Raw genomic sequence first — 51,076 nt, 5'->3', positions numbered from 1 at the left:
GTCGGGGTGGTCGTCACCGAGTACGCGGCGATAGCGGGTCAGGGTGTCCTCGTCGAGTTCGCGTGCGGCTTGGTGCTCACCCAACTCCGACAGGTCGACGGCGAGGTTGTTGGCGGAGATGAGGGTGTCGGGATGGTCGTCACCGAGTACGCGGCGATAGCGGGTCAGGGTGTCCTCGTCGAGTTCGCGTGCGGCTTGGTGCTCACCCAACTCCGACAGGCGGTTGGCAAGGTTGTTGGCGGAGATGAGGGTGTCGGGATGGTCGTCGCCCAGCACGCGGCGATAGCGGGTCAGGGTGTCCTCGTCGAGTTCGCGTGCCGCTCGGTAGTCGCCCAGAGCGTTGAGGCGGAGGGCGAGGCGAGTCGTTGCGGCGAGGGTGGTGGTGTGGTCGGGTCCGTGGTGGTCATGGGCGAGTCGATGTGCGTGCTGGGCGTGGGGAAGCGCTTGACGGGGTTGCCCACTGGTCTGCAGGTAGCTGGAGATGCCGTTGAGCAGGCTGACGAGGGTGCCTTGGTGGGCCGTGAAGAGATCGTGACGGTCGGGTGCGGTGGCGGTGAGCAGGTGGGGCAGCAGTCGCTGCCACCGTGGCCACACCGCCGGGTTGTTCCACGGCTCCTCGGGACGGCCGCGATGCAACAGCACCGCGGCCATGACTGGCCAACCGTTCCTGGGCGCGGCGTGTGGGAGCGGGGGGCCTGTGGGGATGGTGCGGAGTAAGGCGGCAGGAATGCGGTGTAGCAGCAGGCTGTCGGCGTCGATGCGTGCCAGGGCGCGTTCGCGGAGCAGTCGCATGGTGTCGGCCATGGCCAGCGGGTCGGCGGCGACGGTGGCGAGTGGTTCGGGGAGGAGGTCGGGGTGGTTGGTGATGAGAGTGAGGGGGACGGGTTCGGGGGCGAGCCAGGCCAGCAGGGTGAGCAGTTGCAGCGCGGCGGGATCCCGGTCGGCCAGCGCGTCGAAGGCCACCGTCCACGATGCCGCCACCGGCATCGGCGCGTCGCCCTGGGCGGCGGCGGTGACGCCGCGGTGCAGCAGGTCCCGCGCCCGCGAGGTGAGCAGGTCCAGGTAGGCCGCCGGGGTGAAGGTGCCGTCGGAGAGCAGCGCGGCGGCCTGGTCCAGTGCCGAGGGCAGGTGGCCCAGCGTCTCGGCGACCTGGGTGATCTCGCTCGCGCTCAGGTGTGGTGCTTTGGCGGCCAGGAACCGGGCGGATTCCTCGGGGGTGAACACGTCGATCGACACCGGCACGGCGACCCCGGCCCAGAACGGGTACCGGGAGGTGATCACCACCTGCACCCGTCCACCGGGCAGATGCGGGGTGAGGGTGTGGGGGTGTTCGGCGTTGTCGAACACCAGCAGCACTCGCTCCTGCCCGCGCAGCGCCCCCCACACGCGCGGCACGGCCGTGGCGACCGGTTCACCCGGCTCGGTCAGGCGCAACGCCTGACCGAGTTCGGCCACCTGTTGGGCGATCAGGTCGGGGTTCTCCGCGGCGATCCACCACACCACGTCGTAGTCGGCGGCGTGGCGGTGGGCGTACTCGATCGCGGTGCTGCTCTTGCCCACACCCCCCATTCCTTCGATGGCCCGCACCACCACCGGGCCGTCACCGAAGGACTCCGTCAACTGCTTCAGCAGCCCTTCGCGGCCGGTGAATCCCTGTAATCGGGCGGGGACCTTCCACACCCGCACACCCGGCTCCACACCGACCACGGCGTCCGGGACCGCGGCCGTGCCCGCCGGAGGCGCGGCCCGGAGTTCCGTCAGCGCCTGGACCACGGCGGCATCCAACCCCGCCGGGGTTGTGACCATCTTGACGGTCAGCCCGCTGTCGAGCAGCAACCGCCGCCGAAAGGCCTCCTGACGATCCCCGAACTCCGGATCCCGGAACAACGCCCCCGGCCCCACCGCCGCCTCGTCCAGCACGAACACCAACCGCGGCTTGCCCAACTCCGTCGCCGCCTCGAACTCCAACTCCGTGTACGACAACGACGGCCGATCCACCACCGGCGACCCATACCGAAACCCCACCACCAGCACGTACACATCGCACTCGGCCACCCGCTCCCGGCACAACGCCGCCGGGTTCAGAACATCGGCGGTGAAGTGCGCCATGTCCACCGGCGCGTCCCGCACCCGCAGCACGGCCTTCTCCACCGCATCCACGAACGACCCACCCGCAGGATGTTCCCGCAGCTCGGAGGTATGACTCAGGAAAACCCGCCGAGCCGAACCAGCCACCAGCACACACCCCCACAGACCACAACACCGTCACACTCACATCGTCGCGGTGCCCCACCGCGTTGCACCAACCAACACGCGGTCATCGGCAGAAGCGAATTTCGCCACACCTGAGGAGTGACCGCGTCCTCGGGTAGGCGTTGTCCTGGGCGACCTGCTCATCTACAACCCGGTCAACCCGAGCGGCGCCGACTTCCACCTCGCGCTCGCCTGCGCCCCGTACACGCTGGTGGACCTGCTGCTGAACCGGGCGTGCGTGACCCTGTCGTGACGCGCGGGCGGCGGACCAACGGTCGGTGGCCCGCCGCCGTTCGGGAGTGATCGGATCCATCCTTCGCACAGCACGAGATCCATCCCGCACGTGGGTGTTCAACAAACTCGGTCACATCATGTGCACCAGCAGGCGTTTGGCCTTCAAGAGGACCCAGTCGTCGATGAACTGCTCGGCGCCGAACCCCACCGCGATCCGCAGGACCACCACGGTGAGCATGTGCCGCAAGATCTCCGACCGGAGATCCGACGGGGTCGCGGCCCACCGCGCGTACTCGCGCTTTGCGCAGCTCCCGCCGAATACCGTCCACATCGGCCGGTCGTGGGTTAGGGTCGGGCGTCCGTCTCAGGGGTGGAGCAGGGAGTGCTCGTGGCACAGGCCGTGGTCGGCCGCAGCGCGCTGCTGGACGCGGGCTGGGCGGCGCTGGCCGGGGGCGGCCGGGTCCTGCTGGAGGGTGCGGCCGGGATCGGCAAGACCGCGGTGTGGCGGGCCCTCGTCGACCGGGCCGAGGCCGCGGGGTCCACCGTCCTGTCCTGCGCGCCGACCGAGTCCGAGGCCGACCTGCCGCTGGCCGCGCTCGCCGACGTCCTGAGGCCCCTCGCCCCGCACGTCGACGCCCTGCCCCCGCCGCAGCGGCGGGCCGTGGCCGCCGTGCTGCTCTCCGGCGAGACCGACGGCGAGGTCGACGAGCGGGCGCTCGCCGCGGGTGTGCGCACCGCTCTGGAGGCCGCGGGGGAGCGGGTCCTCGTCGCGGTGGACGACGTCCAGTGGCTCGACCTGCCCAGCGAGCGGGCCCTGCGGTTCGCGCTGCGCCGCACCGCCGCCGCCGTCCTGCTCGCCCGCAGGCCGGCCGCCGACGACCCACTGGGTCTGCCCGACCCGGTCCGGCTCGAGGTGCCGCCCATGGGCGTGGGCGAGCTGCACCACCTGCTGCGCGAGCGGCTCGGCACCGCCCTGCCCCGCCCGCTGCTGGCCCGCGTCGCCCGCGACAGCGGCGGCAACCCGCTGCTCGCGCTGGAGATCACCCGTGCGCTGCACCGGCTGCCGAGGCTGCCCAGGACGGGGGAGGACCTCCCGGTCGCGGCGTCGGTGCAGGAGCTGCTGTCCCAGCGGGTCGCGGCCCTGCCCGGCCCCGTCCGCGACGCGGTGCGCCTGGCCGCCCTGCTCGCCGTCCCGACCGCCCGCGACCTGCTCGCCGCCGGGGTCGACCAGGACGCGCTCGACCAGGCCGAGGAGTCCGGCCTGCTCGTCGCGCACCCGGACACCGTCGCCTTCGCCCACCCGCTCTACGCCGCCACTGTGCGCTCCGGCGTGCCGCCGGGCGTGCGCCGCGGCCTGCACCGCAGACTCGCCGACGTCGTCGCCGACCCCGACGAACGCGCCCGCCAACTCGCGGGCGCCACCACCGGCCCCGACCCCGACGTGGCCGACGAACTGGCCAGGGCCGCCCGCCGCCACCGCGACCGCGGCGCCCCGGAGACCGCCGCGGGCCTGTGGGACCGGGCCGCCGCCCTGCACCCTTCTTCGCAGGCAGCCGTCACCCACCGCCTGGCCGCCGAACGCGCCCGCTTCGACAGCGGCGACTACGCGGGCGCCGAAGCGGGCGCGGCCGACCTGGCCGCCTCCTGTGACGGCCCCGACCGCGCCGAGGCCCTGCTCCTCCTCGGCGAGATCCGCCACGCCGCCGACGACCTGGACGGCGCCGTGGCCGCCGCTCTGGAGGGCCTGGAGTCCTGCCCGCCCGACTCGGTCCTGGCAGGCCGCATCCACGCCCACTTGGCCGTCTTCGACGTCCGCCCGGAAGCCGCGGGAGAACACGCCCGCCGCGGCTCGGCTCTGCTCTCCGCCGACCCCGCCCACCGCCCGCTGGCCTCCGCCACCCTGCTGATGGAGTTCTACAACGACCTGCGCGCGGGCAACGCCCCCCGTGCAGAACTGCTCACCCGCGCCTTGTCCTTGGAAGACCCCGAACCATCCCGCCTGGCAGCCACCGTCCCCGCCATCTACTGGAAGGCCGTCGACGACCACGACCTGGCCCGCGCCCGCCTCACCACCCTCCTGGACCAGGCCGTCGCCCGCGGCGACGAACCCGCCCAACACGACCTCCACACCCACCTGGGCGAGGCCGAGATCTCCGCGGGCCGCTACACCGCCGCCGCCGACCACCTCCGCCTAGCCCACGACCTGGGCACCCAACTGGGCACCGGCCTGGTGGGCGAGAACTGGCTCTTGGGCGTGCTGGCCGCCCACCAGGGCAACCTGACCGAAGCCGACCGCGTAGCCCGGGCCGGCCTGACCGAAGCCGCCGCCACCGGCGACATCTGGTCCGCCCGCATCCACCACCTCCTGGCGGCTTTCACGGCCTTCTCCGCCACCCGCCCCGCCGAAGCCGCCACCCACTACACCGCCCTGGCCGAGGCCGTGGACGCCCTGGGCCTCAAGGAACCCCTGTCCCTCCGCTTCGAGGCCGACTGGGCCGAAGCCTGCATAGCCGCCGGAGACCTGGACGGCGCCACCACCGCCTTGGCCCGCCTCACCGCCCGCCACACCCGCCTCCCCCGCCCCTGGACGACCTTGGGCCTGGCAAGGGTCCGCGCCCTCCTGGCCGCCGCACAAGGCCAAGACCCCACCCCAGCCCTGGACGCCCTCACCGCCGCCCGAGACTCCATCCCCCCAGCCGTAGTCCCCTTGGACCGCGCCCGCTGCCTCCTGACGACAGGCATAGTCCTCCGCCGCACCCGCAAACGCACCGCGGCCCGCACCGCACTCACAGCGGCGGAAGCCGAGTTCACCACCCTGGGCGCCACCGCCTTCACCGCCCGCGCCCAATCCGAAGCAGCCCGCCTCGGCATCAAACCCGCTGGCGGCACCAACACCACCCTCTCCCCCACTGAAACCCGCGTGGCCCACCTGGCCGCCGCCGGCCGCACCAACCGCGCCATAGCCGAAGAACTGTTCCTGAGCCCCAAAACCGTAGAAGCCAACCTGGCCCGCATCTACCGCAAACTGGGCATAACCACCCGCGCCCAACTGGGCGCCGCCATGACCTCCTACCCGGACTCCTGAAGAGTCCACTGTGGCCGATCACCCCCTACGGGCAAAGACGGCCAATCACCACCAGAACGCAGAGAAGGCCGACCATCGCCTTGGCCGCCGCAGAAGGCCGACTACCCACCCACGCACCAAGTCGCCGACGACCACCCGCAAACGTGAGCCGAGTCGGGCTGACCCCACCCGCCTAACCACATAGGGAAACACCCGATTCGCCACCCCCACCCCCCGCCCTACCGTCCACTCATGCCCGACGAACTCTTCGCCTTGGAGCGCTACGAGCACTCCGGCACCCCCACCGCCCCGTGCCCCCTCACCTCCGGCGCCCGCCTGGTAGCCGCAGTGCACCTCCCCGAAGACGACGTCGTCCTAGCCCTGGTAGAAGGCCCCGACGAGGCCCACGTCACCGCGGCCGCCCAGGCAGCAGGCTGGCGCGTCGACCGCCTCCTCCCAGCCCGGTGGCTCGCAGCCCCGAGAGGAACCGCAGAGTGAACCGCTTCCCAACCGTCCTACTGGCCCTCCTGACCGCCCTGACGATGACAGCGTGCAGCACCGGCACCTCGATGCCGGGAATCCCCGGCGCAGGCGCAGGCCCACTGGCCGCAACCCCCACACCCGCGGACGCCCCCGGCATCGACGCCTGCACCCTCTTCACCGAGGCCGAGCTCACCGACGTGCTGGGCGAGCACCAGCGCAAGGGCAGCGCGGGCCACAGCACCTGCCAGTGGGAGAACTCCGACTACCACTCCGTCAGCATCGACGTCGGCAGCACCGGAACCGCCCCCGGTGGTGTCGTGCCGGAGGAACCCATGATGGGCGAGTTCGAGAAGGGTGGCGGCGGCCTCACCTACTACACCGGCGGCTACACCACTTTCGCCGTAGGTGACCGCGTCTGCCGCCTGCAGATCGTCACCGACGTCTCCAACCCGGCGACCGACCGCCCCGCCATCGACCGTTTCGCCGCTTTGATCAAGGAACGCCTGTGAGCCGCCCAACCTCCGAAGGAATCACTGTGCCCCGTCTGAGAACCGCCGTACTGGCACTCCTCCTGACCGCCCTCACCGCCTGCTCGGCTATCCCCAGCACCAGCCAATCCCAACGCCCACTCCCCACCGCGTCCACCGAAGCCCCAGCGCCCACCGACGCGACCGGAGCCAACACCACGGGGAAGGACAGCGGCCTACCCAATGCCTGCGACCTCCTGACCACGGCCGAAGCCGAGGCGGTGGCGGACACCGAACTCCAAAACCCCGAAGACGCCGCAGGCGTGCAATGCCTCTTCGCGGGTCCGGTCGACGGTCCGACGGCCCAGGTCGAGGTGTTCGTCGGCCCCGGCGCCAAGAAGTTCTACGACATCGACGTCGAGCTGGGACACGAGTTCACCCCGCTGCCGGGCATCGGCGACGAGGCCCACGCCGAGGAGGACACCGTCTTCGGGCGCGTGGGCGACACCTGGTTCGCGGTCCGCCTGGTCAGGCTCAACGACCCGGCCGAGAACGCCCCCCGACTGGTCACCGCCGCCAAGGCCGTGGCCGCCCGCATGGCGTGACCCGACCGCGCCGCCTTCCGGCGTCCCGGAGGCGGCGCCCGCGGTCACAGGTCGAAGGACCCCGTACTTCGTCTTGCCCGCGGGCCGGTGCACGCCGGCGACGACCCGGCGTCCGTGGTCCGGCAGGGGACGGCGCCGTTGGCGAAGAGGAGCTTGCCGGTGCCCAGGACGACAGGGAACACGGGCTGAGGCCACCATGACCGCCGTCGCCGTTCGGGGGCCGGCCTCGCGACTTCCGCAAGGCATCGTGCTGGAACGTCTGGGCTGGCCGAACGATGTCGTCGTGACCGATCCGGGCACGAGCTACGACGTGCGACTGTCGGCGCAGGCGATGGCCGAGATCCGCGCGGAGGTTCGGCGCGGTGCTCGCGTGCGTGGCCCTCGGATCGAGATCGGGGGCATGCTCATCGGAAGTGTGGACGACGCGACTGGTGTTGTCAGCGTCGACATCGCCACCGGGCCGTCGCCGGACAGCAAGCTGTCGAGCGGCTACTTCTTCCACGGCATGGCGGGCACGGACGAGCTCGTGGAGCGCTACTCGCATCAATCCGGCCGTGTGATCGGATTCCTCGGCATCTGGCACAGCTACCCCGGAGGACCCGCGCGTTCCAGCAAGATGGACATGACGGGTATGTCCGTGCTGACCACCGCGTCCGCCGACATCCCCAGAGCGTTGATGGTGATCGTCGGCGGTGCACCCGAGACGTGGCTGGGTTGGGTCGAAGGGAGCGGGCTGCCGGACATCCACGTCGAGATGGTCGCGCGTGATCCGGCAACGCTCGACGAGACGCCTGCTGGACCGGCACTTCAAGAGGTTCCGTTTGGCGAGTACCTGTCAGGCGGGTACTCCGTGCCGCCGACGCACTCACGCCGTCGGCGGCGGTGGGTCTGCTGGAGGAGAAGGTGATCACGATCCCCGCCGTTGGGCTTGCGTTGTCAGGTGGAGGGCCTCGGGCCATCGCCTTCGGTCTCGGGTGCATGCGCGCACTGCACGACTGCGACGTCCTTCGCCATGTCCGGGTGGTGTCGGGCATCAGCGGCGGAAGCGTGCTCGCCGCGATGTGGGCCTACGGGCCCACGACCTTCGCCTAGTTCGACGCGACGGTCACGGACGTGCTGCGCCGCGGGGTTTCAGCTTGATCTGGCCCGCCGGGCTCTTTCGCCGCTCTCAATGGTGAAGGGCGCGGTCGGCATCGTCCGCGCGGCGCCGTTGATGCCGGGCCGTCGTCCTCGTGCATTCACTCGCACCGAACTGCTCGCTCAGGTACTGCGGCACCGTGTCTTCGGTTCTCTCGACTTGAGCCAGGTCGAGCAGCCTGACCTCACCGCCGTCATTTCAGCCACCGACCTCACGAGCACGAACGCGGTGCGCTTCGGCAGCGGTGTCAGTTCGTGCGCGCCTTTCGGCCGGATCACTGATCCCGTACCGGTTGCCGACGCCGTTGCCGCTTCGGCGGCGTTCCCCGTTCTGCTGCCCGCGCTCGTCCGGCGCTACGAGTTCCAGAACAGCCGTGGTCACCGGACAGACCACGTGCTGACCATGACCGACGGTGGTGTGTACGACAATCTGGCGCTCTTGCCGTTGATGCCGGGACGTTCGGCGGCGCACACCAGTCACGTGTACGAGCTCGATCACCTGATCGCTGTCGATTCCGGCCGCGGCCGGAGCCTGAAGGGCGGCGCGACGTACTTTCCCACTCGCATGGCGAGAAGCCTCGACATCACCTTCGCGAAGGCGCAGGACTCGACGCGTGCACAGCTCCACAAAGCCGCTGAGTACGGCCAGCTGCGCGGGTTCGTGCACAGCTACCTCGCCATGCACGACGACAACCTGCCCGTGCCGGTCGCGGATCTCGTGGCCCGGTCCGACGTCATCGGATACCCGACGAACTTCCGCGCGATGTCCGCTGTTGATCTCGCTCTCCTGACCGCCCGCGGTGAGCAGCTCACCCGAGTACTGCTGGCGCACTACTGCCCGCACCTGATCGGCTAGTCCACTGTGGATATTCCGGTTGGTCACTGTCACGCGGGTCCACCTCGCCGGCGAAGTGGACCCGCGTGGTGGAGAAGGCGCTGGTGATCTGCTGATGCGGCTCGCCAAGTGAGCTGTTTAGGGCCACGTCAGCGGTGCGCCTTCTCGAACGCCTCGATGACGCTGGTGAGAATGCGGCCACGGTCAGAGAGGTCGTGGCCGTTGGTGCGAGCCCACTTGCGGATGACCGCGGACATCACCCAAGCCCGCCAGTCCGGAATGGTCGCCCTCCTCAAGAACACCACTGGTTTGCGGATCCTGGCCGATGCCGGCTACCAAGGGCTCGGAGCCCGAACAGTCGGGCAGGTGATCACCCCGCCCTACCGGAAGTTCCGCAAGAATCCGTCATCCTGGTACGAAGAGATCCATACGCGCCAACGCAAGGCCCATTCCTCACGACGTATCCGCGTCGAGCATGGCATCGCCCATCTGAAGAACTGGCGATCACTGACCCGTCATCTCGGTCGTCGTGAGAGCTTCGCCGACACGGTCCGGGCAGTGGCAGGGCTGCTGTCAGACCACCAGCACCACGACCGCATCGAGGCCGCCCGGACGACGATGCAGTAGCCACCGCGACAACTCGTGCACCGACGACGCTCAACGGCCAACCATGCACGAGGTCGTTAGGCGACCTACTAGGGCTCCGCATCTCGTCGATCCCCTGAGTGGCTGAGTGCGCCAGCTTGGTGAGGGGTTGGAGCGTTGACACGTTTGAGCACTGGTGACTTGCACTCGGCCTGTGGGCGCTAGCCGCGTACGACAGGCAGGTTCCGCACGAAGAGTGGTCGACGCATTGGATCGTGACGTGGTTTTTCTGGGCTGGATCGGAAGGCTGATGGGTTCGCGATGTCGCGGCCAGAGAATCGATATTCTGATTTGGCGGAGAACTCGTTGCCAGCGGTTCGTGGCTTGATTCGAGGATCGTGCTTGGCTGTTCGCGGCTCATCTGTAATGGGTTGTCCGTGCTGATTTAGTCCGATCGGGTACGGGATCCATCCCGTGTCTGAAATGGTCTGAAATGGTCTGGGCTTATGACGCACAGTGTTGGAAACAACACGGGATCTATCCCGCACTTGCGTGTCCGAAATGCCCTCTCGGTCATGAGCATTATTCACACGGCTCACGGGTTTGATGATCACATCAGCCTCGTGGGCCGTGTGCGTATACAGAACTTGCAGGTCAACGGACTGATAGAGCGCCGCGAGCGTCTCCGTTTTCGCTTCCTTCAGCACAGTGCCAACGTCACCCAATGAGTCGATGGCCGCGTAAATTTCGGCGTCGCTGACCGTGTTCGGTGCCGGAGTGCCTTCCAGTTCCGCCCGAGCAGCCGCCCGTGCCGCTTGCGCCTCGTTCATCGCCTCCACCAGCGCGGCCGGATCGATCCCAGCCTTGATCGCTTCCTGGAACCTGTTCATGTGAGCTTCCGCCGCAGCAAGCCGCTGTTTCGCCGTCTCGCGCCCGTTCCGCGCGACAGCCGCTCCCGGTTGAGAGGCAACAACTTTGGCCACCGTGCGATCCACATTGGCTGGCGCGAACACCTCGCCGAGCCAGTCGTTCACCGCGTCCTGGATCACGTCTTCGCGGAGGTAGATCGCCGGTGGGTGTGATGCCAAAGCGGGGGAGCCGGGAGCCAACGTCCGTGCCGGGCAGCGGTAGTACATGCCGTGCTTGCGCGGGCTCGCCTCCATTTTCCGGTCGCACGCCGAGCACCGGATGCGGCCGCGGAACAAGTAGGTCTGCTTCGTGGGCCGTTCGGCGCGCGCTGTTTCCGTGCGGTCTTCAAACCGCCCACAGACTTCGACCTCCGTAGCAATTGAGCTTCGGTGAACACCTCGACCGACACAATCGCGGGCTGGCGTGACCGGATGACCTTTTCCGGGCTGGTCTTCCGGAACCGTGTGACATATCCGGCAGCCACGTCGTCCGGGTCGAGCAGCAACTCATGCCGAGTCCACCGCCCGAAGAACGCGTAACCGGTGTACCGAGGGTTGTCCAGAATCGCCCGGACGGTGCTGCCCTGCCACCCATCACTGGGTCGATGCCGGTTCTGGTCGGGACGTCGCGCAGAGGGGCAGGGAATCGCGGTTACCACTGATCGAGGTGATCCATTGCGGCAAGGGTTTGTTGGCCGTCCGGGCAGAAGTCGTCTCAGCGGGTGTGAAGCCGCGGGCACACTTCGCGGGTCAACAGGCACGGACAGGTGTGAGCACGTGGTCCTGTGGGAGCGCCGTCATGACGCCACGAGTGAAGCCCACGTTCGTGCAGCCGTGTGAGCGTGGCTTGACGTCCACGAAGTCAGTAGGCTCGGAGGTGTCTGACCCAGATGTGCGATCCGGTCAGGTAAAGGTCGAATGCGATCCGATGTGCACGTTCACGCAGCTATCACGTATGCCTCCGGCACGCGGAGAACGCTCTCGGGACAAAGACGGCTGATGAGGGATTGGCCTGTCTGCCGCCGGAGTAGGCCGGGTGGATCACCGCGTCGTGCGGGCCAGCAGTGCGTTGAAGAGTCGTTGGCCCGCGGCGATGCCGAAGCCGGTGGTCAGTGCTGCGAGCAGTTGCCTGGTTAGAGGTGTCGTGGTCCGACGTGGCTCGGTGCGGTCGGCGCAAGGGGTGGTGCGACCGGGGGAGTCGGGGCGAGGTCGGACTGTTCCCGGTCTGCGGTGTCCTCTGTGGACGTCGCGCTGGGGCGGACCAGGCGGTGGACGCGATGGGCTACGTCGATGAGTTTGGTGGCCACCGGTTGCCCGTCCCAGGCCAGCAGTTCGATCCGGCCAAGGGTAGCCAGTTCGGCGAAGCGCCTGTCGGCGCTGCCGACCAGGAAGATCCGGCCGCCTTCGGCGTGGATGCGGCGGGCATGGGAGAGCAACGCCAGTTCGGCGGCGTCGGGGCCGGGTGGTATACGCAGGGGTGCGATACGCGGCTCAGCCAGGAGCGAGGCGAGTGGATCACCTTCGGTCGTATCGGGGCGTGCGTAAGCGGCGACCGCGTGGTGGAACCCGCCGGCAGCCGCGAGCAAGGTCTCCAGCCGTGCGCGCAATGGTCGGGGACGGAACTGGGCGGTGCCGAGGTTCTCCAGGTCCAGCAGCAGGACTGGTTCGTCAGCGTTCATGGGCACCCAGCCCCGAGGACGACAAGCGTGGCGATGTTGATCACGGCACCATCCTTGCCGCGGTGGCGGGGAATGCGATGCGACGCGTCGTGGTGGTCACACCAACGGGGGAGTGATGTCTCTGTCAGGCTCATGTCGCGACGGACCACTCGGTCGAGAGCTGTTCGGCTGCTCAGCAGCGCTGCAAGCGGCAGACGTCGGTGGCACCCACGCCAAGGTGCGCGAGGGGATCTTGCGTCGGGTGGGTTCACCGAGGTAAGGGTCGTCTGGCGTCTGGGGATGACCACGCGGTGGTCACCGTGCTGTCAGGGGGTGCCCACGTCGCGTACCTCACCATGGCGACCTTGAGTGAACCGTTTCCTGCACGATGTCGAGAGGCCATCGTGATCCGGTGGCGGTGATCCGCGGGTTGTCGACCATGGAGACCGGATGAGCAGGGTGACGGTGTGCCACGGCTGTTGTTGTGGCACGGTTCGCAAGCATCCCGAGGTGGACCACGTGGGGCACCTCGAACGGTTGCGGGACTCGCTCGGTGACGATCGGGTCCGGGTCGCCGACTGCTTGGACGCGTGCGCTCACTCCAACGTCGTCGTGGTGCGACCGTCCAGCGGCGCACGACGAGCCGGTGCGCGGCCGGTGTGGCTGGGTGGAGTCCTGACTGACGCGTCGTTGGGCGAGGTCATCGCCTGGGTCGAAGCCGGTGGCCCTGGCCACACAGTGATGCCGGACGAGCTGGCCGACCACCTGATCACACGGCCTATGGGCGACTAGGGATTTCGCTCGTGGTACTGCGCTCGACAGTTGCTCGGGGGTGTTCGTGCCGGTGGCGATCAGTCTCACGGTGTGGTCGGCCCAGTTGGTCAGCAGGATGTCATCGTGGGAGATGGCCATTGCTCCGGCTCCGGTCCGCTCCTGGTGGTCGCGGATGAGGGTCATGCGCGGATCGACCGACAGCCGTGGCTGCTGGAAGAGCACGCCGATCCGCGTGCGCTGGTCGCGGGGTACGCGGTAGCGGAAGCCGCTGACCGAGCGGTCGTCGAGGCACACGGTGCGCTGAACGGTTTGTGCGGCGAAGAGAGCACGCGGGCCAGGGGTACTCGCCGCTGTCGCCCAGGCCCACCAGGCCAATGGACTGTCCGGGGTGGACAGTCGACGAGATGCTGTCGGGCATGGGGCTCGACGTCGCGTAGGGGATGCCGTGGGCTCGACTTTGCTCGTGATCTCCACCGCAGTGCCGCGCCGAATACTCGACCACCTGGACGTCCTTCCCGACGGCGCGCACCCCTGCGGGCGCACTGGGAGGTTCTGGAGGTGTCGGAGCGGTGATGGGCTTTCGCCCTGGTCACGGTCGGTGTGCGTTACCAGGGTATTCGAGTGAAATCGTCTTCCCGCTATGGCCTATTCTCGTTGTTTCAACGGCGTGTTACGTTCAAATGCGGTGGTAATGCCGCCGATAGGCCCGTCGTGGCCGATGTTTCGCTCCTGAATATGGATCGGCCACCTGTCAGAAGAGGTGCACAGTGCCCCAAGACGGTTTGCTTCGTCTTTTCACGCTGCTCGACAACAATGGCAATGGTGTCATCGACCGTTCCGATCTCGAAGGATTCGCGACCAGGATCGGCGCCGCGGACAAGGCAGTCGCCCTCTGGGGTGCGCTGTCCTCCCTGGACGCCGATTCGGACGGGGTCGTCGCCAAGCACGAGTTCCTCGCGGGCGCCGACTACGACGCGGTCTTCGAAGCCACGGTCGCGTTGCACGCGGCCCTGTTCGACTCCGCGGACGTCGACGGCGACGGCCGGGTCAGCCGGGCCGAGTGGGGGGCCATCAACTCCAGCCTCGGCATCTCGGACGCCGACGCCGAGTCGGGCTTCGGCACCATCGACGCGGACCGGGACGGTCAGGTCACCCGCGGCGAGTTCCTGGATCAGGTGTCGATCCTGATCAAGGGTGATTCGGACCTCTCCACGATCAGCCTGACCCGGTCCTGATCCTGCTCGTTCCCGACAAGACCGCCTCGCTGTCCGGGCGGTCCGTCGGGGTGGCCCAGGCCCGTCCGGGGTCGGTCGGAGCCCGCGCGGAGGTCCTGGTCGCCGACCGGGGAGCGACGCGTCAGGCGGCGTCCCGTCCGGTGCGCAGGCCCAGTTCGAGCCAGATGTCACCGAGTGCGCGGGCGAGGTCGTCCACCTCCTGCTCGGTGTGCACGGCGTTCGGCGCGATCCGGAGGATCTCCTCGCCCGGCCGGACGCTCGGCGCGTTGATGGCCTGCACGTACAGGCCGTGCCGTCGCAGGAGCAGATCCGACGCGCGCTTGCACAGCTCGTCGTCGTCGACCCGCACCGAGACGATGTGCGACTCGTTGGACAGGTACGGGATCCCGCGCTCGTCGAGCAGCGCGTGCAGCCTGGCCGCGTTGCGCGCCAGCCGGTCGCGTTCGACCTCGGACACGCGGAGGTGGCGAACGGCCGCCAGCGCCGCCGCCGCGACGGCGGGCGGCATCGCGGTGGTGAAGATGAAGGAGCGCGCGAACATCCGGACCGCGCGGACCACCGCGGCCGGGCCCGCGAGGTAGCCGCCGGTCGCGCCGAAGCCCTTGGCGAGCGTGCCCATGACGACGGTGAACCGGTCCGCGACGCCCATCCGTGCGGCGATCCCGGCCCCCTGCGGCCCGTACACGCCGACCGCGTGCACCTCGTCGAGGTAGGTCATCGCGCTGTGCTCGTCCGCGAGGTCCGCGATGTCCGCCAACGGGGCCACGTCGCCGTTCATCGAGTACACCGACTCGGCCACGATCAGCTTCGGCCGCCGCGGGTCGGCCGCGGCCAGGAGTTCGGCCAAGTGGGCGACGTCGTTGTGCCGGAAGATGACCTTCTCGGCCCTGCTGTGCCGCAGCCCGTCGATGATCGACGCGTGGTTGAGCGCGTCGGAGAACACGAGGCAGTCCGGGATCCGGCCCGCGATGACCGAGAGCGAACCGTCGTTCGCCGAGTAGCCGGTGGAGAACAGCAGCGCGTCCTCCTTGTCGTGCAGCTCCGCGAGTTCGGCCTCCAGCAGCACGTGGTAGTGGTTCGTCCCGCCGATGTTGCGGGAGCCGCCCGACCCCGATCCGTGCTCGGCGATGGCCCTCGTCGCCGCCGCGAGCACAGCCGGGTGCTGCCCCATGCCCAGGTAGTCGTTGCTGCACCAGACGCTGATCGGCGTCAGCTCGGAGCCGTCGTCGACCCGCGCCGTCGCGGACGGGAAGCGGCCCGCGACCCGGCCGATTTCCAGGAAATCCCGTGCGCTCCCGACCCCGTCGGTGAGGTGCGAGAAGAAGTCCAGATAACGGTCCATCGCGTCGACTCGCTCCGCTCCGCGGTTGGGCACGGGTGGTAATGCCGTTCTCCTCGGAAACGTAGCCGACACGCTGTCGCGCGCACCCGTCCGCGTCCACTGCCCGGTAATTCGGGTTCCTCGGCGAAAGCCGCCGGCGAAACGCTATCGCGACGCTGCGCACCCCCTGCCACGCTGCGCACGCGGAATTCGACCCGATTCCCCGACCGCGGACTGGAGCTGACGATGCCTGCGCCGACCGGCCACTACGTCGCCACCATCCTGGAGGTGCTCGGCCGTGACCCGGACCGGGTGGCCGTGCGGTCTTCGGGGGGCTCGCTGACCGCGGCGGAGGTCACCCGTTCGGTCTTGGCGGCGGCGGACGGGATCGCCGCGACGGTCACGCCCGGCGCGCGCCCGGTCGTCGCGATCCTGACCGTCGTCAACACACCGGCCACGCTGGTGCTGCGGTACGCGGCGAACCTGGCGGGCGCGATGGTGGTGCACCTGCACTCCACCAACGCCGTCGACCCGGCGGACCAGCTCGCCGAACGGCACCGGCGTGACATCCTCCGCGCCACGGGCGCCACCGTTCTCGCGGTGGACGCCACCACCCTGCCTATGGCCCGGCACCTGCTCGACGGGCTGGACCGGCCGCCACTGCTGGTCGCGGCGGAGCCGCTCGCCGACGACGTGCTCGACCTGTCGGCCGGTGATCCAGGCGCCATCGACCCCGGCACGGTCCCGGAGACGCCGGACGAGCCCGCCGTGGTCCTCTACACCAGCGGCAGCACCGGCGCACCGAAGGGGATCGCGGTCCCGTTCCGCCTGCGGCGGCTCTACCTGGAGGCCGCGCTCGGGTCGGGTGAGGCCATCGTCTACCTCGCCACGCTGCCGGTCAGCCACTCCACCGGGGGCATGGCGGACAACGCGCTGGTCTCGGGCGGGACCATCGTGTTCCACGACGGGTTCGACGCGGGCCGCTTCCTGGAGGCCGTGGAGCGGGACGGGATCTCGCTGGCGGTCCTGTCGCCGTCGCAGCTGTACGAGGTGGTGGACCACGCCCGCGCGCACACCGCCGACCTGTCCGCGCTCAAGGGGGTCCTGTACGTGGGCAGCCCGGCGTCGCCCGACCGGCTGGCGGAAGCCGTCAAGGTCTTCGGCGAACGGCTCGTGCAGTTCTACGGCACCACCGAGACCGGCGGCATCACGATGCTCGGCCCGGCCGAGCACTTCGACCCGGAGCTGCGCGGGACCGTCGGCCGCCCGATGTCGGCCGAGGTCCGCGTGCACGAGCCGGACACCGACCGGGTGCTGCCCACCGGCGAGGTCGGCGAGGTCTGCGTGCGGTCCCCGCTGACCATGCCGGGGTACTGGGGCGAGCCCGACCTCACCGCCCGCACCATCCGCGACGGCTGGCTGCACACCGGCGACCTCGGGTCGCTCGACGAGCGGGGATACCTCCGCCTGCACGGCAGGCTGGCCGACGTGATCAAGGCGCACGGCATCAAGATCCGGCCGAGCACGGTCGAACAGGCGCTGCTGGCACACCCCCGCGTGGCCCAGGCGGCCGTGTACTGCGTGCGGGACGCCGACCGACGGGAGTTCGTCCACGCCGCTGTCGTGGCGCGCGAAGCCGTTTCGGCCGCCGAGTTGGCCGCGCACGTCGCGGCGGAGCTGTCGGACCGGCACGCGCCCGACGTGGTCCGGTTCCGCGACCGGCTCCCGCTCGACGGCGCGGGCAAGCCGGACAAGCGGGCGCTGGCGGCCGAGGACGCGGTCCGGTGACGCTGTCCGCCGCCGCGATCCTCGCCGACACCGCGATGCGGAGACCGGAGCACCCGGCCGTCGTCTTCGAGGACGAGGCGGTCACCTACCAGGAGCTGTGGGACGGCGCCCGCCGCTGCGCCACGGTGCTCCTCGACCTCGGTTTCCGGGCTGGGGACCGGATCGCGCTGCTGCTGCCGAACACCCCGCACTTCCCGCGGGTGTACTTCGCGGTGCTGGCCATCGGGGCCGTCGCCGTGCCGGTGCACGGCCTGCTGCTATCGGGCGAGATCGGGTACGTGTTGCGCGACTCGGAGGCCGCCGTGCTGGTCTGCGGCGCGGCGATGCTGGGCGAGGGAGCCGTCGCGGCCGAAGCGGAGGGCGTGCCGGTGCTCACGGTCATGGCCGACGAGGAGGAGGACGGGCGCCCGCGGCTCGACGTGCTGGCGGCGACGGCCGAGCCCGCCGACGTCCCGGTCCCGCGCGCGCCGGACGACCTCGCCGTCGTGCTCTACACCTCCGGCACCACCGGCCTGCCCAAGGGGGCGATGATCACCCACCTGAACCTGGTGCTGAACGTCGTCACGACCGCCGTCGCGCCGTTCGGGTTCCGGCCGGAGGACGTCCTGCTCGGGTGCCTGCCGCTGTTCCACACCTTCGGCCAGGTCTGCGGGATGGCGACCTGCTTCCTGGCGGGCGGCACCCTCGTGCTGATGCCCCGGTTCGACGCCCGCGCCGCGCTGGAGCTGATGGTGGCCGAGGGCTGCACGGTGTTCATGGGCGTCCCCACGATGTACCTCGACCTGCTCGACGCCGCCGCGGCCGACCCGCGCCGCCCGCCGCTGGACCGCGCCTTCTCCGGCGGGTCGGCCCTGCCCGTCGCCGTGCTCGAACGGTTCGAGGCGGAGTTCGGCTGCCCGGTGTACGAGGGGTACGGCCTCACCGAGACGTCCCCCGTCGTGGCCTACAACCAGGTCTGCTGGCCGCGCAGGCCCGGCACGGTGGGCAAGCCGATCCGGGGCGTGGAGGTGGCGATCGCCCGCGCCGACGTGGAGGGCCGGATCGACGTCCTGCCACCCGGCGAGGTCGGCGAGGTCGTCATCCGCGGGCACAACGTCATGGCGGGCTACCTCGGTCGTCCCGCGGCCACCGCCGAGGCGATCGTGGACGGCTGGTTCCGCTCGGGCGACCTCGGCGCGCTCGACGCCGACGGGTACCTGTCCATCGTGGACCGCAAGAAGGACATGGTCATCCGGGGTGGGCACAACGTGTACCCCCGCGAGGTGGAGGACCTGCTGGCGCGCCACCCGGACATCGCGCAGGTGTCCGTCATCGGGGTGCCCGACGACCGGTACGGCGAGGAGGTCTGCGCCGTCGTGCGCGTCCGGCCGGGCGTCCCGGCGGACCGGGCGCGGGCGGCGGCCATCGTCGAGTGGGCCAAGGCCAGGATCGCCCCGCACAAGTACCCGAGGCTGGTCCGGTTCACCCGTGACTTCCCGTTGGGGCCCAGCGGGAAGGTCCTCAAGCGCGACCTGGTCGCCCGGTACGCCGCGGGACCATGACCGCCGCACCGGGGCAGCCGACCGTCCGGTTCCGCGTGCTGGGGCCGCTGGAGGTGACGGTCGACGGGCGGGACCTGCCGGTGCGGGGCGTCGTCCAGCGGTCCGCGCTGGGCTTCCTGCTGCTCAACGCGGACCGGGTGGTGACGACGGACGACATGGTGCGCGCGCTGTGGACGGGCGGCCCTCCGCGGACCGCCCGCAAGATGGTGCAGAACGCGGTCTCCGCGCTGCGTGGGACGCTGGCGCGCAACGGGGTCGGGGACGAGGTCGCGGCACTGCTCAGCCACGCCTCCGGGTACCGGTTGCTGGTCACCCCCTCGGCGGTGGACCTGGCTCGGTTCCGGCACCTCACGGCGCGGGGCCGGGCCGACCTCGCCGAGGGGACGTGGGAGCGGGCGGCGTCGACGCTGCGCGAGGGACTGGACCTGTGGCGGGGCCGCGCGCTGGCCGACCTCGCCGCGACCGGGGTCGCGTGGCCCGAACTGGAGGAGCTGAAGAGGGAGCGCGGCGCGGTCGTGGAGGACCGCTTCGAGGCCGACCTCGCGTGCGGCAGGCACCACGAGGTCACCGCCGAACTGGAAGCCGCCGTCGACCGGCGACCGGACCGGGAACGGTTGTCCGGCCAGCTGATGCTCGCCCTGTACCGCTGCGGGCGGCAGGTCGAGGCACTCGCGGTGTACCAGAGGCTGCGGACCCGGCTGGGGGAGCGGTTCGGGCTCGAACCGGGACGCGCGCCGCGACTGCTCGAACAGGCGATCCTCACCCACGACCCGCTGCTGGACCAGCCCGCCGCGCTGGCGCGCATCGCCGACGGGGGACTGCTGGTGACCGCCCGGCCGGACCGCCGCGTGATCGCGGTGCGCCCGCGGCAGGTCCGGCCCCCGGTCGCGCACGGGCCCGGTCCCGAACTCGACGTGCTGAGGGGCTTGGCGGCGCTCACCCGGTCCCGGCGGTGTTCGCACGTCGTCACCGTGGTCGGCACGCCGGACGACGGGACGACCCGCTTGGTCGACGAACTGGTGGCGAGCGCCCACGGGGACCGCGCCTTCCGGTGCCTGCCCGTGCGGCTCGCGGACGGCGATCCGCTGGCCGCGCTGGTCCGGTCGTGCTGCGGGATAGCCGATCCCGGCACGGCCGCCGCCGCACGGGTGCGCCTCGGGCTCGTGGTCCGCAGGCTCGCCGGGCCCGGTCGGGCGGCGACCTTGCTGCCGTGCCTGGAGGACGTGCTGCGCGGCGCCACCGCGACGGCGCCACCGGACCGACGCCGGGCTCGGCTGGTCGCGGTCGCCAGGCTCCTGGAGTTCGCGGCGGCTCGCTGTCCGCTGGTCGTCGTCGTGGAGGACGTCGACCGGGCGGCCGGGACCCCGCGCGAACTGGTCGAGCTGATCGCCTCCGGCGGACCCGCCGTGCCGCTGCTCGTCGTGGCCACGGCCAGGCCAGGACCGGACCGCGACACGGGGGGGAACCGGTACCGGGGCGTCACCGTGCTCACCCTCGGTGAGCCCGCCGACGGGACCCCGGAGGACCGGTGCTGACGCGCTCCGCCGACCGTCCGGCGCGCTAGCCCGCCGCTATGCGCCGTGCGCAGACTCAGCGCACATGACACTGGGATACCTGTTGGGCGGCGGAGTCGGCGCGGTGCCGCACGGTCCTGAACTCCACGACGCGTTCCCCAGCGTGCGACGCGTCTACGGCGAGGTCGCCGAGCTGACCGGGATCCCGGTGGATCGGATGCTCATCGGCGACCTGCCGGTGGAGTTGCGCGAGCGCCGGACCGTGGGGATGGTGCGGGAAGCCGCGATGGCGTTGGCCGTGCACGACCGATTGGTCGAGGCCGGGGTCCGGCCGGGCGCGATCGGCGGGCTGAGCCTGGGCGCCATGACCGCGTCGTGCCTGGCAGGCGCGGTGGGTCGAGAGGCGTTCCTGGACGTCCTGATGCGGTCCGGGGCGCACGAGGAGCCCTCCGACGGCCCCGAGGAGGGGTTGGCCATCGGGACGTTGCCGTCCCCGGAGTCCGCCGCCGAACTGGTCGTCGACGGCGAGGTGTTCCTGGCGGGCTACTTCGGCCGCACGGCGGACGACGCGCACGGCGTGCACCTGCTGGCCGGGCACCTGGCCGCGCTGCGCCGCCTGGCAGACGACCGGCCCGCCGGGCAGGTGACCGTGCTGCCGGGCCGCGCGGTGGCCGTGCACACCCCGCTGCGCAGGCACCTGCGCGACGCGTTGGCCCCGCACATCGAGGGCATGGCGTTCGCCGCGCCCACCGTGCCGCTGTACTCGTGCTTCGCCGAGCAGCGGCTCACCACCGCCGAGGACGTGCGGGACGTGTTCCTGCGCAACGCGGTGGACCCCATCGACCTCACCATGGTGACGCGGGCGATGTCCGCGGACGGCGTGGAGCTGGGCGTGGTGATCGGCGGGTCGATCCCGGAGGGGCTGCTGTCGTTCCCGTTCCCGGTGGTGCACGTGCGGCGGCCGGACGACGTGGAGAAGCTGCTGCTGACCGCGTACGAGCTGGGAGTCGAGCCTGGCGCCGCACCGTGACCGCGCCGGACCCGGCCGGGCCCGCGCTGACGGCGGCCGAGTGCGACGCCATGGTGGACCGCTGGCTGGCCACCGACCTCGACACGTGGACCCGCGATGTGGTTCGCAGGCACTTCGACCCGGCCACCGGCAGCCCGTACTGGGTGCGCGCCGCGCAGGCGCTGCCGTTCGACCCGCGCGACATCACCCGCTACGACCAGCTGGCCGAGCTGGGTCCGACGGACCTCGACCTGTTGCGGCACAACGATCCCGCCGACTTCGTGCCACTGGCCGTGCCGCGGCCGCTGGCGGGCCGGGTGTGGGACTCCGGCGGCACCACCGGATCGCCGTGCCGGGTGTTCTACACCCCGGACATGATCGCGCACCGCGGCGTCTGGCGGCGCTGGTCGTTCGTCACCGAGGGTTTCGAGCCCCACCGCCGGTGGTTGCAGGCGACACCCACCGGTCCGCACCTGATCGGCAACGGCGCCTGGGAGGTGTCCGGGCTGCACGGTGGTGTGGCGTACACGATCGACATGGACCCGCGGTGGGTGAAACTCCTGATCGGCACGGGCAGGTTGGCCGAGGCCGCGGACTACACCGACCACCTGCTCAACCAGATCCTCGACGTGCTCGGGGGCGGCCGCATCGACTACCTCAACACCACACCCGCGCTCCTGAAAGCGATGCTGCGCAGGGATCCCGAGGCGGTCGCCCGGCTGCGCGGCGTGCGGTTGAGCGGCACCCAGCTCAGCCCCGCGCTGTACCGCCGGTTCGTCGCCGCGCTGGACGGCGGTGTCTGCGGGCTGAGCTACGGCAACACCTTCGGCAACGCCGCCGGGCTGCCGGTCGAGCGGGGCGGCGACCTCATGCCCTACACACCCAACTACCCGCAGGTGACCATGGCCGTCGTGGACCGCGCCGACGGCCGGACCGTCGTGCCCCTCGGCGCGATCGGCCGGGTCCGCCTCACCGTCCTGCACCGCGACCTGTTCCTGCCCAACGTCCTGGAGCGCGACGAGGCCATCCGCCACCGCCCGGCCACCGGCTTCCCGGCCGACGGCGTCGCCAACGTCCGCCCGCTGGCCGCGGTCGGCACCGGCGTGGAAGGCCTCTACTAGGCACACGGGAAGTCCTGCTATCGGGGCGCTATGTGGTGATCGGTGCAATGGCGCACGGGCGGACGGGCCGGTCGTGCGCCGAACGCGGGGAGACGAGCGGGTGGACGTGACGCCGGGCGGGGAACAGGCGATGGTGCCCTGGTTGTTGTCGGCGGACGGCGAGCCCGCGGTTCGGGCGATGGCCGGGCGGTTGGCGGCGTGGTCGAGGGCTCGGCCCGAGGTGGACGTGGACGCCGTGGGGCGGTGGCTGTCGGCGCGGGCGGCGACGGCCGGCCCGTGCCGGGCCGTGGCGGGTGGGCGGGACCGGGCCGAACTGGAGGCCGCGCTGGCGGACCTCGCGGGTGGGCGGGCGGTCGTGACGGCGGTGTCCGACGCGACGGAGCCGGTGTTCGTGTTCTCCGGCATCGGGTCGCAGTGGCCGGGGATGGCGTCGGGGCTGATGGCCGGGTCGGCGGTGTTCCGGGCGCGGATGGACGAGTGCGCGCAGGCCTTGGAGCCGTTCGTGGACTGGCCGGTGGCGGAGGTCGTGGCCGACCCGTCGACCCGGTCGATGCTGGACCGGGTCGACGTGGTGCAGGCGCTGCTGTTCGCGGTGCAGGTGTCGTTGGTCGCGGTGTGGGAGTCGCTGGGCGTGCGGCCCTCGGCGGTCGTGGGGCAGAGCCTCGGCGAGGTGGCGGCCGCCGTGGTGGCCGGAGGGCTGACTCTGGACGACGGCGCGCGCGTGGCGGCGTTGCGAGGCCTCGCGCAGGTGCCGTTGGCCGGGCGCGGTGACGTGGTGTCGGTGGGCGCGCCGCTGGAGGTGGTACGGGAGTGGGTCGGCCGCTGGGACGGCGACCTGGTGGTGGCCGGGTCGAACGGGCCCGCGTCGGTGCTGGTGTCCGGCGGCGTCGAGGCGGCGGCGGAACTGGTGGCGGCGATGACCGCGGCCGGGATGTCCGCTCGCCGGTCCGCCGTGGACCTGGCCACCCACTCGCCGCAGTTCGACGCGATCATGCCCCGCATGAGGGCGGACCTCGAGCCGGTGCGACCCCGGCCCCCGCGCCTGCCGTACTACTCGTCGTTCACCGGAGGCCCGCTGGGCGACCTGCCGATGGACGCCGACTACTGGTGCCGCACCCTGCGCGACCCGGTGCGGTTCGCGGACGCGGTGCGGTCTCTGCTGGCAGGCGGTCGGCGGCACGTGCTGCTGGAGGTCGGCCCGCACCCGCTGCTCACCGGGGCGATGCTCGACCTGGTGGAGGAGGCGGGGAGCACGAGCGCGGTGTGCGCCACGCTGCGTCGGGGGCACGGCGGGCCGCGGGCCGTGTTCGCGGCGCTGGGCGAGCTGTACGTGGCGGGCGCCGTCGCCGACTGGGCCGTCAACGCCGACGGCGCGGCCCCGCCCGCGGGCTTCCCGGAGCCGCCGGACCAGGCCCCGGTGGCCGCGCCGGACCGGCCCGCGGTGGTGGACGTGGTGTGCTCGGTGACGGCGGCCGTGCTCGGCGGCGGCCCGTTGTCCGCGGCCGATCGCCGACGGTCCTTCGTGGAGCTGGGCCTGGATTCCGCGACGGCGATGGAGGTCCGGGCCGCGCTCGTGCGCGCGCTCGGCGTCCCGCTGCCCGCGGGCGTCGTGTTCGACCACCCGACGCCGGTCCGGCTGGCCGAGCACCTGGCCGGGACCGAGGACCGGGTACCCGTCCGGCCGGTGCGCGCGCACGACGACCCGATCGCCATCGTCGGCATGGGCTGCCGCCTGCCCGGTGGCGTGCGGGGACCCGACGACCTGTGGCGGTCGCTGGTCGACGGCGTGGACGCGGTCGGCCCGTTCCCGGTGGACCGCGGCTGGGACGCGGCGGGCTACGACCCGCGTCCGCGCACACCGGGCCGCAACTACCAGCGCGAGGCCGGGTTCCTGCACGACGCGGACCGGTTCGACGCCGCGTTCTTCGGGATCTCGCCGCGGGAGGCGCTGGCCATGGACCCCCAGCAGCGGCTGCTGCTGGAGACGTCGTGGCAGGCGCTGGAGTCGGCGGGCATCGTGCCGGAGTCGTTGCGCGGCAGCCGCACCGGTGTGTTCACCGGCCTGTACACGCTGGGGTACGGGACGCGGCTCGACCCGGCGTCGGGGTTGCAGGGCTACGGGTTCACCGGCTCGACCGGCAGCGTCGCCTCCGGGCGCGTCGCCTACGCCCTGGGGCTGGAAGGACCGGCGATCACCGTCGACACGGCGTGCTCGTCGTCGATGGTGGCGCTGCACCAGGCGGTCGGGTCGCTGCGCTCCGGCGAGACGGACCTGGCACTCGCGGGCGGGGCGACCGTGCTGCCCTCGCTGGAGGTGTTCGTGGAGTTCTCCCAGCTCGGCGCGCTCGCTCCGGACGGGCGGTGCAAGGCGTTCGCCGAGGCGGGCGACGGGTTCGGGCTCGCCGAGGGCGTCGGCGTCGTGGTGCTGGAACGGCTGTCCGACGCCCGGCGCAACGGTCACCGGGTGCTCGCCGTCGTGCGCGGCAGCGCGGTGAACCAGGACGGCGCGTCCAACGGGCTGACGGCTCCGAACGGGCCGTCGCAGCAGCGGGTGATCCGGGCCGCGCTGGCCGACGCCGGGATCGCCGCGAGCGATGTCGACGCCGTCGAGGCGCACGGCACGGGCACGGTGCTCGGCGACGCCATCGAGGCGGAGGCCCTGCTCGCCACCTACGGGCAGGGCCGCGACGCCGACCACCCGGCCTGGTTGGGCTCGCTGAAGTCGAACGTCGGCCACACTCAGGCCGCCGCCGGGGTGGTCGGCGTGATCAGGACGGTGTTGGCGCTGCGGCACGGGCTGCTGCCCCGGACGCTGCACGCGGACGTCCCGTCGTCGCGGGTGGACTGGACGCGGGGGCACCTCGCCCTGCTCGCCGAACCCCGGCCGTGGCCGAGGTCGGACCGGCCCCGGTTCGCGGGCGTGTCGTCGTTCGGCGTCTCCGGCACCAACGCGCACGTCGTGCTGGAGGAGGCCCCCGAGGAGGTTCCGGCGGAGGCCCGTCCCGCCGACGTCCGGCCGTGGGTGCTGTCCGCCCGTACGGCCGACGCGGTCCGGGAGCAGGCCGCCAGGCTGCTGGCACGGGTCGAGGCGGACCCCGCGCTCGACGTCGCCGCCGTGGCCGCGTCGCTGGTCCGCACGCGCACGGCGTTCGCCCACCGGGCCGTCGTGGTGGGAGCCGACCGCGCGGAGCTGCTGGACGGCCTGCGGACCCCTGCGGTCGGCACGGGCGACGGTGGCAAGGTCGTGTTCGTCTTCCCCGGCCAGGGGTCGCAGTGGGTCGGGATGGCCCGTGACCTGGTGACGTGGTCGTCGGTGTTCGCCCGGTCGATGGCCGCGTGCGAGACCGCGCTGGACCCGTTCGTGGACTGGTCGCTGACCGGGGTCCTCGATGACGCGGCGGCACTGGACCGGGTGGACGTCGTGCAACCCGTGCTGTGGGCGGTGATGGTGTCGCTGGCCGAGCTGTGGCGCTCGGTGGGCGTCGAGCCGGACGCGGTGCTGGGCCACTCGCAGGGCGAGATCGCCGCCGCCGTGGTCGCGGGAGCACTGTCCCTCGAGGACGGTGCCCGCGTGGTGTCGTTGCGCAGCAGGGCGATCCTCGCCATCGCCGGGAGCGGTGCGATGGCGTCCGTCCCGCTGTCGCCCGCCGAGGTGCGCGCGCTGCTCCCGGACGGCGTGTCGGTGGCGGCGGTGAACGGCCCGTCGTCGGTCGTGGTGTCCGGCGACGTCGCCGGGGTGGAGGCGGTCCTGGCGCTGGTTCCGCGCGCCCGTCGGATCCCGGTCGACTACGCGTCCCACTCCGAGCAGGTGGAACGGATCGAACAGGACGTCCGCGAGGCGCTGGACGGCATCACCCCGCGCGCGGCACGGGTGCCGTTCCTGTCGTCGGTCACGGCGGACTGGGCCGAGGGCGCGGACCTGGACGCCGGGTACTGGTACCGCAACCTCCGGCAGCGGGTCCGGTTCGCCGAGGCCGTCACCGTGTTGGCGGACAACGGTTTCGGCGCGTTCGTGGAGGCGAGCGCCCACCCCGTGCTGACGCCGGGGGTCGCGGAATCGGTGCCGGACGCGGTCGTCACGGGCACCCTGCGGCGCGACGAGGACGGGCCCCGCCAGTTCGTCACGGCCGTGGGCAGGCTGCACGTCCACGGCGTCGAGGTCGACTGGACGCCGTTCTTCGACGGCGTGACCGGGCACGTCGACCTGCCGACCTACCCGTTCCGGGGCGACCGGTTCTGGCTCGACCCCGCCCGTCCGGCGATCGCGGTGGACGACTCCTGGTGCTACCGGATCGGCTGGCGCAGGCTCACGCCGAAGGCCACCCCCACCGGGCGGTGGCTGGCGGTCGGCTCCGGCGACGACGTCGTCACGGCCCTGCGGGACGCGGGCCTCGACGTGACCACCGACGGTGCGCCGGACGGCGACTACGAGGGCGTCCTGTCGCTGGGCGAGCACACCGACCTGTGGGCCGCCGTGGAGTTGGCGCGGTCGACGACCCGGCCGCTGTGGGTGCTGACCCGCGGCGCGGTGGCCGTGGACGGGACGGAGGACCTGGCCGATCCGGTGCGGGCCGCGACCGTCGCGCTGGCCAAGTCGTTCGGCCTGGAGCACCCGGACCGCTGGGGCGGCGCGATCGACCTGCCCCGCGACCTGGACGCGGCCGCCGCCGCCCTCGTGCTGGCCGCGCTCACGACGACCGACGAGGACCAGCTCGCGGTCCGCCGGACCGGTCTGCACGGCCGCAGGCTGCTGCCGGGACTGCGCTCGTCGGACGGCTGGCGACCTCGGGGCACCGTGCTGGTGACCGGCGGCACGGGCGGGCTCGGCGCGACCGTCGCCCGCTGGCTGGTCGCCGCGGGGGCGCAGAAGGTCTTGCTGGTCGGCCGTCGCGGCCCGGACACCCCCGGCCTGCCCGACCTCGGACCGGCCGTCACCGCGCTGGCGTGCGACGTGGCCGACCGCGACGCCGTGGCGCGGCTGCTGGCCGAGCACCCGGTGGACGCCGTCGTGCACGCGGCGGGCGTCCGCGACGACACCGCGCTCGACTCGCTCACCCCGGAACGGCTGGAGTCCGTGCTGCGGGCCAAGGTCACCGCCGCTACCCACCTGCACGAGCTGGCGGGCGAACTGGACGCGTTCGTCGTGTTCTCCTCCGTCATGGGTGTGGTCGGCAACGCCGGTCAGGCCAACTACGCCGCCGCGAACGCGGCCCTGGACGCGCTCATCGCCCGCCGCCGGGCGGCCGGGCAGCCGGGCCACTCCCTCGCCTGGGGCGTGTGGGGTGGGCCGGGGATGCTGGAGGACGCCCTCGCCGCGAAGCTCGCCGCCCGCGGCCTGCCGGGGATGGACCCGGACCGGGCCGTCGAGCTGATCGGCCGGGTCACCGACCCGCTGACCGTGGTCGCCGACGTCGACTGGCGCCGGTACGCCGAGGCCGCCGGGCTGCGGACCGCGCTGTTCGCCGAACTCCCCGGCGCGACAACACCTCCCGTGGCCCGAGGGGCCACGCTGGAGGTCATCCGCACGCACCTCGCCGCCGTGCTGGGGCACGCGTCCGCCGACGCGGTGCCGGTGCGGACCGCGTTCGCCGAGTTGGGCCTGGACTCGCTGACCGTGCTGGAGCTGCGGAACCGGCTCAACGCCGCGCTCGGCCTGCGCCTGCCCACCAGCGCGCTGTTCGACCACCCGACGCCGCAAGCGCTCGCCGACCACCTCGACGCCCCCGCGGACACCCCCGTCGACACTCCGGTCGCGCCGCGGGTCGCCGTGGCGGAGCACGAGCCGATCGCCGTGGTGGGCATGGGGTGCCGGTTCCCCGGCGACGTCCACACCCCCGACGACCTCTGGCGGCTGCTGGTGTCCGGGCGGGACGCCATCGGCCCGTGGCCGACCGACCGCGGGTGGGACGTCGGCGCGCTCTACCACCCCGACCCGGACCACCCCGGCACGAGCTACTGCCGGGAAGGCGGGTTCCTGAGCGGCGCGGCGGACTTCGACGCCGACTTCTTCGGCATCTCACCGCGGGAAGCCCTGGTGATGGACCCCCAGCAGCGGTTGCTGCTGGAGACCACCTGGCACGCCGTGGAGGACGCCGGGATCGCGCCGACCGACCTGCGCGGCCGTGCGGTCGGCGTGTTCGTCGGCACCAACGGCCAGGACTACCCGGTCGCGCTGGCGGGCGACCCGGACGTCCCCGAGGGCCACCAGCTCACCGGCAATCTCGCGAGCGTGCTGTCCGGGCGGATCTCCTACGTGCTCGGCTTGCGGGGCCCCGCGCTGACCGTGGACACCGCGTGCTCGGCGTCGCTGGTCGCGCTGCACCTGGCCGTGCAAGCCCTGCGGCGCGGCGAGTGCGAACAGGCGATCACCGGTGGCGCGACGGTGATGAGCACGCCGTGGCTGTTCACCGAGTTCAGCAGGCAACGCGGTCTGTCCCCGGACGGCCGCTGCAAGGCGTTCTCCGCCGACGCCGACGGCACCGGCTGGTCCGAGGGCGTCGGCGTCCTGGTGCTGGAGCGGCTGTCCGACGCGCACGCCCGCGGTCACCGGGTGCACGCGGTGATCCGCGGCAGCGCGATCAACCAGGACGGCGCGTCCAACGGCCTCAGCGCGCCGAACGGCCTGTCGCAGCAGCGGGTCATCGCCGCCGCGCTGGCCGACGCGGGCGTGGCGGCGGGCGACGTGGACGTCGTGGAGGCGCACGGCACCGGCACCCGGCTCGGCGATCCCGTCGAGGGCAACGCGGTGCGCGCGGCCTACGGGCGGCGCGACCGGCCGTTGCTGCTGGGCGCGGTCAAGTCCGCCATCGGCCACACGCAGGCCGCGGCGGGCGTGGCCGGGGTGATCAAGACCGTGCTGGCGCTCCGGCACGCCGAACTGCCGCCGACCCTGCACGCCGCCGACCTCAACCCGGAGGTCGACTGGGACCCCGACGTCCTGCGGCTGGTCACCGCACGCGAACCGTGGCCCGCGCACGACGGTCCGCGCCGGGCTGGCGTGTCGGCGTTCGGCATCAGCGGCACCAACGCCCACGTGATCCTGGAAAGCGCCCCGCCCGCGCCCGTTCCCGCGCCCCGCCCGGCGGGGCTGCCCACGCCGCTGCTCGTGTCGGCCGCGTCCCCGGAAGCCTTGCGGGCCCAGGTCGAGCAGGTCCGCGACCGCGCGGACCTCGCCGACGCGCTGGCCACTCGGCGCGCGCACCTGCCGCACCGCGCCGTGCTCGGCGAGCGGACGACCACCGGTGTCGCGGGCGAGCCGGGGCGGATCGCGTTCCTGCTGCCCGGCCAGGGCAGCCAGCGCGTCGGGATGAGCGCGGAACTGGCCGCGGCGGAGCCCGTGTTCGCCGCCGCGCTGGACGAGGTGTGCGCGCTCGCCGACCCGCACCTCGACCGGCCGTTGCGCGAGGTGATGGCCGACGGCGGCGACGGCCTGCTCGACCGGACCCGCTACACGCAGCTCGCGCTGTTCGCCGTCGGGGTCGCGCTGGCGCGGCTGCTGGAGGACCGCGGGGTCCTTCCGGACGTGCTGCTCGGGCACTCCGTGGGGGAGTTGACGGCCGCGCACCTGGCGGGCGTGCTGGACCTCGCCGACGCCGTCGACCTGGTCGCGGCCCGCGGACGGCTGATGGACGCGCTGCCGCCCGGCGGGGCGATGATCGCGGTCGAGGCGACCGAGGCGGAGGTCGCGGGCGAGGACGTGGACCTCGCGTCGGTCAACGGTCCGAACGCGGTCGTGCTGTCCGGCGACACCGAGGCCGTCGAACGGGTCGCGAACGCCTTCCGCGCCCGCGGCAGGCGCACCAAGCGGCTGCCGGTCAGCCACGCGTTCCACTCCGCCCGGATGGACCCGGTGCTGGCGGAGTTCCGCACGGTCGCGGCCGGGCTGACGTACCGGGCGCCGCTGCTCGACGTGATCTCCAACCGCACCGGCGTTGCGGCCACGGCCGAGCAGTTGCGGTCGCCGGACTACTGGGTGCGGCACGTCCGCGACACCGTCCGGTTTGCCGACGGCGTCCGCTCGTTGAACGCCGGGACCGTGTTCGAGCTGGGCCCCGGTGGGGTGCTGTCGACGTTGGTCGACGGGGCCGTGCCGCTGCTGCGCGACGACCGGTCCGAGGTGGGGACGGTGGTCGGGGCGCTCGCCCACGCCCACGTGCGGGGTGTCCCCGTGCGCTGGCTCGCGGGTGGCGGGCACGTCGACCTGCCGCTGTACCCGTTCCAGCGGCGGCGGTTCTGGCCAGGCGGCCGGTTCGCCGCGACGGCCGCGGTGGACCGGTTGCGGTATCGCGTCGAGTGGGTGCCGATCTCGGTCGACGCTCCGCGTCGGGGGTCGTGGCGGCTCGTCGGGGACATGCCGGGGGCGGACCGGATCGACTTGGGCTCCGGAGACCCGGCCGGAGTCCTGGTGCTGCCCGGCTGCGCGCCGGAGGACCTGGTGGACGTGGTGGCCGGTGCCGAGGCCCCGGTGTGGGTGCTCGCCGACCCGGACGACCCGCGGCAGGCCCGTCTGTGGGGCATGGGTCGGGTCGCGGCGTTGGAGCACCCGGACCGCTGGGGCGGTCTCGTCCACTGGTCGCCGGACGCCGACGTGGCGGACCTGGTGTCGGTGCTGCACGGGGATTCCGGCGAGGACCAGGTGTCGATCCGCCCGGACGGCGTCCGGGCGCGGCGGCTGGTGCGGGCGGACCGCGGCCGACCCGGATCACGCTGGACGCCCCGCGGCCGGGTGCTGGTCACGGGCGGCACCGGCGGGCTCGGCGGGCACGTGACCCGGTGGCTGGCCGAGAACGGCGCCGACGAACTGGTGCTGGTGGGCCGATCCGGTGGCGAGGCCCCGGACCTCGGCGTGCCGACGACCGTGCGCGCGTGCGACGTCTCCGACCGCGAGCAGGTGGAACGGCTGGTCGCGGTAGCGGGACCGTTCACCAGCGTGTTCCACGCCGCCGGGATCGCCACGGACCGGCCGTTCGCCGACTGCACGCCCGACTACTTGGCCGCGGAGACGGCGGCCAAGGTGCTGGGCGCCGAGCACTTGGACGCCCTCGTCGGTGACGTGGACGCGTTCGTGCTGTTCTCCTCGGTCGCCGCGATCTGGGGCAGCGGCGGGCAGGCGGGGTACGCCGCCGCCAACGCCGCGCTGGACGCGACCGCCGTCGACCGCAGGCGGCGCGGGCTGAAGGCCACGTCGGTGGCGTGGGGCCCGTGGGCCGGTCCGGGCATGGCGGCGGGCGGGACGGGGGAGCGCGTCCGGCGGCTCGGCCTGTCCGCGATGCCACCGGCCCTCGCACTGGCCGCGTTGCAGGACGCCCTCGACCGCGACGAGACGGCGATCGTCGTCGCGGACGTGGACTGGGCGCGGTTCCTGCCGCCGTTCACCGCGACCCGGCCCAGCGCACTGTTCCGCGACCTGCCGGAGGCACGACCCGTCGAGTCCACTGTGGACTTCGTGGCGGAAGCCCCGTCGCAGCGGGAGGTGATGGAGCTGGTGGCCGAGGTGCTCGGTCACGGGTCCGCCGCCCTGGACGTGGACCGGTCGTTCCGCGACCTCGGGTTCGACTCGCTCATGGCCGTGGACCTGCGCAACCGCTTGGTGGAACGCACCGGGCGCGCGTTGCCGGTGACCGTGGTGTTCGACCACCCGTCCATCGCCGCGCTCGCCGCTTCACTGGGGGACAGCGTTCCGGACGACGTGGTGCCCGCGGCCGTGTCGACGGACGAACCCCTGGCGATCGTGTCGATGGCGTGCCGGTTCCCCGGTGGTGTCACGAGTCCCGAGGACCTCTGGCGGCTCGTCGACGAGGGGCGGGACGCGATCGGGGACCTGCCGGACGATCGCGGTTGGGACCTCGGGAAGCTGTACGACGCCGACCCCGACCACGCGGGCACGTTCTACACCCGCGGCGGCGGGTTCCTGGCCGACGCGGGCGACTTCGACGCCGCGTTCTTCGGCATCTCACCTCGTGAAGCGCTGGCGATGGACCCGCAGCAGCGGTTGCTGCTCACCGCGAGCTGGGAAGCACTGGAACGAGCGGGCTTCGACCCGTCGGCGTTGCGCGGCAGCACGGGCGGCGTCTTCGTCGGCGTCGCGGGCCAGGGCTACGGCTCCGGACCCGCGGGCGAGGTCGAGGGGCACCTGCTCGCCGGCACGGTCACCAGCGTGGCGTCCGGCCGGATCGCCTACACGCTCGGCACCGAGGGCCCGGCCGTCACGGTGGAGACGGCGTGCTCGTCGTCCCTGGTGGCGCTGCACCTGGCGGGCCAGTCGTTGCGCTCGGGCGAGTGCTCGTTCGCGCTCGTCGGCGGTGCCGCCGTGGTGGCGAGCCCGGACCTGTTCGTCGAGTTCAGCAGGCAGCGCGGCCTGTCGGCGGACGGGCGGTGCCGGTCGTTCGGCGACGGCGCCGACGGCACCGGCTGGTCCGAGGGCGTCGGCGTCCTGGTCGTGGAACGGCTGTCCGACGCCCGCCGCCTCGGCCACCCGGTGCTGGCGCTGGTGCGCGGCAGCGCGGTGAACCAGGACGGCGCGTCCAACGGGCTGACCGCGCCGAACGGCCTCGCGCAGCAGCGGGTCATCCGGCAAGCACTGGCCAACGCGCGCCTGCGACCGTCCGACGTGGACCTGGTGGAGGCGCACGGCACCGGCACCACCCTCGGCGACCCGATCGAGGCGACGGCGCTGCTGGCCACCTACGGGCAGGACCGCGACCGGCCGTTCGGGCTGGGGTCGGTGAAGTCCAACATCGGCCACACCCAGGCCGCCGCCGGGATCGCCGGGATCATCAAGGTCGTCATGGCCATGCGGCACGGCGTCCTGCCCCGCACCCTGCACGCGACCGAGCCGTCCACGCGCGTCGACTGGACGGCGGGCGACGCCGTGCTGCTGACCGAACCGCGGCCGTGGGACGGGCCGCGGCGGGCGGGGGTGTCGGCGTTCGGCATGAGCGGCACCAACGCCCACGTGGTTCTCGAACACGTCCCGACCGAGGCCGTCGAGCCCGTGGCGGACGACGCGCTGCCCCTGCTGCTGTCGGCGAGGACTCCGCGCGCGGTGGACGACCAGGCCGTCCGGCTGGCGGACTTCCTGCGGGACGGCGGTTCCGCCCCGGCGGACGTGGCGCGGACGTTGGCGGCGAGGCCGCGGTTCGAGCACCGGGCCGTCGTGGTCGGCGACCTCGTCGGCTCGCTGGACACCGCGCCGAACGTGGTGCGCGGCCAGGCCACCGGTGGTGGCGTGGTGTTCGTGTTCCCCGGCCAGGGCACGCAGTGGACCGGCATGGCCCTGGGCCTGGCCGAGGTCGAACCGGTGTTCGCGGCACGGCTGGACGAGTGCGCGCGGGCGTTGGCGCCGCACGTGGACTGGTCGTTGCGGGACGTCCTGGGCGACGACTCGGCGTTGAGCCGGGTCGACGTCGTGCAGCCCGCCCTGTTCGCGGTGATGGTGTCGCTGGCGGCGGTGTGGCGGTCGTGCGGAGTCGAGCCCGCGGCAGTGGTCGGGCACTCGCAGGGCGAGATCGCCGCCGCCGTGGTGGCGGGAGCACTGTCCCTCGAGGACGGTGCGCGGGTGGTCGCCCTGCGCTCCCAGGCGATCCTGGCCATCTCCGGGCGGGGCGGCATGGTCGCCGTCGCCGCGGGCGAGGCCGTGACGCGGGAGCGGCTGGCCCGGTTCACCGGGCGGGTCGAGGTCGCGGCGGTCAACGGGCCGGACGCCGTCGTGGTGGCGGGGGAGCCGGAGGCGTTGGCCGAACTCGTCGCCGACTGCGCGCGGGACGGTCTGCGGGCCCGGTCCATCCCGGTCGACTACGCCGCCCACTCGGCGCACGTGGAACCGCTGCGCGACGAACTGCTCGCCGCGTTGGCGGGGATCACGCCCCGCGCCGCGGACGTGCCGCTGCTGTCCAGCGTGCGCGGCGAGTTCGTGGACGGCACCTCGCTCGACGCCGAGTACTGGTACCGCAACCTGCGTGAACCGGTCGGCTTCGGCGCGGCCACCGATCAGCTGATCACCCGTGGCCACACCGTGTTCGTGGAGGTCGGCCCGCACCCGGTGCTGGTCGCCGCGATCGAGGGCACGGTGGCGGGCAGGCCGGTCGCCGTGCTCGGCACCCTGCGCCGCGACGACGGGGGCCGCCGCAGGCTGCGGACCGCGCTGGCCGAGGCGTGGGTCGCGGGCGCCGACGTGGACTGGGACCCGATCACCGGGGCGGGGCGGCTGGTCGCGTTGCCGCCGTACCCGTTCCAGACCGAGCGGTACTGGCTGCCCGCGCCGGGCCGGTCGGGTGCCGCCCCGGCGCGGCGGCTCGCCTACCGGGTGGACTGGCGCGCGCTGCCCGACCCGGAACCGCGCACGCTCGACGGCTGGGTGGTGGTCACCCCGGCCGGGGGCCACCCCGCCGCGAACCTGCCCGGTGCACGGGTCGTGGCGGACCCGGCCGACATCGGGATGGCGGTGGGCGTCGTGTCGATGCTGCCGCCCGAGGCGACGCTGGACCTGGTGCGCCGCCTGGACCCGGAGACCCCGCTGTGGTGCGTCACGACCGACGCCGAGCACGACCCCGACCAGGCCCGCGTCTGGGGCCTGGGCCGGGTGCTCGGCCTGGAGCAGCCGGAACGCTGGGGCGGCCTGGTGGACCTGCCCGCCGAGGTCGACGCGGCGGTGCTCGACCGCCTCGCGGGCGTGCTCGGCGGGGACGAGGACCAGCTCCGCGTGCGGGCCGACGGCGTCCGGGTCCGCAGGCTGGTCCCGTTCGGCTCACCGCCGCGTGCCGAGCGGTCGTGGCGGCCCGGCCGGGTCGTGGTGCGGGGCGCCGACGCCGACCTCACGGCGGAGCTGACGGCCTGGTTCGACCGCAACGGCGTCGAGGGGGAGCCGGACACGGTCGTCCACGTACTCGGAGCTGAGCCACCCGCGGGCGTGCTGCCGGACGTGGAATTCACTGCCCTGGCAGCTTTTCCGACCGCCGCCGCGGTCGTCGTGCTGCACCCGCTCAACGGGTTGTGGGGCGCTGCCCGGCACGGCGCGGCCGGTGCCCGGTACGCCGGAGCGGCCGTGGCCGCGCGGGCGGCGGGGGAACGGGCCGTGGCGGTCGCGGTCGGCGGCTGGGAGCCGCGGCAGCGGGCGGTGGACGTGGACGACCTCATGGCCGCCGTGCGCCACGCCCTGGACCACGACCAGCCCGAGGCCGCCGTGCTCGACGTCGACTGGACGTCGGTCGTGGCCGCGGTGTCGTCGCCGCGCCAGCTGAACCTCCTCGCCGACCTGCCCGAGGCCCGCGAGGCCCGGCGGCGGGACGCCACGGGCGGTGACGGGCTGGCGGAGCGGCTGGCCGGGCTGTCCGGCGACGAGCAGTTGCGGACGGTGCTGGCCCTGGTCACCGAGCAGGCGGCGGCCGCTCTCGGGCACGGCGGGGCCGGTGAGGTCCGCGCCGACGCGCCGTTCGCCGCCGCCGGGTTCGACTCGCTGCTGGCCGTCCAGTTCCGCAACCGGCTGGTCGCGGCGACCGGGCTGGCCATCGCCGCGACGATCGTGTTCGACGAGCCCACGCCCGCCGCGCTGGCCAGGCACCTGCACGAACGGCTGTGCGCGCCGCCGGACCCGGTGGCGCTCGCGCTCGCCGAACTCGACCGCCTCACCGGTGTGCTGGACGGGCTGCCCGCCGACGAGCAGGTCGGTGCTCGGCTGCGCGCGCTGGTGCGGCGCTGGGACGAACGCGGCGGGCCCGCGCGCGGCGGCGAACTGGAGTCCGCCAGCGCCGACGAGTTGTTCGCACTGCTCGACACCGACTTCAGCACGGGCTGAGGGGAACGGAGAGGCATGACCGACGATCGGGTGATCGTGAAGTGCCTGGTGTGGGATCTCGACAACACGCTGTGGCGGGGAACGCTGGCCGAGGGCGACGACGTGGTCGTGCCGGAGGCGGTCCGGCGGGTGATCACCGAACTGGACGCGCGCGGCGTCCTCCAGTCGGTGGCCAGCAAGAACGACCACGACCTCGCGTGGGCCCGCCTGGAACGGCTGGGGCTGGCCGAGTACTTCGTCCTGCCGCGGATCGGCTGGGGCCCGAAATCGGCCTCGGTGAAGGACATCGCGGACCGGCTGAACTTCGCCGAGTCCACCATCGCGTTCGTGGACGACCAGCCCACCGAACGCGCCGAGGTCGCCTTCCACCTGCCCGCCGTGCGCTGCTACCCGGCCGAGCAGGCCGCGGACCTGGCCGGGCTGCCCGAGTTCAGCCCACCGGTGATCACCGAGGACTCCGCGCGCCGGCGAGGGATGTACCAGGCCGGGTTCCGCCGGGACGCCGAACGGGAGGGGTTCACCGGCCCGGACGAGGACTTCCTGCGCACGTTGGACCTGCGCATGTCCGTGGTGCGCGCCACCGAGCGGGAACTGGCCCGCGCGGCCGAGTTGACGTTGCGCACCAGCCAGATGAACGCGACCGGCGTGCCCTACGACGACGCCGCGCTGCGCGGGCTGATGGCAGATCCGGCGCACGAGGTGCTGGTCGTCTCCATGTCCGACCGGTTCGGGCCGCACGGCGCCGTCGGGATCGTGCTGCTGCGCCGGACTCCGGACGTGTGGCACCTCAAGCTGCTGGCCACGTCGTGCCGCGTCGTGGCGTTCGGCGCCGGGACCACCCTGCTCAACTGGATCGTGGACCGGGCCGCGCGGGCGGGTGCGCACCTGGCCGCCGACTTCCGGCCGACCGACCGCAACCGGATGATGGACATCGCCTACCGGTTCGCCGGGTTCGACGACGACGCCTGCGGGTGCCTGACAGCACTGGGGCCGTCGGCGGAGGGCGTGCTGCGGCTGCACCTGCTGCCCGAACCGCGGCCGGTGTCGCCGGTCGTGGCGCTCGACGCGGTCGACCTCGCCGCGGTGGCGGTGACCCGTGGCTGAGCAGGTGGACGTCTCCCCGGCGCTGGCCGGGTACGTGCGCGAGATGTCGCTGCGGGAGGACGAGGTCCTGCGCGAACTGCGGGAGCAGACGGCGGAACTGCCGGGCGGGCGCTCGTTGCAGGTGATGCCCGAGGAGGGCCAGTTCCTCGGGATGCTGGTGGGCCTGCTCGGCGCCCGGTCGGTGCTGGAACTGGGCACCTACACCGGGTACAGCACGCTCTGCCTGGCCAGGGCGCTGCCGTCCGACGGGCGTCTGGTGACCTGCGACATCACCCGGCGCTGGGCTGACATCGGCGTCCCGTTCTGGCGGCGGGCCGGGGTGGCGGACCGGATCGAGCTGCGGGTCGGACCGGCCGAGTCCACCCTGGACGCGATGCTCGACGGCGGTGAGGCCGACGGGTTCGACCTGGTGTTCGTCGACGCCGACAAGGCGGGCTACCCGGCCTACTACGAGCGCGCGGTGAGGCTGGTGCGGCCCGGTGGCCTGGTGGTGCTGGACAACACGCTGTTCTTCGGCCGGGTCGCCGACCCCTCGGTGTCCGATCCGGACACCGAGGGCGTGCGGAAGGTCAACGCCCTGATCCGCGACGACCAGTCGGTCGACGTCGTGCTGCTGACCGTGGCCGACGGGCTGACGCTGGTGCGGCGCAAGACCGCCTAGGCGGGCGGGGGACGCCGTCCCCCGCCCCTCAGGCCTCGTCGCGGAGCCGGACGACCAGCTCCGCCATCACCTTCACCGTGCGGAAGTTCGCCAGCTTCAGGTCCGCGCCCGCGATGGCGATGCCGTACCGCTGCTCCAGGTGCACCACCAGTTCCATCGCGAACAACGACGACAGCCCGCCCTCGCCGAACAGGTCGCGGGTGGCCGTCCAGCCCGTCTTCGTGCGGGTCTCCAGGAACTCGATCAACTCCTGCTCGATGGTGTCCGGGGTGGCCGAGACCGTCATGTGGTTGTAGGGCGCGGATACTCCCACCTCTTGATGGGGCGGGGAAGCGCCCGCTCCTCTCTCTGGAAGTGGGTTTGCGTGATCGTGCGGTATTGTTCAGGTCGTGAACGCGGGGGGAGTGAAGCGTTCGTTCAAGTATCGATTCCGTCCCTCAACCGAACAGGCCGAGCAGCTCGATCGCACCTTTGGCTGCGTTCGACTGGTCTACAACAAGGCACTGGAAGAACGCACCCGCGTCTACGCCACCGAGTCTCGATCGATGACCTACGTGCAATCGTCTGCTGCCTTGACAGCGTGGAAGAAAACCGACGAACTGGGATTCCTCAACGAGGTGTCCTGCGTACCGCTGCGGCACCTGCAAAGTGCGTACATGGCGTTCTACGCAAAGCGTTCCCGCCTCCCGACGTTCAAGTCGAAACGCAAGTCGCGAGCCTCCGCGGAGTACACCCGGTCCGGGTTCACCTACCGCGACGGGCGAATCACGTTGGCCAAGCAGACCGCGCCTTTGGACATCGTGTGGTCCCGGCCCCTGCCGGACGGTGTCGAGCCGACCTCCGTGACGGTGTCGCGGGACGCGGCAGGTCGCTGGCACGTGTCCATCCTGGTCACCGACCCGACTGTGCGACCTCTGCCCGCCGTTGACCGGGTGGTCGGGGTGGACGCGGGTATCGCCACCTTCGCCACGCTGTCCACCGGGAAGAAGATCGCCAACCCGCGTCATGAGCGTGCCGACCGCAGGGAGCTCGCGAAGGCGCAGCGTGCCCTGGCGAGGAAGGACAGGGGTGCGAACAACCGAGCGAAGGCTCGCTTGAAGGTCGCCAGGGTTCATGCTCGGATCGCCGATCGGCGGCGGGATCATCTGCACAAGCTGAGCACCCAACTCGTCCGTGAGAACCAAACGGTCGTGATCGAGGACCTCAGCGTGCGAACCATGGTGAAGAACCACAGGCTGGCCCGCGCTATCAGTGATGCCGCTTGGTCGGAGTTCCGATCGATGCTGGAGCACAAGGCAGGCTGGTACGGCCGGACTGTGGTCGTGGTTGATCGGTGGTTCCTGTCGTCGAAGCTGTGCTCCGACTGCGGGATGCGGGTCGAGTCGCTGCCCTTGGAAGTCCGGGAGTGGACGTGCCGGTGTGGTGCTGTGCATGACCGAGATGTGAATGCCGCCAGGAACATCCTCGCCGCCGGGCTGGCGGAGAGGTAAAACGCCTGTGGAGGGCCGGTAAGACCCGAACCGCGTCAGTGGGGATGGCACAGCTCGGCGAAGCAGGAACGCCGGATCGCGAGATCCGGAATCCACGCCCTTCAGGGCCGTGGAGGATGTCAAGGCAGCGCCTCTTCGTACTCGTAGAAACCGCGACCGCTCTTGCGGCCGTGGTGACCGTCGCGGACCTTCGCGAGCAGCAGGTCGCACGGGCGGCTGCGCTCGTCGCCGGTGCGCCGGTGCAGGACGTCGAGCGCGTCGACCAGGTTGTCGATGCCGATCAGGTCGGCGGTGCGCAACGGGCCCGTCGGGTGGCCGAGGCAGCCCCGCATCAGTGCGTCGACGTCGTCCGCCGACGCGACCCCCTCCTGCACCAGGCGGGCCGCGTCGTTGATCATCGGGTGCAGCAGCCTGCTGGTGACGAACCCCGGCGAGTCGCGCACGACGATGGGCGTGCGGCGCAGTTCGCCGAGGAACTTCCGCGCCGCCGCGACGACGTCGGCCGCGGTGCGCGCGCCGGGGACCACCTCGACCGTGGTGATCAGGTAGGCGGGGTTCATGAAGTGCGTGCCCAGCAGGTCCTCCGGTCGGGACACGGCGTTCGCCAGTTCGTCGACGGGGATGGACGAGGTGTTGGAGATCAGCGGCGTCCCGGCGGGTACGGCCGCGGACACCTGGGCCAGCACGTCGGCCTTCGTGGCCGGGTCCTCGACGACGGCCTCGACCACCGCGACGACCTCCGTGCCGGACAGGGCGTCGGCGAGTGAGGTGACCGAGGTGAGCGCGCCCGGTGGTGTGTCGGGGGGAGCGGCGCCGAGCAGCGCCGCGGTCCGCAGGTTGCGGGCGATGGCGACCTCGGCCCGGTCGAGCACCGCGCGGTCGACGTCCACCAGCGTCACGGGGACGCCGTGCGCGAGGGCGAGCGTGGTGATGCCGGTGCCCATCACGCCCGCGCCGACGACGACGAGCGGAGGACCCCCCTCGCGTGCCGCGGCCGTCACGGGACCTCCCTGCGTTCGATCCGGGTTCTCGCGGCCATCGTCGGACACCGCCGCTAGCGTCCCGATAGCGCCGTCCCGCCGCTAGGGCGGCGCTATCGCGGCCGGCTAACCTCCCCGACCGGCAGGCCGGGTCACCGTTCCGCCCGCCCGGCGATCACTGGAAGAGGACACCGTGGACACCACTCGGGCCGAGCCGGTCGACTACCCGTTCAACCGCGCCGAAGACCTCGAACTGGACGAGCGCTACGCGCGGGCACGAGCGGGCCGCAAGCTCGTCCGCGTCACGATGCCGTACGGCGAGGAGGGGTGGCTCGCCACCCGCCACGAGGACGTGCGGATCGTGTTGGGGGACCAGCGGTTCAGCCGCGCCGCCGCCGCGGCGGCCGGACTGGCCGAGCCGCGCACGTCACCGCAGACCGTCGGTCCCGGCGTGATCCTGTCGATGGACCCGCCGGAGCACTCCCGCGTCCGCAGGCTGGCAGGCAAGGCGTTCACCCACCGCAACGTGGAGGCGTTGCGCCCCAAGGCGAAGCAGGTCGCGAACGAGCTGGTGGACCGGATGGTCGAGCGCGGCGCGCCGGTCGACCTGATCGAGCACTTCGCGTCACCGCTGCCCGTCGCGGTGATCTGCGACCTGCTCGGCGTGCCGGTGGCCGACCAGCACCGGTTCCTCGTCTGGTCGGAGGTGTTCGCCTCGTCGACCACGCTGTCCGCCGAGGAGACCCAGGAGCACCTGGGCAGCCTGGTCGCGTACATGTCGGAGCTGCTGCGGCAGCGCCAGGAGGAGCCCGCCGACGACCTGCTGAGCCGCCTGGTGCTGGCGCGCGACCAGGACGACCGGTTCACCGCCGAGGAGATCCTGAGCTTCGCGATCGTGCTGCTGGGCGCCGGGCACGAGAACATCACCAGCCAGATCCCCAACTTCGTCCACACGCTGCTGCGCCACCCCGAGGAGCTGGACCGGCTGCGAGCGGACCCGGCGCTGGTGCCGCAGGCCGTGGAGGAGCTGATGCGGTTCGTGCCGCTCGGCCTCGGGCCCGTGCTGGCCCGGTACGCGACCGAGGACGTCGAGGTCGGCGGTGTCCTGGTGCGCGCCGGGGAACCCGTGGTGGCGTCGCTGGGCTCGGCCAACCGCGACGAGGACGTGTTCGAGCGGGCCGACGAGCTGGACCTGACCCGGAAGCCCGGCCCGCACGTGGGGTTCGGCCACGGCCCGCACCACTGCCTCGGCGCGGCGATGGCGCGGATGGAGATGCAGGTGGCGCTGGAGACCGTGCTGGAACGGTTCCCGGAGCTGCGGATCGCCGTTCCCGAGGACGAGCTGAAGTGGCGCGTCGGCACGTTCATGCGCAGTGTCGTGGAGCTGCCCGTCGCGTGGTGACGTGAACGGGGCGGAGGCTCGCGGGCACCCGCCCCGTTCCGCGGTCACCAGGCGACCGGAAGGGCCTCCACGCCGCGGATCAGCACGCCCTCGCGCCACTTCAGCTCCTCCGGCGGCACGGCCAGCCGCAGGCCGGGGAAGCGGCGCAGCAGCGTGCCGAGGGTGACCTGGAGGTCCAACCGGGCCAGTTGCGCGCCGATGCAGTGGTGCGGCCCGAACCCGAACGTCAGGTGCTGGATGTTCGCCCGGTCCAGGTTCAGCACGTCCGGGTCGGGGAACACGCCCGCGTCGCGGTTGGCCGACGCGATGTCGGCCACGATCGTCTCGCCCGCCCGCACGGTGACGTCGCCGAACTCCACGTCCTCCGTGGCGACCGAGCCGAACGCGCCGCCGGAGTTGATCGGCACGTGCCGCAGCAGCTCCTCCACGGCCTGCTTGATCAGCTCCGGGCGTTCGCGCAGCTTCGCCAGTTCGTCCGGTGTGGTCAGCAGCGTGTAGGTGAAGTTGAGGACGGTGTTGAGGATCGTCTCGTGCCCGCCGACGAGCAGGGCCACGGCCAGCGACGCCAGTTCCAGCTCGCTGAGCCGGTCCTCGCCGTCCACCGCCGTCACCAGCGTGCTCAGCACGTCGTCGCCCGGCTCGGCGCGTTTGGCCACGACCAGTTCGTTGAGGTAGCCCAGGAACTGGGTGATCGACTGCTGCGCCTCGTCCGAGGTGAACACGCCGGACATGATCGTCTCGGTCAGCACCCGGAAGTCGGCGCGGTCGGCCTCCGGGATGCCCAGCACCTCGCAGATCACCATCACCGGCAGCGGTTCCGCGACGAACTTCTTCAGGTCGGCGGGCGACCCGTGCGCGACCATGTCGTCGAGCAGGCCGTCGACGATCTCCTGCACGCGGGGTCGCAGCAGTTCGACGCGCCGCACGGTGAACGCCTTCGCCATGAACCGCCGCACCCGCGTGTGGTCCGCGCCGTCCATGGTCAGCACCGACCCGACGGGTGGCGTGCCGGGCACCATCCGCGGCGCCGCCTCCCCGAGTTCGGCCGACGCCGCGCGGCTGAACCGCGGGTCGGACTGGGCGGTGCGGACCGACGCGTGCCGCAGCGCCAGCCACGCCTCGCCGCCGTAGGGCATCCGCACCCTGGCCACCGGCGCCTCGTCGCGGGCCTCGCGGTACCACGGGTCCGCGCTCAGCCTGCTGGTGTCGCCGACCGGGTACTGCGGCGTAGTTCCTTGTGCGCTCATGCGATTCCTCCCGGGCCAGTCGGTCCCCGAGGCGGCCCGCGCCGGATCGTCACGTCCGGTCGCCCGCGCCGCGTCCACGCGGCGGCCCGGTCCATCGGGTGACCTCGGCCGTGATGATCGGCCATCGGCGCTATCGTCCCGATAGCGCCGTCGGCCCCCCGCGTTGTCGCTGGTGAAGGGCGATATTTCCGCGCTATGCCCCGTTCCTAGCTTGGGCTGGGTCCTCCGGGACCACCGAGTTCCGCGCGGAAGTCGAAGACGGGGTAACGACATGTCCTGGCACGCGGGCGACCACTTCGGGACGGTGTGAACGCATGGCCGAGGACGAGAAGCTGCTCGGGTACCTGCGTCGCGCGATGGCGGAACTCGCCGACGCCCGCACGAAGGTGCGCGACCTGGAGGCCGAGTCCGGTGAGCCGATCGCGATCGTCGCGATGAGCTGCCGCTACCCCGGCGGCGTCCGTTCTCCGGAAGACCTGTGGGACCTGCTCGCCGAAGGCCGGGACGCCATCGCCGAGTGGCCGGACGACCGCGGCTGGAACACCGCCGAGTTGTACCGCCCCGGACCTCCCGTGCCGGGCAAGACCTTCTGCCGCGACGGCGGTTTCCTCGGCGACGCGGGCGACTTCGACGCCGGGTTCTTCGGCGTGTCCCCGAACGAGGCCCTCGCGATGGACCCGCAGCAGCGGCTGGTGCTGGAGACGTCCTGGGAGGTGGTGGAACGGGCCGGGATCGCGCCGTCGTCGTTGCGCGACAGCCGGACCGGCGTGTTCCTCGGCGCCATCGACAACGGCTACGGCTCCGCCGTGTTCGACGTCCCCGCGGGCGCGGAGGGGTTCCTGGACACCGGGACGCACACCAGCGTCGCGTCCGGCCGGGTCGCCTACGCGCTCGGGCTGCGCGGTCCGGCGATCACGATCAACACCGCCTGCTCGTCGTCGTTGGTGGCGCTGCACCTCGCGGCCCGCGCCCTGCGCGCCGGGGACTGCGCGCTCGCCATCGCGGGCGGCGTCACGGTCATGCCCGTGCCCGACCCGTTCGTCTCGTTCAGCCGGCAGGGCGGTCTCGCCCCGGACGGGCGCTGCAAGGCGTTCGGCGCCGGGGCCGACGGCACCGGCTGGTCCGAGGGCATCGGCCTGGTGCTGCTGGAGAAGCTGTCCGACGCCCGGCGCAACGGTCACCGCGTCCTCGCGGTCGTCCGGTCGAGCGCGGTCAACCAGGACGGCGCAAGCAACGGCCTGGCCGCGCCGAACGCCACCGCGCAGCGCGAGGTCATCCGCGACGCGCTGGCCGCCGCCGACCTGGCGCCGATCGACGTGGACGTCGTGGAGGCGCACGGCACCGGCACCCGGCTCGGCGACCCGATCGAGGCCGGGGCGCTGCTGGCGGAGTACGGCCGCCACCGCGAGGCCGACCGTCCACTGTGGCTCGGATCGCTGAAGTCCAACATCGGCCACACCTCCGCCGCCGCGGGCGTCGGCGGTGTGATCAAGATGGTGCAGGCGCTCCGGCACGACCTGCTGCCGCGCACGCTGCACGCCGACGAGCCGTCGCCGTTCGTGGACTGGTCGGCGGGTGAGGTCCGGCTGCTGTCCGAGGCCCGCCCCTGGCCCGCGTCCGACCGACCGCGCCGGGCGGGCGTGTCGGCGTTCGGGATCAGCGGCACCAACGCGCACGTGATCCTCGAAGAGGCCCCGGCGGTCGAGCCCGCCGAGGTCGTCGACGCCGACGGCGTGGTGCCGTGGGTGCTGTCGGCCCGGTCCGCCGCGGCCCTGCGCGCTCAGGCCGCCGCCCTGTCCGCGTGGCTGCCCGCGAACGCCGGTGCGCGGCCCGCGGACGTGGCCGCGTCGCTGGCGGGGACCCGGTCCGCGTTCGAGCACCGGGCCGTGGTGGTCGGGCGGGACGCGGCGGAGTTCGCCGCCCGGCTGGACGTCCTCGCCGGAGGTGGGATTCCCGCCGACGGTGCCGTGCTCGGCACCGGATCGGCGAAGGCCGGTGACCGGGTGGTGTTCGTGTTCCCCGGTCAGGGGTCGCAGTGGGTCGGCATGGGCGTGGAGCTGCTGGAGTCGTCGCCGCTGTTCGCGGAGCGGATGGACGAGTGCGAGCGGGCGTTGGCGCCGTTAGTGGACTGGTCGTTGCGCGAAGCCCTGGCCGATGAAGCCCTGCTGCTGCGGGTGGACGTGGTGCAGCCGGTGTTGTGGGCCGTGATGGTGTCGTTGGCGCACCTCTGGCGGTCGGTGGGGGTCGAGCCGTCGGCTGTGGTGGGGCATTCGCAGGGTGAGATCGCCGCCGCCGTGGTCGCCGGGGCGTTGTCGTTGGAGGACGGCGCACGGGTGGTCGCGTTGCGCAGCAAGGCGATCGGGCGGTTGGCCGGGCGGGGCGGGATGGTGTCGGTCGCGGCCCCGGTCGCCGAAGTGGAGGCGATGCTCGGCGCCGGGGTGTCCATCGCGGCGGTCAACGGGCCGGGCGCGGTGGTCGTGTCGGGCGGGTCGGCCGCGTTGGAGGAGTTCGTCGGTCGCTGCGGCACGCTGCGGGTGCGGCGGATCCCGGTGGACTACGCGTCGCACTCGGTCGTGGTGGAGGAGATCCGCGACGAGCTGGCCGAGCTGCTGCGGGACGTGACGCCGCTCGTGCCCGTGATCCCGTGGTGCTCCACGGTGACGGGGGAGTGGGTGCGCGACGCCGTCGCGGACGGCGGCTACTGGTACCGCAACCTGCGCGACCGGGTGCGGTTCGACGACGTGGTGCGGAACCTGGTCGGTGACGGGTTCGGCGTGTTCGTCGAGCCCAGCGCCCACCCCGTGCTCACGCTCGCCGTGCGCGACACCGCCGAGCGGGCCGGTGCGGACGTCGCCGCCGTCCCCACCCTGCGACGCGACCAGGGCGGGCCGGACGCCTGGGCCCTCGCGCTCGGCGAGGCGTGGACCGCCGGGGTGGCGGTCGACTGGTCCGCCGTGCTGCCCGCCGGGGCGGTGCCCAGCGCGGACCTGCCGACCTACGCGTTCCAGCGCAAGCGCTACTGGCTGCCGATGAAGTCCGCAGTGGACGCTCCGGCGGGTGGTGGCCCGGACGACTGGGGCTACTCCGTCGCCTGGACCCCCCTGGACGTCCCGGCGGAGGCCGGGCCCGACGGCCCGTGGCTCGTCGTCACGCCACCGGACCTGGACGCCGACGTGCTGGCCACCGTGCTCGCCGCGGTCGGCCCCACGGCGGTGCCGGTCACCGAGGTCGACCGCGACGCGCTCGCGGGCGCGGTCGGCGTGCTGTCCCTGCTGGCCCTGGACGAACGCCCGCACCCCGACCACCCGTTCCTGCCCGACGGCATCGCGAAGACCCTCGACCTGGTCCAGGCCCTCGACGGCACCACGCCGCTGTGGTGCGTCACCAGGGGCGCGGTGACGACCGGCGCCGACGACCCGGTGACCAACCCCGCCCAGCAACTCGCCTGGGGCCTCGGCCGGGTCGCCGCGCTCGAACACCCCGAACGCTGGGGCGGCCTCGTCGACCTGCCCGCCGTGCTCGACGCGTCCACCGCGCCGCTGCTGGCCAAGGCCCTCGCCGGAGCGGGCGCCGAGGACCAGGTCGCGGTCCGGTCCGGAGGCCTGTCCGTGCGACGCCTGGTGCGCGGCGGCCTGCCGGTGGACGTGGACTGGCGGCCTCGGGGCACCACGCTGATCACCGGCGGCACCGGCGGGATCGGCGTTCAGCTCGCCGAGTGGCTGGCGGGTCGCGGCGCTGCACGCGTCGTGCTGCTGAGCAGGCGCGGCACGGTCTCGCCGGACCTGGTCGACCGCGTGGCCGCCCTCGGCACGGAGGTGAGCGTGGTGGCGTGCGACGTCGCCGACGCCGACGCGTTGCGCGCGACGGTCGCCGCGCTGCGGGCCGACGGGCACGACATCGGCACCGTCCTGCACGCCGCCGCGTCCGGTGAGCTGGTGACGTTGCGCGACACCGACGTGGACGAGTTCGCCGACACCCTGCGCGCCAAGGTGGCGGGCGCGGTGAACCTGGACGCGGAGTTCGGCGACGACGTCACCGACTTCGTGCTGTTCTCGTCCATCTCCGGCGTGTGGGGCAGCTCCGTGCACGGCGCCTACGCGGCGTCGAACGCCTTCCTCGACGGCCTCGCCGAGCACCGCCGCGGCCGTGGACTGGCCGCCACGTCGATCGCCTGGGGCATCTGGGACCCCGCCGAAGGCGGTGGCATGGCAGCCGAACTCGCCGAGGACCGGCTGCTGGCCCAGGGCATCCCGTTCATGGATCCCGCCGCGGCGCTCGTCGGGCTCGGCCGGATCCTCGGCGGCGACGCCGCGCTGACGATCTGCGCGGCGGTGGACTGGACGCGGTTCGCGCCGGTGTTCACCTCCGCGCGGCCCAGCCCGTTGATCGGCGACCTGCCCGAGGTGCGGCGGGTGCTGGGCGGGCGGACCGGGGAACCCGACGACGGCGACGACGTCGCCGCCGGGCTGCGGGACCGGTTGCGCGGGCTGTCGGCGGCCGACCGGCTCGACGCGGTGGCCGGGCTCGTCCGCGACCAGACCGCCGGGGTGCTGGGGTACGGGTCGCCGGACGAGATCGCCGACGGGCGCGCGTTCCGGGACCTGGGCTTCGACTCGCTGACCGCGGTGTCGATGCGCGACCGGCTGGCCACCGTGACGGGTCTGCCGTTGCCGGTGACGGTCGTGTTCGACCACTCCAGCGTCGACGCGCTCGCACGGCACCTGGTCGACAAGCTGTTCGGCGGCCAGGACGACACCGTGCTGCCGACGGTCGCGTCCGACGACACCGACCCGGTCGTCATCGTGGCCATGAGCTGCCGGTTCCCCGGTGACGTGCGGACGCCCGAGGACCTGTGGCGGCTCGTCGCCGACGGCCGCGACGCCTACACGGACCTGCCGCTCGACCGGGGCTGGGACGTCGACGGCCGGTACGACCCCGACCCGGACCGCCCCGGCCACAGCTACGTGCGCGGCGGGTACTTCCTGCACGACGCCGACCTGTTCGATCCGGGCTTCTTCGGCATCTCGCCGCGCGAGGCGCTGGCGATGGACCCGCAGCAGCGGTTGGCGCTGGAACTCGCGTGGGAGTCGTTCGAACGCGCCGGGATCCAGGTCGACGGCCTGCGCGGCACGCCGGTCGGCGTGTTCGTCGGCGCGGCCTACCAGGGGTACGGCGGTGATCCGGCGCGGGCCGACCCGACCGTCGAGACGCACATCGTCGCGGGCATCTCCACGAGCGTGCTGTCCGGCCGGGTGTCCTACGCGTTCGGGTTGGAGGGTCCGGCGATCACCGTGGACACCGCCTGCTCGTCCGGACTCGTCGCGCTGCACCTGGCCGCCCGGTCGGTGCGCGCGGGCGAGTGCTCGCTGGCGCTGGCGGGCGGTGTCACGGTGATGGGCGCGCCGCTGGCGTTCGGCACCTACAGCAGGCAGCGGGCGCTGGCCGTGGACGGCCGGTCGAAGGCGTTCGCCGACGGGGCCGACGGGTTCGGCATCGGCGAGGGCGCCGGTTTCGTGCTGCTGGAACGGTTGTCGACCGCCCGCGCGGCCGGTCGGCGGGTGCTCGCCGTGCTGCGGTCGAGCGCGGTCAACCAGGACGGCGCCAGCAACGGGCTCACCGCGCCGAGCGGTCTCGCGCAGCAGCGCGTCATCCGGCAGGCCCTCGCGGGCGCCGGGCTCGCACCGGCCGAGGTGGACGTGGTGGAGGCGCACGGCACCGGGACCAAGCTCGGCGACCCGATCGAGGCGCAGGCCGTGCAGGCCGTCTACGGGCGGGACCGCGTCCGGCCGCTGCTGCTCGGGTCGGTGAAGTCCAACATCGGCCACACCCAGGCCGCGTCCGGGCTCGCGGGCGTGATCAAGATGGTGCTGGCGTTCGAGCACGGCGTCGTGCCGGGCACCCTGCACGCCGGGACGCCGTCGCCGTTCGTGGACTGGGCGTCCGCGCCGGTCGAACTGGTCACCGAGGCCCGCGAGTGGGAGACCGGTGGACGACCGCGCCGGGCCGGTGTGTCGGCGTTCGGGCTGAGCGGCACCAACGCGCACGTGATCCTGGAGCAGGCCGCTCCGGACGCCCTCGCGGAGCCCTCGGCGGCGGGTCCGGTGGCGTGGGTGCTGTCCGGCCGCACGCCGGAAGCGCTGCGGGAGCAGGCTTCGCGGCTGCTGGCCGTGGACGGGGCCCCGGCCGACATCGCCCGGTCGCTGGTGACGACGCGGACCGCGTTCGACCACCGCGCCGCCGTGGTCGGCGAGGACGTGGAGGACCTCACGGCCGGGCTGCGGGCGGTGGCGGCCGACGAGTCCGCGACCGGTGTGGTCCGCGGTGTCGTGGGCAAGCGGGGGAAGACCGTGTTCGTGTTCCCCGGCCAGGGCGTCGAGTGGCTGGGCATGGGGCTGGACCTGGCCGAGCGCTACCCGGTGTTCGCGGACCGCCTGCGGGAGTGCGACACGGCGTTCCGCGCGCACGTGGACTGGTCGGTGCTGGACGTGCTGCGCGGTGACGGGCCGGGACTGGACCGGGTGGACGTGGTGCAGCCCGCGCTGTTCTCGGTCATGGTGTCGCTGGCCGCGCTGTGGACGTCGCTCGGCGTGCGGCCGGACGCGGTGGTGGGGCATTCGCAGGGCGAGGTCGCGGCGGCCTGCGTCGCGGGCGCGCTGTCGTTGGCCGACGCCGTGGCGGTCGTGGCGCTGCGCAGCCGAGCGCTGCGGGCGACGAGCGGCACCGGCGGCATGATGTTCGTCCTCCGCCCGCGCGACGAGGTGCTGGAGCGGCTCGCGCCGTGGCCGGGCCTGTCGGTGGCCGCGGTCAACGGCGAGTCGGCCGTGACGGTCGCGGGTGACGTGACGGCGCTGGACGGGTTCGGCGCGGCGCTCGCCGAGGACGGCGTGTGGCGGTGGGTCGTGCCCGGCGTCGACTTCGCCGCGCACTCGCCGCAGGTCGAGTCCCTGCACGGGGAACTGCTGACCCTGCTGGCGGGCATCCGGCCGCGGCGGTCGGAGGTGCCGTTCTACTCCACGGTGACCGGCGGGCCGCTGGACACCGACGGGCTGACGCCCGAGTACTGGTACGACAACCTGCGCCACCCGGTGGACTTCCTCGCCGCCGTGCGGTCGCTGCTCGCCGACGGGCACCGCACGTTCGTCGAGTGCAGCGCCCACCCGGCCCTGCTGACGAACGTCGAGGAGATCGCCGAGCACGCGGGCGAGGCGGTGACCGCCGTCGGCACGCTGCGCCGGGACGACGGGGGACCGGTCCGCCTGCTCACGTCGTTGGCGGGCCTGCACGTCCGTGGCGGCACGGTGGACTGGCCGTCCGCGCTGCCGACCGGACGACCGGTGCCGCTGCCCACCTACGCCTTCCAGCGCGAGCGCTACTGGCTGCCGCCCGCCGCGGCCCCGGCCACCGGTCAGTCCGCTGTGGAGCGCCGCTTCTGGGACGCCGTGACCAGCGGCGACGGCCTGCCCGCCGAACTCGACTCGCTGCGCCCGGCCCTGCCCGCGCTGGCCGACTGGTACCGGGGCGGTCGTGACCGGGCGGAGGTGGACTCCTGGCGCTACCGCACCGCCTGGCAGCCGCTGACCACCGGCTCCCGGCGCCTGTCCGGCACCTGGCTCGTGCTGCTCCCCGAAGGCGACCCGCAGACCGTGCTGCTGGACGCCGTGCGGGCCCGCGGCGCGTCCGTGGTGACCGCGGAGGTCGACGACGACCGCACGACCGTGGCCGACCGCGTCCGCCTCGCGACCGCCGACGGCGCTCCCGTCGGCGTGCTCTCGCTGTGCTCGCTCGACCACGCCGAGGCCGAGGCCGGGCTGCTGCGGGCCGTCGCGGTGGTCCAGGCCGTCGCCGACGCCGGTGTCACCGCACCGCTG

The 51,076-nt window shown here is 72.8% G+C and carries 29 protein-coding genes and 2 pseudogenes (1 of these 31 running past the window's edge); 20 read left to right on the top strand and 11 right to left on the bottom strand.

Annotated features, from left to right (window positions below; genetic code table 11):
- A partial coding sequence (fxsT, locus tag ACFWW9_RS10940) for an FxSxx-COOH system tetratricopeptide repeat protein (protein WP_390374489.1) occupies nucleotides 1-2,235 on the bottom strand: 2,235 nt, incomplete at its 3' end.
- A gap of 640 nt (nucleotides 2,236-2,875) precedes the next feature.
- Between fxsT and ACFWW9_RS10935 the strand changes: the two genes are divergently transcribed.
- From ACFWW9_RS10935 to ACFWW9_RS10905, 7 genes are all read left to right on the top strand, one after another.
- Nucleotides 2,876-5,572, top strand: a complete 2,697-nt coding sequence (locus tag ACFWW9_RS10935) for a LuxR C-terminal-related transcriptional regulator (protein WP_390374487.1) — start codon at nucleotides 2,876-2,878, stop codon at nucleotides 5,570-5,572.
- A gap of 231 nt (nucleotides 5,573-5,803) precedes the next feature.
- Nucleotides 5,804-6,049, top strand: a complete 246-nt coding sequence (locus ACFWW9_RS10930; RefSeq protein WP_390374485.1) for a hypothetical protein — start codon at nucleotides 5,804-5,806, stop codon at nucleotides 6,047-6,049.
- Nucleotides 6,046-6,543, top strand: coding sequence for a DUF3558 family protein (locus ACFWW9_RS10925; RefSeq protein WP_390374483.1), 498 nt, complete (start codon nucleotides 6,046-6,048; stop codon nucleotides 6,541-6,543). Before ACFWW9_RS10930 ends, ACFWW9_RS10925 begins: the two co-directional genes overlap by 4 nt.
- Before the next feature lie 26 nt (nucleotides 6,544-6,569).
- Nucleotides 6,570-7,106 carry a hypothetical protein gene (locus ACFWW9_RS10920; RefSeq protein WP_390374481.1) on the top strand — a complete coding sequence of 179 codons (537 nt, stop codon included), beginning with the start codon at nucleotides 6,570-6,572 and terminating at the stop codon, nucleotides 7,104-7,106.
- Nucleotides 7,107-7,302: 196 nt separating this feature from the next.
- Nucleotides 7,303-8,013: a Mov34/MPN/PAD-1 family protein gene (locus ACFWW9_RS10915; protein ID WP_390374479.1), complete on the top strand. Its 711-nt coding sequence runs from the start codon at nucleotides 7,303-7,305 to the stop codon at nucleotides 8,011-8,013.
- Nucleotides 7,989-8,198 carry a patatin-like phospholipase family protein gene (locus ACFWW9_RS10910; RefSeq protein WP_390374477.1) on the top strand — a complete coding sequence of 70 codons (210 nt, stop codon included), beginning with the start codon at nucleotides 7,989-7,991 and terminating at the stop codon, nucleotides 8,196-8,198. The genes ACFWW9_RS10915 and ACFWW9_RS10910 overlap by 25 nt, the downstream gene beginning before the upstream one ends.
- A gap of 79 nt (nucleotides 8,199-8,277) precedes the next feature.
- Nucleotides 8,278-9,099 carry a patatin-like phospholipase family protein gene (locus tag ACFWW9_RS10905; RefSeq protein WP_390374475.1) on the top strand — a complete coding sequence of 274 codons (822 nt, stop codon included), beginning with the start codon at nucleotides 8,278-8,280 and terminating at the stop codon, nucleotides 9,097-9,099.
- A gap of 128 nt (nucleotides 9,100-9,227) precedes the next feature.
- On the opposite strand, the gene ACFWW9_RS10900 is transcribed toward ACFWW9_RS10905, so the two are convergent.
- Nucleotides 9,228-9,335: a histone-like nucleoid-structuring protein Lsr2 gene (locus tag ACFWW9_RS10900; RefSeq protein WP_390374473.1), complete on the bottom strand. Its 108-nt coding sequence runs from the start codon at nucleotides 9,333-9,335 to the stop codon at nucleotides 9,228-9,230.
- Between ACFWW9_RS10900 and ACFWW9_RS10895 the strand changes: the two genes are divergently transcribed.
- Nucleotides 9,322-9,705 carry a transposase family protein gene (locus ACFWW9_RS10895; RefSeq protein ID WP_390374471.1) on the top strand — a complete coding sequence of 128 codons (384 nt, stop codon included), beginning with the start codon at nucleotides 9,322-9,324 and terminating at the stop codon, nucleotides 9,703-9,705. The genes ACFWW9_RS10900 and ACFWW9_RS10895 overlap by 14 nt on opposite strands.
- 179 nt (nucleotides 9,706-9,884) lie before the next feature.
- On the opposite strand, the gene ACFWW9_RS10890 is transcribed toward ACFWW9_RS10895, so the two are convergent.
- From ACFWW9_RS10890 to ACFWW9_RS10870, 5 genes and pseudogenes are all read right to left on the bottom strand, one after another.
- Entirely contained in the window at nucleotides 9,885-10,712 is an 828-nt protein-coding gene (locus ACFWW9_RS10890) for a hypothetical protein (protein WP_390374493.1), read from the bottom strand.
- Between the two features lie 39 nt (nucleotides 10,713-10,751).
- Nucleotides 10,752-10,826 (bottom strand): annotated as a pseudogene (locus tag ACFWW9_RS10885) (hypothetical protein); the annotation flags it as partial.
- Nucleotides 10,827-10,999: 173 nt separating this feature from the next.
- Nucleotides 11,000-11,230, bottom strand: a pseudogene (locus ACFWW9_RS10880) (recombinase family protein); the annotation flags it as partial.
- Nucleotides 11,231-11,704: 474 nt separating this feature from the next.
- On the bottom strand, nucleotides 11,705-12,250 hold the full coding sequence (locus ACFWW9_RS10875) for a hypothetical protein (protein ID WP_390374469.1): 546 nt from the start codon (nucleotides 12,248-12,250) through the stop codon (nucleotides 11,705-11,707).
- 330 nt (nucleotides 12,251-12,580) lie between these two features.
- Nucleotides 12,581-13,297: a hypothetical protein gene (locus ACFWW9_RS10870; protein WP_390374467.1), complete on the bottom strand. Its 717-nt coding sequence runs from the start codon at nucleotides 13,295-13,297 to the stop codon at nucleotides 12,581-12,583.
- Between the two features lie 488 nt (nucleotides 13,298-13,785).
- On the opposite strand from ACFWW9_RS10870, the gene ACFWW9_RS10865 reads away from it, so the two are divergent.
- On the top strand, nucleotides 13,786-14,238 hold the full coding sequence (locus ACFWW9_RS10865) for an EF-hand domain-containing protein (protein ID WP_390374465.1): 453 nt from the start codon (nucleotides 13,786-13,788) through the stop codon (nucleotides 14,236-14,238).
- 121 nt (nucleotides 14,239-14,359) lie between these two features.
- Here ACFWW9_RS10865 and hemA read toward each other — a convergent pair whose 3' ends face one another.
- A complete protein-coding gene (gene hemA, locus ACFWW9_RS10860) occupies nucleotides 14,360-15,580 on the bottom strand; it encodes a 5-aminolevulinate synthase (RefSeq protein WP_390374463.1) in 1,221 nt (406 codons plus the stop codon).
- Nucleotides 15,581-15,805: 225 nt separating this feature from the next.
- Between hemA and ACFWW9_RS10855 the strand changes: the two genes are divergently transcribed.
- The 8 genes from ACFWW9_RS10855 to ACFWW9_RS10820 all read left to right on the top strand — a co-directional run bounded on the left by ACFWW9_RS10855 (nucleotide 15,806) and on the right by ACFWW9_RS10820 (nucleotide 38,089).
- A complete protein-coding gene (locus ACFWW9_RS10855; RefSeq protein WP_390374461.1) occupies nucleotides 15,806-17,347 on the top strand; it encodes an AMP-binding protein in 1,542 nt (513 codons plus the stop codon).
- Nucleotides 17,344-18,888 carry a long-chain fatty acid--CoA ligase gene (locus ACFWW9_RS10850; RefSeq protein WP_390374459.1) on the top strand — a complete coding sequence of 515 codons (1,545 nt, stop codon included), beginning with the start codon at nucleotides 17,344-17,346 and terminating at the stop codon, nucleotides 18,886-18,888. The genes ACFWW9_RS10855 and ACFWW9_RS10850 overlap by 4 nt, the downstream gene beginning before the upstream one ends.
- Nucleotides 18,885-20,423: a BTAD domain-containing putative transcriptional regulator gene (locus ACFWW9_RS10845; RefSeq protein WP_390374457.1), complete on the top strand. Its 1,539-nt coding sequence runs from the start codon at nucleotides 18,885-18,887 to the stop codon at nucleotides 20,421-20,423. Before ACFWW9_RS10850 ends, ACFWW9_RS10845 begins: the two co-directional genes overlap by 4 nt.
- 64 nt (nucleotides 20,424-20,487) lie before the next feature.
- A complete protein-coding gene (locus tag ACFWW9_RS10840) occupies nucleotides 20,488-21,432 on the top strand; it encodes a hypothetical protein (protein WP_390374455.1) in 945 nt (314 codons plus the stop codon).
- Nucleotides 21,429-22,532, top strand: a complete 1,104-nt coding sequence (locus tag ACFWW9_RS10835) for a hypothetical protein (RefSeq protein WP_390374453.1) — start codon at nucleotides 21,429-21,431, stop codon at nucleotides 22,530-22,532. Before ACFWW9_RS10840 ends, ACFWW9_RS10835 begins: the two co-directional genes overlap by 4 nt.
- Nucleotides 22,533-22,632: 100 nt before the next feature.
- A complete protein-coding gene (locus tag ACFWW9_RS10830) occupies nucleotides 22,633-36,324 on the top strand; it encodes an SDR family NAD(P)-dependent oxidoreductase (protein WP_390374451.1) in 13,692 nt (4,563 codons plus the stop codon).
- Between the two features lie 15 nt (nucleotides 36,325-36,339).
- Nucleotides 36,340-37,428 (top strand): HAD-IIIC family phosphatase, encoded by a 1,089-nt coding sequence (locus ACFWW9_RS10825; protein ID WP_390374449.1) that lies wholly within the window; start codon nucleotides 36,340-36,342, stop codon nucleotides 37,426-37,428.
- Nucleotides 37,421-38,089, top strand: a complete 669-nt coding sequence (locus tag ACFWW9_RS10820; RefSeq protein ID WP_390374447.1) for an O-methyltransferase — start codon at nucleotides 37,421-37,423, stop codon at nucleotides 38,087-38,089. The genes ACFWW9_RS10825 and ACFWW9_RS10820 overlap by 8 nt, the downstream gene beginning before the upstream one ends.
- 28 nt (nucleotides 38,090-38,117) lie before the next feature.
- Here ACFWW9_RS10820 and ACFWW9_RS10815 read toward each other — a convergent pair whose 3' ends face one another.
- On the bottom strand, nucleotides 38,118-38,375 hold the full coding sequence (locus ACFWW9_RS10815) for an acyl carrier protein (protein ID WP_390374446.1): 258 nt from the start codon (nucleotides 38,373-38,375) through the stop codon (nucleotides 38,118-38,120).
- A gap of 103 nt (nucleotides 38,376-38,478) precedes the next feature.
- On the opposite strand from ACFWW9_RS10815, the gene ACFWW9_RS10810 reads away from it, so the two are divergent.
- Nucleotides 38,479-39,579 (top strand): RNA-guided endonuclease InsQ/TnpB family protein, encoded by a 1,101-nt coding sequence (locus ACFWW9_RS10810; RefSeq protein WP_390374444.1) that lies wholly within the window; start codon nucleotides 38,479-38,481, stop codon nucleotides 39,577-39,579.
- A 119-nt stretch (nucleotides 39,580-39,698) separates the two neighbouring features.
- On the opposite strand, the gene ACFWW9_RS10805 is transcribed toward ACFWW9_RS10810, so the two are convergent.
- Nucleotides 39,699-40,580, bottom strand: coding sequence for a 3-hydroxyacyl-CoA dehydrogenase family protein (locus tag ACFWW9_RS10805; protein WP_390374442.1), 882 nt, complete (start codon nucleotides 40,578-40,580; stop codon nucleotides 39,699-39,701).
- 172 nt (nucleotides 40,581-40,752) lie between these two features.
- On the opposite strand from ACFWW9_RS10805, the gene ACFWW9_RS10800 reads away from it, so the two are divergent.
- Nucleotides 40,753-41,961: a cytochrome P450 gene (locus ACFWW9_RS10800; RefSeq protein ID WP_390374440.1), complete on the top strand. Its 1,209-nt coding sequence runs from the start codon at nucleotides 40,753-40,755 to the stop codon at nucleotides 41,959-41,961.
- 44 nt (nucleotides 41,962-42,005) lie between these two features.
- On the opposite strand, the gene ACFWW9_RS10795 is transcribed toward ACFWW9_RS10800, so the two are convergent.
- A complete protein-coding gene (locus ACFWW9_RS10795) occupies nucleotides 42,006-43,208 on the bottom strand; it encodes a cytochrome P450 (protein ID WP_390374438.1) in 1,203 nt (400 codons plus the stop codon).
- A 314-nt stretch (nucleotides 43,209-43,522) separates the two neighbouring features.
- Here ACFWW9_RS10795 and ACFWW9_RS10790 point away from each other — a divergent pair, with 314 nt between their 5' ends.
- Nucleotides 43,523-51,076, top strand: the 5' portion of a protein-coding gene (locus ACFWW9_RS10790) for a type I polyketide synthase (protein ID WP_390374436.1). 6,438 nt of this gene lie beyond the right edge of the window; only the first 7,554 of its 13,992 coding nucleotides appear in the window; its start codon is at nucleotides 43,523-43,525; its stop codon lies beyond the right edge, outside the window.

The sequence above is a fragment of the Umezawaea sp. NPDC059074 genome (assembly GCF_042738955.1).
Taxonomy (GTDB): domain Bacteria; phylum Actinomycetota; class Actinomycetes; order Mycobacteriales; family Pseudonocardiaceae; genus Umezawaea.
Note: the sequence above shows the minus strand (reverse complement) of the source record. Positions and strands in the feature narration are given on the sequence as shown.

Coding starts and splice junctions, on each gene's coding strand:
- ACFWW9_RS10930 (WP_390374485.1), top strand. CDS start 5,804: ATGCCCGACGAACTCTTCGCCTTGGAGCGCTACGAGCACTCCGGCACC.
- ACFWW9_RS10915 (WP_390374479.1), top strand. CDS start 7,303: ATGACCGCCGTCGCCGTTCGGGGGCCGGCCTCGCGACTTCCGCAAGGC.
- ACFWW9_RS10905 (WP_390374475.1), top strand. CDS start 8,278: ATGGTGAAGGGCGCGGTCGGCATCGTCCGCGCGGCGCCGTTGATGCCG.
- ACFWW9_RS10895 (WP_390374471.1), top strand. CDS start 9,322: ATGACCGCGGACATCACCCAAGCCCGCCAGTCCGGAATGGTCGCCCTC.
- ACFWW9_RS10900 (WP_390374473.1), bottom strand. CDS start 9,335: ATGTCCGCGGTCATCCGCAAGTGGGCTCGCACCAACGGCCACGACCTC.
- ACFWW9_RS10875 (WP_390374469.1), bottom strand. CDS start 12,250: ATGAACGCTGACGAACCAGTCCTGCTGCTGGACCTGGAGAACCTCGGC.
- hemA (WP_390374463.1), bottom strand. CDS start 15,580: ATGGACCGTTATCTGGACTTCTTCTCGCACCTCACCGACGGGGTCGGG.
- ACFWW9_RS10855 (WP_390374461.1), top strand. CDS start 15,806: ATGCCTGCGCCGACCGGCCACTACGTCGCCACCATCCTGGAGGTGCTC.
- ACFWW9_RS10845 (WP_390374457.1), top strand. CDS start 18,885: ATGACCGCCGCACCGGGGCAGCCGACCGTCCGGTTCCGCGTGCTGGGG.
- ACFWW9_RS10840 (WP_390374455.1), top strand. CDS start 20,488: ATGACACTGGGATACCTGTTGGGCGGCGGAGTCGGCGCGGTGCCGCAC.
- ACFWW9_RS10825 (WP_390374449.1), top strand. CDS start 36,340: ATGACCGACGATCGGGTGATCGTGAAGTGCCTGGTGTGGGATCTCGAC.
- ACFWW9_RS10815 (WP_390374446.1), bottom strand. CDS start 38,375: ATGACGGTCTCGGCCACCCCGGACACCATCGAGCAGGAGTTGATCGAG.
- ACFWW9_RS10795 (WP_390374438.1), bottom strand. CDS start 43,208: ATGAGCGCACAAGGAACTACGCCGCAGTACCCGGTCGGCGACACCAGC.